We start from the raw sequence: 55,462 nt of genomic DNA, 5'->3' as shown, positions 1-55,462 counted from the left end.
ACATTTTCATTACTCCGCGACATCGGGAAGGTTGAACCCTCGAACAACGGTCAGGCTGGAACCTGAAAGCTCGACCAAGGCCACCGGCGTTCTGCCGCTGCGCACCCAGTAAAGCCCGTCGTTATGGGGCAGCCCGTCAAGAACGCGGCCCTGGCGGACCGCCCTTGCCTGCTCGGGCGTGAGATCAAGAGCCGGGATGTCGACCAGCCCTGCCTCCAGCGGCAAGAGTATGTGTTCAAGGGGTGCGCCCTTACCCACATCGTTCAATTTGTCCAGTGAAATCGCTTGGGATGCGCCGAACGGACCCGCACGCAGGCGGCGCAGCATGGTGACGTGGCCAACTGTGCCGAGCGCATGGGCGATGTCGCGGGCAAGGCTGCGAATATAGGTGCCCTTTGAGACGTGGGCGACGAGCGTCACTTCCTCCTCAGCAGCCGCCATGATCTGCAGGCTATGGATCGTCACGGCGCGGGACTTCAGGACGACATCCTCCCCTGCCCGCGCCAGATCATAGGCCCGCGCCCCATCGACCATGATCGCGGAAAAGGCCGGCGGCACCTGCTCGATCGGCCCGCTGAAGCGCGGCAGCACGGCTTCCACATCGGCCAGAGCAGGCAGGACTTCGCTGGTGGCGATGACTTTGCCCTCAAGATCGAGCGTATCCGTCTCCGCGCCGAAGCGCACGGTAAAGGCATATTCCTTGCTCGCATCGAGCATCCGCCCGGCCAACTTGGTTGCCTCACCGATCGCGATGGGCAGGATGCCGGTCGCCAGCGGATCAAGCGTCCCGCCATGGCCGACCTTGACCTTGCCGTACCCCGCCTCCCGCAGGTTGCGTTTCACCGCCCCCACGGCCTGCGTCGAGCCAAGCCCGTGCGGCTTGTCGAGAATGATCCAGCCATTGACCATCATCAGGCGCTCAATCGAGCTCGGGCCCGGCCACCAGCATCACGATATGCTCGAACTGCGAGAGCATCCATTCCATCGGCGGACCAACCACGCGGTCGACGATATGGAGCCCCGGAAAGGCCCAGGGCAGCACGATGAACACGAACATGAACAGCGGGATGCCGAGCGGCTCGATCCGGTCGAGCAGCCGCACACCCGCCGCCGGAGAGAGCCCGCGCACGATGCGCGAACCATCGAACGGCGGCAGCGGCAGGAGGTTGAAGGTGCCAAGGAACACGTTGATCGCGATGAAGTTCTTGAGGTTATCCGCCACAAACAGCGTGCCCGCCCCCGGCGCCGCCTGCGGATCTGCACCGCGCAGCAGGAGCCCGAAAGCGATCGCCGACAGCGCTGCGAGCACGAAATTGGTCAGCGGCCCCGCCGCCGCGACAAACGCCATGTCGCGCTTGGGATTGCGCAGCCGCATGTAGCTGACCGGCACCGGCTTGGCCCAGCCGAACACCGGCAACCCCAGCAACTTGAGCATACCCGGCAGGATCAGCGTGCCCATCGGATCGACATGGCGCAGCGGGTTGAGGCTCAGCCGTCCAAGCTCGTACGCCGTCGGATCGCCGAGCAAGCGCGCGGCCCAGCCATGCGCGATCTCGTGAAACACGATGGCGAACACCATCGGCACAACCAGCGTGGCGACCAGATAGAGCGTGCCGTTCACGGGCGCGCCGCCGGATCACCTTGAGCCAGCCAGTCCTCGCGCAGCAAGCCATAGATCACGGTATCGCGCACGCGCCCGTTCCACGTCTTGCGCTCGCGGCGCATGATGCCTTCCTCGACCGCGCCGAGCTTACGCACGGCGGCGCGGCTGCGGGTGTTGATCACGTCGACCTTGAACACCACGCGCTCGAGGCCGCACGCGAAGACATGGTCGATCATCAGGCGCTTCAGCCGCCCATTGAAGCCGGTGCTGCGCAAGGAAGGCAGGATGAAGCTGTTGCCGATCTCGATCGACCACGCCGGATCGCCGAACGCGATCCACGCCGTCATCCCCACAACCACGCCTTCCAGCATCACGACATAAACGCAGCGCCCCGGCGGTCCTGCCAGCAGGCTGTCGAACTGCGGATCGAAATGCTCGCCGACATAGCAGAACGGATAGATCGCCCAGATGTCGCTGTCCTGGGCACAAGCCGCGCGAAGGGCCTCGCGATGCTCCTCGCGCAGCGGCTCGATGCGCAGATTGCCTTCCTCAAGCGGAACATAGAGCGCGGCAATGCTCATCGGGCAGTCGCCCGGCGCGGGGAGTGGCGGAAAGGGAGGCTTGTCATCGTTCCGGTGACATAGGCATTGCACCGCGAAAGCCAAGCGCTGGCTGGACCAAAGCCGCACGAAAAAGTCCGGGAATGAACGGGGTGTCCCATCCGTTGTCCTTTCCGTCACCGTCCGTTCAGATGATGCCAGCAAGAAGGATCGGCATGTCCTCTCCCTATTCCCGCCTGCTTTCGCTGTTTGCTGCGCTCGTGCTGGTGGTGTTTCCGGCAGCAGCCATGGCCGGCGACCTGCGCTATGTCGTCGACCGCAGCGCGAGCCGGGTCGATGCCAAGGTCGCCTTCTTCGGCATTGCCAGCAAGACGGCGAGCTTCCCTGACATGTCCGGCACGTTCAACCTCTCCTTCTCCGATCTCGAAGCGCTCGACATGGTCGTCGATATCGACGCGCGCACGCTCACGACCGGAGATTCGCAGGCCAAAACGCTGAAAGGAAAAAGCTTCTTCGATGCCGCCCACTATCCCACGGTGCGCTTCGTCGGACGGCGCATCAAGATGACGGGAGACAAGACCGCCGATGTCGAAGGCGATATCACCGCGCGCGGGGTCACCCGGCCGATCAAGCTGGCAGTGACCTTCTCGGTCCCGCCATTTTCCACCGGCGGCACGCAGCCCATCTCGATTGTCGGAACCGGCGAGATTGACCGCCGCCAGTTCGGGATGACGGCCTATCCCTTCATCATCGGCTCGATGGTCAAGGTCACCATCCGCGCGCGGATGGTTCCCGGTTAATCCTGATCGATATCGCGCGCCACGCGCGGATCGGACAGCAGCGCATCGATATGGCTCGCAACGTCAAAGCTTTCGTCCGCTAGGAACTTCACCTTGGCGGCATATTTCAGGCGCAAGCGCTGCGCCACTTCCTTCTGGAAGAACGCGGTATTCGTCCGTAGCGCCTTCAGCACCGCCTCCTCGTTCGCGCCAAGCAGCGGCTTGATATAGGCAGTCGCGTGGCGCAGATCGGGCGACATGCGCACTTCGGTCACCGAGACCGAATGCGCGGTCAGCACATCGTCATGCACTTCCTGCCGCATCAGCAGTTCGGACAGGATATGGCGCACCTGTTCGCCCACCTTGAGCAGGCGGACCGAGCGGGTCTCCGGGGATGCAGGCTGCTTGGCCATGATACGTCTGTCCTTAGCCCATCTTCGCGAGAATGCGCGCCAGCGAGCGCACGTTGCGCGCCGTACCGCGCCGCCCGAGCCGCCGTTCGAGGAACGCCCCCGTCAACCTGCTCGCCGCAACACCGCCGACGTAGTCAATATAAAGCGCGCGGGGGCCGATTGCGAGCCGTTCGGGTCCGCGCCCGGCCTGATCCTCCACCAGAACACGAAACTGCGCCGGATCGACTTCGCCATCGAGAAACACGGTGTGGACTTCGGCGTCCGCCCCGTGCCCGGTGAAAGGATTGTCTTCCACCGCGCTGCGCACTTCTTGCGCGCTGCGAACGGCGACGAAGCTGCGCATATCGAACTTGGCCCGCACAAGGCGTTCCAGCTTTTCCTCGAGCCCCTGTGTAGGCCGCTCGTCATGGTCGAACAGCACATTGCCGCTGGCGACCACTGTTTCGATATTCGCCAGCCCCTCGCTCTCGAACGCAGCGCGAAGCTCCGCCATCGTCAGCCGGTTTCCGCCAACGTTGATGGAGCCGAGGAGAGCGACGTAGCGAGGCATTCAATTCTCCCCCCTCCCGCCTGCGGGAGGAGTCGGGGGTGGGTTTGCAACGTCACGGTATGGAACAACGTGGCCTCGCGGCCACGCGCCCACCCCTACCCCCTCCCGCAAACGGGAGGGGAATACTCACAGCGTGCGCACGCGCTCCTCGACCTCGAAGACTTCGAGCTGGTCGCCCGGCTTCACGTCGTTCGTATCGGCCAGCACCACGCCGCATTCGAGGCCCGCACGCACTTCCGGAACGTCGTCCTTGAAGCGGCGCAGCGAGTGGATGAGCGTCTGCGAAATGATGACATCGTTGCGCGTAAGGCGAGCATTGATACCCTTGCGGATGAAGCCCTCCACCACGAGCAGGCCTGCAGCCTTGTCGCGCTTGCCGGCGGGGAACACTTCCTTGACCTCGGCGCGGCCGACGACGGTTTCGATCCGTTCCGGCCCGAGCTGGCCAGCCATCTCCAGGCGGACATCGTCCGTGAGCTGGTAGATCACGTCGAAGTACTTCATCCGCACCTTGAAGCGCTCGACCAGTTCGCGCGCCTTCGCGTTCGGACGGACGTTGAAGCCGATGATCGGCGCGCCGCTCGCCTGCGCGAGGTTGACGTCGCTTTCGGTAATCGCGCCCACGCCCGAAGCGAGGATGCGCACCTTGATCTCGTCGGTCGAGATGCGGTTCAGCGCATTGATGATCGCCTCGGTCGAACCCTGCACGTCGGCCTTCACCACCACCGGGTATTCGATGACAGCCTGCTTGGCCGCAAGCGCCGAGAACATATTCTCGAGGCTCGTCGGTGCCTGCGCGGTGCGCTTTGCGGTCGCACGTTCCTGGCGGTATGCAGCGACCTCGCGGGCGCGCGCCTCGTTTTCCACCACGGTCAGCGTATCACCCGCCATCGGTACGCCGCCAAGGCCGAGCACTTCGACCGGCAACGAAGGCGGCGCTTCCTTGATCTGGCGGCCCTTGTCATCGTGCATCGCGCGAACGCGGCCCGACTGGGTGCCGACGACGAGAATGTCACCCACCTTGAGCGTGCCGCGATTGACCAGCACGGTTGCGAGCGGACCCTTGCCCTTGTCGAGCTTGGCCTCGATCACGGTAGCTTCTGCCGCACGGTCCGGATTGGCGCGCAGTTCGAGCAGTTCGGCCTGGATCAAGATCTTCTCGATCAGCTCGTCCATGCCCTGCCCGGTCTTGGCCGAAACCTCGACATCCTGCACGTCGCCGGACATTTCCTCGACCACGATCTCGTGTTCGAGCAGGCGCTCGCGGATCTTCTGCGGATTCGCTTCGTGCTTGTCCGCCTTGGTAATCGCCACGATCATCGGCACGCCGGCCGCCTTGGTGTGGTTGATCGCCTCGATCGTCTGCGGCATCAGCCCGTCATCCGCCGCAACCACCAGAATGACGATATCCGTCACGTTGGCGCCGCGCTGGCGCATTTCGGTGAAGGCTTCGTGGCCCGGCGTGTCGAGGAAGGTGATCAGGTCACCGCCCTTGGTTTTGATCTGATACGCGCCGATATGCTGCGTAATGCCGCCAGCCTCGCCGCGCACCACATCGGTGCCGCGCAGCGCGTCGAGCAGGCTGGTCTTGCCATGATCGACGTGGCCCATGATCGTAACGACGGGGGCACGCGGCTGCAGCGATTCCTCGACGTCGACGTCGGCGGCCGTATCGATATCGACATCCGATTCCGACACACGCTTGATATTGTGGCCGAATTCAGTGACGAGCAGCTCGGCAGTGTCCTGGTCGATGGTCTGGTTGATGGTGACCATCATGCCCATCTTGAACAGCGCCTTCACCAGGTCCGCAGCCTTTTCGGCCATACGGTTAGCGAGGTCCTGCACCGTGATCGCCTCGGGCACCACGACATCGCGGACCTGCTTTTCGCGCGGCTGCGACTGCCCGGCGAAGTGCGCACGGCGCTCCTTCTCGCGGGCACGCTTCAGCGCGGCGAGGCTGCGGGCGCGGGCACCCTCGTCTTCGTTGAGCGCACGGGTGACGGTGAGCTTGCCGGCCTGACGGCGGTCGCCCGCGCCCTTGTCACGCGGGGCATGTGCGGGCTTCTTGGCCGGCGGTTCGGGCCGCTTGGGCGCGACAACCGGGGTGAAGCGGCGCGGCGCGGGGGCAGCAGCAGGCTCGGCCGCAGCGGCGGGCGCTTCGGCTTCGGCAGGTGCGGCAGGCGCGGCGGCAACGGGGGCTTCAACCGGAGCCGGGGCCGGAGCCGGAGCTTCGGCAGCAGGTGCCTCGACCGGAGCAGCAGCGGGCGCTTCGGCAGGCGCAGCCGCTTCGGCGGCTTCACCGGCCTTGCGCGCTTCGGCAGCGCGGCGCGCTTCCTCGATGGCGCGCAGGCGCTCTTCCTGCTCGCGGCGATTGGCGGCTTCGAGCGCCTGAAGGCGGGCCTCCTCGGCCTCGCGCAGCAGGCGGGTCTGCATTTCCTGCCGCGTTTCGCGCGAGGCGGCGGGCGGTGGTGGCGGCGGAGCGGGCGCGCGGACCGGCTGCGGCGCGGGCGCGACGGGCGCGGCAGCGACGGGCGCTTCGGCAGGCGCGGCGGCGGCTTCACCCGGGGTGCGCGGCATCAGCTTGCGCCGCTTGACCTCGACGACAACCTTGTTGGTCCGCCCGTGGCTGAAGGTCTGCTTGACCTCGCCCGCCTCGACCGAAGTTTTCAGGCCCAGCGGCCTGCGGCCGAGCGTCGGCTTCTTGTCATCGCTCATCGAATTCACACACCCTTCGTATCAATAGAGTCGCACACTGCCGGAGCAGCTGCGGTCAAGTCTTCATCAGACCCGAGAAAATGGAGCAGGCGCTGCAGCGGCACCCCGACCCGTTGGGCCGCGGCGGCATCGATCAGCGCCAGATGAACCACGTTGTCGCGGCCCAATGCCACAGACAGCGCCGCGCGGTCCAGCGGCAAGATCGTGCCTTTGAGGCCGGACCCTTCCGCTTCCTCGCCCACGCGCCAGGCCTGGGCAAGCTTGTTCGGACCGTCAGTTCCCGCATCACAGGCATGGGCGAGCCATGTCACTGCACCGCTTCGCGCGGCCTGCGCGATCTTTTCCGTGCCGAGCACCATGTTGCCAGCGCGCAGTTCGATGCCGAGCCGGTCGAGCAGCGCACGGGTCAGCGCGGCGCGCGTCTTTTCGGCAAGGTCGGCCGGAATGGTCAGCGGCGCACCTTTGAAGGCCCGCGCCAGCGCACCGCGCAGCTTGCCGTTCGCGACCGCAGCCGCAAGGTCCGCCTCGTTGACGCCGATCCACGCGCCCCGCCCCGGCGCACGCGCCAAGGCATCGGGCAAAACATCGCCGTCAGGCGAAAGTGCCAGCCGCACGAGCTCACCGCGCGCGTCAAGGCGCCCGGACAGCACGCATTTGCGCTCCGGCTGGGCCTCATTTGCGGAAGTCCCGGCCGGTTTGCCGCCAGAGATGTCGGAGCTTAGCGGCTCATTGTGAGGATTCCGCATGGGCGGCCTCCTCAGCTGCTGGCTCGTCCTCGAACCAGTGCGCACGCGCGGCCATGATGATCTCGTTGCCCTGCTCTTCGCTCAGGCCATATTCGCCCAGCACGCCGCCCTTGTCCTCGGCGCGCTCGGCGCGCTCGCGGTCGCGGCGGGTCTCGTTCGCGTTGTTGTTGCGGCGGCGCTGTTCGCCCCCGCGCTTCTTCGCGATGAGTTCGTCGGTGGCAAGGTCCGCCAGATCGTCGAGCGTCTTGATGCCCGCCTTGCCCAGCGTGACCAGCATGGCCTCGGTCAGGTGCGGCAGTTCGGCCAGATCGTCCTCGACTCCAAGACCACGGCGCTCTTCGCGCTGTGCTTCCTCGCGGCGCTCCAGCGCCTCGAGCGCACGGCTCTGCAGTTCCTGGCCCAGTTCCTCGTCGAAGCCTTCGATGGCCGCCAGTTCGGCGATATCGATGTAGGCGACTTCTTCCAGTTCGCTGAAGCCTTCGGCGACCAGCAGCTGCGAAAGCGTCTCGTCCACGTCGAGCTCTTCCTCGAACATCTTCGAGCGCTCGGCGAATTCCTTCTGGCGCTTCTCCGATGCTTCTGCCTCGGTCATGATGTCGATGGCCGAACCCGTCAGCGACGAAGCCAGACGCACGTTCTGCCCGCGGCGACCGATGGCGAGCGAGAGCTGGTCATCGGGCACGACGACTTCGATGCGGCTCTCTTCCTCGTCGATCACCACGCGGCTGACGGTGGCGGGCTGGAGCGCGTTGACCACGAACGTCGCGGTGTCCTCGCTCCACGGGATGATGTCGATCTTCTCGCCCTGCAGTTCCTGCACGACGGCCTGCACGCGGCTGCCCTTCATGCCGACGCAGGCGCCGACGGGATCGATGCTGCTGTCGCGGCTGATCACGCCGATCTTGGCGCGCGAACCCGGATCGCGGGCAGCGGCCTTGATCTCGATGATGCCATCGTAGATTTCAGGCACTTCCTGCGCGAACAGCTTCTTCATGAATTCAGGGTGTGCGCGGCTGAGGAAGATCTGCGGACCGCGGTTCTGGCGCTCCACCTTCATGATCCACGCCCGCACACGCTCGCCCACGCGCGGCACTTCGCGCGGGATCTGCTGGTCGCGGCGGATCACGCCTTCGGCGCGGCCGAGGTTGACGATCACGTGGCCGAATTCGACCGACTTGATCACGCCGGTGATCACTTCGCCGGCGCGGTCCTTGAATTCTTCGTACTGACGATCACGCTCGGCATCACGGACCTTCTGGAAGATCACCTGCTTGGCAGACTGCGCGTCGATGCGCCCCAGTTCCACCGCCGGCAGCGGATCAACGAGGAAATCGCCGACCTTCGAACCCGGCTGCAGCTTTTCGGCCGCCTTGAGGTCGACCTGCTTGAAGTAGTCCTCGACCTCTTCCACCACCTCGACCACGCGCCACAGACGCAGATCGCCGGTGCGCGGATCGAGCTTCGCGCGGATGTCGTTCTCGGCGCCATAGCGGTTGCGCGCCGACTTCTGGATCGCTTCTTCCATCGCCTCGATGACGATGGACTTGTCGATCATCTTCTCGGTCGCGACGGAGTTCGCAATCGCGAGCAGCTCGGCACGGTTGGCGGAAATCGCACTGGCCATGGCTTAGTCTTCCTGTTCCTCAACTAGGTCGTCCACGCCGCTGACATCCAGCGGACGGGAAGCGGCAATCAGCTTATCGGTGAGGATAAGCTTGGCATTGGCGACGAGGCTGAATGGTACTTCGTATACCACGCCATCGTCGTTGATCGAAATCATCTCTTGCGCGGCATCGAAGCCGACGAGGTCGCCCCGGAAGCGCTTGCGCCCGTCCTGCAGCTCGGTCAGCTCGATCCGCGCCTCATGCCCGGTCCACGCCGCGAAGTCCTTCGCGCGGGTCAGCGGGCGGTCGATTCCCGGCGAGCTGACCTCGAGCCGGTAGGCGTCCTCGATCAGCACTTCGCCTGCTTCTTCCAGCGCATCGATGCGGTCGGAAAAACGGTGCGAAAGCGCGGCGCAATCTTCGATTACCAGCTGGCCGGTCTCGGGCCGCTCGGCCATGATCTGGAGCGTGTGCTCCTCATCGCCGATCTCGCCACCCTTGAAATAGCGCACGCGCACGAGATCGAAGCCGAGGCTGGCAGCCTCTTCTCCGGCGATCTCGGTAATCCGTGCGATATCGTTCATGCGTGCTCCAGTAGGTCCAACACAGCAAAAGCAGCGGGTTTGGTGCCGGCCCCTTTCGGCGCCAGCCCAGACTTTGCCTTCACAATGTCGGGATGCAACGCCCCTAGGCTGATGGCCCATAAAAGGCAAGCACCAAGATTGCTCGATAGTCGGTTCCTGAAAGTCGGTGAAATTTCCCACACTTTGGCATCTAGATAAGCAAAAGCAACTAAGCCCGAAATCTGAAAGCGCGGAATTCCGCCATTTTCCGCAATTGGCACGCCCCATGCAACGCTCTTGGCATACGCCGGGCCAACTGGACGGCGCCACACTCGAAGCACAGAAGGGAACATTACCATGACCACTATCCGCAGTTTCACCGCCCCGATCTTCAGCGCAGCCGCCGCGATCGCACTCACCTTTGCCATGGTCGGCGCTGCCATCACCGCCCCCACGCAGAGCCCGCTCCACACCGCAACCGTCAGCTCGGTGTACTCGGCATGAGCGACCTGCGCTTCGAGGACCATGGGGTCCACTCGCCCAGCCCTCGCCAGGGCTTCCGTCTCAACAAGCAGCGCGGCAAGATCATGGGCGTCAGCGCCGGGATCGCCGATTACTTCGGGCTTGATGTCACGCTGGTCCGTGTGGCCTGGGTCATCGGCACGCTGGTCGGCTTCGGCTCGCTGATCCTGATCTACCTCGCCATCGGATTGATCGCCGATTGAGCCGCTCGGCCCCGACTCTCAGCCCGCATCCTCCATCAAGGCCCTTCCCGCACCCCGGGGAGGGCCTTGCAGCATCCGGGGTCGCTCAGACCGGTGGTGGCACCAGCCCGATCAGTCGCAGCACGACAGCCTGCGCCAGCATCACCACAAGCCAGTATCCACAATCAACCAGCGCAGACCGCACAGGCAACGAGCGCATGCGGTAGGACGCGGCGAGGCTCGGCACCACGAAGCCCAGCCAGATCACGAAAGCGCTGCCGATCGTCATCGTCCACACGCTGCCCTTGGGCGGCGCAAGGATCAGCGCCCCGGCGAGTATCGCGCAGAGCCACGCCTCCGCCACGAAGGCGAGCAGCAAGGTTCCGGCGATACCAGGCCCGCCGATCCGCCCGCGATCGAACAGCACCTGCCAGACGAGCCCCAGCAGCAGCCCCAAGGCGGTTGCCGCCAGAATGGCGCCGCCGTTGAGGACAATATAGATCATCAGGCGTCTTCGGCGCCCGCGAAGGGCGAGAAGTCGATATCCGTATCGAACACGTCGACGCCTTCCTGCCGCTTGAGGAAGCCGACCACTGCGTACGTCACCGGCGTCAGCACGATTTCCCACAGCACCTTGAGCGCCCAGTTCGTCCACATCACATGGATCACGTCCGCCGTGGTCCAGGTGCCAAGGAAGGCGATGGGATAGAACAGCGCGCTGTCCACCGCCTGCCCGAAGATCGTCGATCCCCAGGTGCGGGTGAACAGGTACTTGCCCCCGGTCCACACCTTCATCCGCGCAAGCACGAACGAATTTACGAATTCGCCCGCCCAGAATGCAACCACGGAGGCGATGACGATGCGCCATGTGCTGCCGAACACCGAATCATAGGTCGTCTGGCACACTGCCCCGGCCGACGTTTTCGCCACGACTTCGGCAAAGCGGGGATCGCCGCTTGAAGCGCAGCCCCAGCCATCCGACGGCGGCATCGCGACGACGACAAAGCTCATGAACGCCATGAACAGCAGCGCGAAAAAGCCGACCCACACGCAGCGCCGCGCGTGCGCATAGCCGTAGACTTCGGTGAGCACGTCGCCCAGCACATAGGAGACCGGGAAGAACAGGATGCCCGCGCCGAAAGTGTAGCCCCACACCGTGGTCAGCTTCGCCGCGCCGATCAGGTTCGAAAGCAGCAGGATCGCGACGAAGGCCGCCATCAGATAGTCGAAGAACCGGAAATGGCGGCGCGCGCCAGCGCTGCCTTCGATGCGCGGGATGTGGTGTGTGTTCATGGGCCGTGTTGCTATCGTGATTTGCGCCCATCGCAAAGCGGCCTTATGAGGCACGCCCAGAGGTAACTTCAGTGCGCGCCCTTAGCTCAGCTGGATAGAGCACCAGCCTTCTAAGCCGGTGGCCGCAGGTTCGAATCCTGCAGGGCGCGCCATCCTCTCCCCCCATGCCGCCAGCGACTTGCCACTTGCCCATTGGAGCACGCCCGGCACTTTTTTCGGCCAACTCAGTCTATTTGGTTACTCGCCTTCCAAACGCGCGTTAACACCTCCAGCCTAGCTTCCTCCCATTCGATGGGGGAAAGCCATGCCGACTGAACGTCACGTCGTTGATGCCGCGTATTGCCCGAACAGCGCCGCTTCGCCGGCCACCCCGGCCACGCGCTGGTAAACCCCCACCACGCCATCCGTTCCCAACTTTGCGCTAGAGCCTCATGGAGCGAACCTTGAAGCACGACGTTCTGCCTCAACAACCGCGCGAACCTCGCGAGCGCCGCCTGCTGCGCGGCCATATGCAGACCGAGCGCCTGGCCCCGTTCGAGATCGTCATCCGCAACATCTCTGCGCGCGGCCTGTGCGGCACGTGCAAGGGTCTGCCGCCCGTCATCGGCGAAGTTGCTGAGATCCATTTGCCCGACAACCGCTATGTCACCGCAATTGTGCGCTGGGTTGACGATCAGGTCTTCGGCGTGGAGTTCGAGGAGCCGATCAATCTCGCAATCATGCTGGATACCCTGCAACGCTTACGCGGACTTGCTGAGCGCAATGCCAGCTGGGAAGTGAAGTCCAAGCACCGCGTGAACGATCGGCGCCCCGATGTTGCGCTGCTGCGCCGCGTTTGAGACGAGCAGACGGATTCCCCGGAATGTGGCGTTGCCTCCGGGAAAACACTTACAACCAAAATGGTCGTTTCAATCTCATCTGGTAGCATTTTTATCGAACTCGCTGCCGCAATGGCACCGTTATCGATAGCGAATCCACGACCGTCCAAGTAGGCAAGCTGGACTAGTGAAATTCTGCACGGGTCGAGAAAAATGAACGATAGAACAGTAGTTTATGTCATTGAAGACAGCGTTCATCTGCGAGCCGAAATCTCGCACAATCTGAGCTCGCTGGGCATTCGCAGCGTCGTGTTCAACGATGTCGGCGAACTCCCTGCCCGCATCGATCGCGGTGTCGTCTTCATGGTGCGCCATGAATCGCCCTGCCGCGCCCTGATCGACAAGTATCGTGCTGATCGCGCACCCGTTTCGGCGAAGGTCGAATTCTCATGCAACGCCGGATTCGAGAAGGCCGTCGCAGCGATCCGGGAAGGTGCTTCGGACTTCATCGTGTGGCCGTCGGAGCCGGGCCTGCTTGACCGCGCCATTCACCGCGCTGAAGACGATCTGCGCCGCAACCAGCCGGCCAAGGCGCTCGGCGGTCGCGCCAAGGAAAAGGTCGCCATGCTCACCTCGCGCGAACGCCAGGTGCTGGGCGACGTCATCAACGGCTGCACCACCGAACGGATCGCCGCCAAGCTCGCGATCAGCCCGCGCACCGTCGACATCCATCGCCGCAACGTGCTTTCGAAGCTCAATGTGCGCAACACCGCACAGGCCATCGTGATCGCGCTGAGCTCGGGTGAATTCCACCCGGCGGGCGAAGCATTCGCAATGAGCCACGCCTACGCCTGATCGGTGTACCCAGACGGCGGATTGAGCGATGCCGTGCATCGCTACGCCCCGGTTTGGCAAATGAATATGGTTAACACCTTCGGGTCGCACAGGGTTACCTGCTGAAGGTTTGCGCGCAATCGTCCCAAATTATTGCGCGCCAAGAAGAGAAGAGCGGCGCCCGGCCATTTCCATGTCCGGGTCGACATGTCTCCGTCAGTGATCTGACACCGGGCTGCCCCTTGCCGGACGCCGCCCGTCCCGATCGGTTCCGTTGCGAGCGGACGATTGTGTCTTCCGGTCACGACCTCGGTGCCGGAACAGACGAGTTCCCCGTCTGTTCCGGCCCTATACTCCCATACGGATTAACACATAACAGAGGTTTGCGGTACAAACCCAACACGCGTATCTTGATGGCATGGTCGTCGTGTCGGGGGGCAAGGCGCCTGAACCGGGTTCTCCGGTCCGTAATAACATACGCCGGGCGTCAGCGCGGCAAAAAGGGGCGTGGGGACGATGTCGGACAGGCGCATTGATGCGCGGGCGGCTCCGCCGATTGCAGCCGCGTTGGCGGCTATTCTGGTCATTGCCGAATTGCGCGCCACCATCGCCATGCCGGCTTTAGCTTTGATTGCGCTCGCTTTCGTCCTTCTCGTTTGGACAGCCGTCCATCTGGTGGTGGTGCGCGCCGAGTTGCTCGCACAGCTTGATGTCGCGCGGATCGCGGCCAATGCGATCGAGCAGATCATCTGGATCGAAGCCTATCCATCGGGCGAGACTGCCTTCGCCACCGCCACTTACGAGCAGGTCTGGGGCCACGACGCACTCACCCTGTTTCAGGCCGCTGAGTCGCGGCTCGATGCAGTCCATGCCGATGATCGCCAGCGTGTGCGGCGCGAGATCAGGGCGGGTCAGGCCGGGCTGGAGACCTTTCGCAGCGAATTTCGCATGAGCACCGCATCGGGCGAAGAGCGCATCATGCACGTCAAGTTCCACCCGCACGAACTCAAGGGCAGGCGCACCGGATACTGGATCGGCTTTGCCACCGACGTGACCGAAGAGCGGCGCTACCACGCCAGCATCGCCCGCAATCGCCGTGCGCTGCGCGCACTCGCGCTGGTCAACGCGGCCATTTCGCAGGCACAGTCCCGCTCGGAGCTGCACAAGCTCGTCTGCCAGAGCCTCATCGAAGGCGATGGCTACGCCGCCGCATGGATCGGGCTCAGGGAGATGGGGCCTATCGCCAAGATCCGCGTCACCGCCCATGCGGCAACGCATGCAGACTACATTACCGCGCTGGATATCCGCCCGAACGATCCGGTCTTGGGCCAGGGCCCGACCGCGCGGGCCATGCGTGATGGCGAGGTCTCGGTGTGCCACTCCGTCGCGGAAGATCCCGAGCTTGCGCCCTGGCGTGAAGCGGCCCTGCGCCAAGGCTTTCAGGCCATCGCCGCCTTCCCGCTGCTGCACGATGGCAACGCATTCGGCACGCTTACGCTCTATTCCGACGAGGCGGGCGCCTTTGCCGATGATGAGGTCCGCATCCTCGAGGAAATGAGCGTCAGCCTCGCGCAGGGTCTCGTGATGATCGAGGCCAAGACAGAACTCCTCAACAGTCGCAAGATGGAGTTGATCGGCCAGATCTCAGGCGAACTGTCTCATGATTTCAACAATATCCTCGGCATCATTGCGACGCACGCGCAAATCGGTGGGCGCGAGGCGGAGAGCGATGCCGCGCGCGATCGCTTTGGCTTGATCGCGCAAGCGGCACTTCGCGGCGTCGATATCACCCGATCGCTGCTCGGCATCGCGCGCCATCCGCGCGGCATTCCCGAAGTGGCCGACGTCAACAACCTGACGATGCGGCTCATCTCGTTGATCCGTGCCGCGGTCGGCCCGGGCATCGATGTGCAGGCGCAGCTGTGGGATACGCCGCTGCCGGTGGAGATCGACCCCGCCGGGTTCAACAACGCACTGGTCAACCTCGCGATCAACGCGCGTGATGCGATGGGTGAGCACGGCGTGCTGACCCTGCGCACCTGGCTCAGCGATGCGCCGGAAGGCTGCCCCAGCCGTGAAGGCCTGCCCGCCGGCCTGCGCCGCGTCCCGCTGGTGATCATCGAAGCGGCCGATACCGGCTCCGGCATGACGGAAGACGTGCGCGAACATGCCTTCGAGCCGTTCTTCTCCACCAAGGGGCCCAACAAGGGCACGGGCCTCGGCCTTTCGGCCGTGCTCGGCTTCGCCGTGCACCACGGGGGCACCGCCCGTGTGCTCAGCAGCAGCCCCGAAGGGACCACGATCCAGATCGTCCTTCCTGCAAGCAGCGGCCTTGCCGATGCGGGCAGCCGCCGTCCGGTCGCCCTCCCCGCGCCCAAGCCTGCCAAGCTGCGCGTCCTGATCGTCGATAACGAACCCGATCTGCTCAGCGGGATGGTCGAGACGCTCAGCCTTGCCGGCCACAAGCCGACCGGGTTCACCACCTCGCGCGAGGCGCTGGACGCGCTTTCCCGCCATAAGTTCGATGTGCTGATCTGCGATCTGCTGCTCGACAATGGCGAGGATGGCACCGTGCTGGCCCGCCAGGCTGCGCTCAAGGATCCGCAGATGCGCGTGATCGTGATGTCTGGCAATGCTGCCCGCCACGCCGAATCCGATCTGGCATGGCCGCTGCTCGAAAAGCCGTTTTCGGTCGATACACTGATCGGCCAGCTGCAAAGCGCGCTGGCTGCTACTAAGGCCGCCTAGCTCGCGGTGATATCAGCGCGCTTGGCGTGGCTTGCTGCCAGCGTCTGCGAAAGCAGGCTGAGATCCAGCGGTTTGCGCAGCATGTGCCAGTGCGGCTTGAGCAGGCTTTCGTCGGGGAAATAGCCGCTCATCAGGATGATCCCGATGCTCGGATTTTGTGCCTCGACTTCATGGGCAAGCTCGACACCGCTGCGCTCAGGCATCACGACATCGGTCAGCAGGATATCGAATTCACTGCCCGAAAGCGCCTCGATCGCCTCGGCAGCATTGAGCGCGGGCGTTGCGACATAGCCTTCCATGCGCAGGATCTCGACCACCGCATCAAGCGCATGGACCTCATCCTCAACCACCAGCACCCGCGCAGTCCGCACCACACGCGGCCTTGCAACGGCGGCGACCGGCGCGATGTGCGGTTCTTCCGCTCCGGCCTCACCGGCAATCGGGAGATGGATGCAGATGTCGGTGCCCGTCGGCAGCGCTGTGATCCGCGCATCCCCGCCGATCGAGCGTGCCCAGGTGCGGGCCGAACGCAGCGGAAAATCCGCGCCATCGGGCCGCGCCAGCGCCTGCGGATCGAGCATGAGCCGCACGGTTTGCTCGTCCATCGCCGGACCATCGTGGATCACCTTGATGACGATCCAGCCGCCCTCCGAGACAGGTGCGTCCGCATCTGGCCCCACGTCCGAGCGATAGGTGGATATCGTTATCGATCCGCCATCCGGCATTGCGCCGCGGGCATGCACGATCACGTTGGTCAGCATCGTGACCAGTTCCGTCCGGCCGACCCTGACAGCCGCCTGCCCCGCGCCGCCGATGAAATCGAGCGTGAAGTCCGATGGCAGCGCCGCGGCAAGAAAGGCCAGGTTCGAGCGGATCGTCTGATCGAGCGGGATCGGAGTTGCCTCCACGTCGCGGTGGCCGGTCAACCGCTCCAGCGAAAGCACGAGGTCGCCCACATGACGCGTCGCCGCCTCGATCGCGGCCCGGCTGGTCTCGGCGCTGCCGCCCGACCGCGCCAGATTGGCGACGTTGAGACGGATGATCGAGAGGTAATTGGTCAGGTCATGAACGATGTAGCGCCCAAGGCGCTGCGTGCGGTCCAGCAGTTCAAGCGCCTCGGATTGCGCATTGGCGAGGTCGATTGCTGCCTGCCGCGCCTCGGCCAGCAGCGCGCGCTGCATCCCGATCAGGGTCAGCGCGGGGACCGAGGCATCGATCTGCGAAAAGTCGGAGATGTGCAGCCCCTGCCCTTCGATGATGAAGTCCTCGGGCACGATGTTGAGCGCCAGCAGGTATCCGTCGTCGGTCGAGAAGACGATCCCGGCAAGGCGGATGTTCTTGCGCTTGCAGAACAACTCGAGCCGCTCGGGCGTATCGGCCATCGCCGGAATCGCGGTTTCAAGCGGCGTGGCGATCTCGTCGTCGCGGTCTTGCCGCAACGAGAACAGTTCCGCGATCGACGCGCCGGGCACCACGGCCGTATCCCGGTTGAGGTAGAACGGCCCCACCGTCATTACCACTAGCGCCGCATCCACCTTGATATAGGCGCGAAACAGCGCCCCAAGTTGCGACTCACGGATGGTGACGGCCGGTTTCATCGCCGCTCAGGTCCTGTCGAGCTCGATCGCGAAGTCGATCACCGTTCCAGCCGCATTCTCGGTGCGCTCAGCGACGTGAACGGTGCCGGTCTCGTTCAGCCGGTCCATCAGCCCTTCGAGCAGGCCGATCACGAACGCTTCCAGACCCGTCCGCTCAGAACGATAGCGCACCAGCAGGCGCTGGCGCGTCTCGTCGAGCAGCGTGAAGGAGGGCACCCGCGCATCGGGCATGGCCAGCACGACCGAACGGTGCATCCGATCGAGGTTGTTGATGAAAGTGACGAGATCCTGCCCGGTGAAGTCCATGATCGGACCAAAAGAACTGAGCTCGGCATAGCGCACCCAGTAGCGCCCGAAATCGCGCAGCGCTTCCTCCACCGGCAGCCCGAGGTGGGCAGCCGAAGCCGAGATGAGCGCAATGGTCTTGGAATCGTCGTAGACGCACAGGCTGATGAGATCGGCCGGGCCCGTGCCCGTCTCCCGCTCGACCTTCGTCCACGTCGACGCGCCGAGCCGGTCATGCATCATCTGGCGAAGCGCGCGGTGAGCCATTCCATACATGGTATCAGCGCTCCGCTTCAGGTCTGGCGCGAAGCCGGGGCCGCAGCATTCGCCGCTTCCGCCATCTGTTCGGCAAGCGAGGCGACCCGGGCAACCTGCTCGTCAATGCGGTCGAGCTTCGCAGTCAGGTAATCGGCCTGCTCGCGCGAGAGGCCGGGGCACAGCGCCGAACGCAGGTTGCCGGTGGCAAGCCCGATGACATTGAGCGGCTGACGCAGCTCATGCAGGCAGTCCGCAACTCTGGAAACGTTCTCAATTGCCATTCTTGTTCATGCCCCCAAAGATCCCGCCGCTTACCTCTGCTCGCATCGCTCAATCGAATACTAAGCATATACGGTAGTTTCTCGGTAGTCCTAGGCATTTACCGTGAGCCAATCGATTCGGATCGGTGCCACATTGGCACCAATCAGACGTTGATTGATACGATTGCATTGGACATGCGCAACTTTGACGGGAACAAATCCCAAAGCGGATGTAATTCTCCGGCACAAGCGATATATATCACAGGGTCATGAACGCGAAGGCGATTTCAGAGCGAGACAATGCACAGTGCCGGATCCTGGTCGTCGATGACGACCGGGCGACGGCCGAAGAGGTCGTGGAAGCAGCGCACCTCCTCGGATACCAGTGCGGCTTTGCTCTCGATGCGGCGTCCGCCCTGCGCACGATTGCCGAGGACGAAACCATCGGCATCGTGGTGACCGATGTGCAGATGCCCGGCATGACCGGCCTGTCTCTGCTCGACGAGCTCTCCTCCCGCTTTGCCACCCAGCGCCCGCTTGTCACACTGGTCATCACCGGATTCGGCAGCATCGACGTTGCCGTCGCCGCCATGCGCAACGAAGCTGCGGATTTTCTGACCAAACCCGTCTCGCGTGATGATCTTGCAGCCGCGCTGCGCCGCGCCATGCGCAAGTGGCTGCGCCTGTGCGGCGAACGCTCGCTCGCCGCGCTCAGCGCCAGCTTGCGCGGACCCGTCAGCGAAGCCGGTCAGCCGGCGTCTGCCGTCGCCGCCCCGCTGGCACCGGTGGACGATACCGAATTGCTCAAGATCACCCGCAAGCTCGTGCGCATGCGCGAACAGCGCGGTCAGTTTCTCAATCCGGCGCTATTCTCGGATCCGATGTGGGACATCCTGCTCGATCTCACCTCGGCGCGGCTAGAGCAGAAAACCGTGCCGGTCTCCAGCGTCTGCCAGGCCGCCGGCGTGCCGATGAGCACCGCGCTGCGCCAGATTCGCAGCCTCGTCGACATGGGCCTGATTCGCCGCTGGTCCGATCCGCTCGACCGCCGCCGCGATCTCCTCGCCATCAATGACGAGGCGATGGAAGCGATGCGCCAGTACCTGACCTATCTGAGAGACCGCGTCGGCGTCTGAGCCGACAGCACCGCCGTGCACTGGCGCCTTGACGGCGCCCGCGGAACGGGTGACCACAACGGCGATGCATTCGCCAACAGACGGAACCATCCGCCAGAAAGGCGCGGACTATCGCCCGGAAATCGACGGCCTGCGCGCCTTCGCGGTTGTCTCGGTCATCCTCTTTCACATCGACGCCGCGCTGCTGCCGGGGGGCCTTGCGGGCGTCGACGTATTCTTCGTCATCAGCGGCTACCTGATCACCAGCAAGATCCTGACCGAAGCCGACGAAGGGACATTTTCGCTCGCGCGCTTCTGGCTGCGGCGGCTGCGGCGGATCGCCCCGGCGCTCCTCGTGGTTCTGCTGTGCACCGCGGTGGCAGCGGCCTTGATCCTGCCGCCGATACAGTTGGCGCAATTCGGCAAGGCCATCATCGCCGCCGTTCTGCCGGTTTCCAATTTCTACCTGCACCACCAGCCGACTGGCTATTTCTCTTCGGATTCGCGGACCAATCCCCTGATCCACATGTGGTCGCTTGCGGTGGAAGAGCAGTTCTACCTGCTCTATCCGGTCGTTCTGCTGGCGATCCTGCGGTTCAAGCCCCGCGCGCTTCCGGCAATCTTTGCGCTGGCTCTGCTGCTGTCGCTGGCACTTGCAGCGGTGCTCACACCCCGCTCGCCCGGAGCCGCCTTCTATTATCTGCCTCCGCGCGCGTGGGAGCTCATGCTCGGCGGCGTAGTCGCGCTGTTCGAGCGGGCTGAGAACTGGACCTTGCCGGCGGCTCGCCGCACCCGCCCAGTGATCTGGCTGAGCCTAGCCGGGCTTGTCACGGCCACGCTGATACCGGGTGAAAGAGGCTGGTTTCCCTGGCCGGGGGCGCTGCTGCCCTGTGTTAGCGCAGCTGCCCTGATCGCCTTGCTGCGCCCGTCCGATGGCGTTGCCCGAATACTGTCGGCGCCGCCACTCGTCTTCGTGGGCCTTATCTCCTACAGCCTTTACCTGTGGCACCAGCCCGCCTTAGCGCTGACCCGCGCGATCAGCCTCAATGCCCTGACGCCGACTGCCTATGTAGCGATCATAATTGCCGTCTTCGTCCTATCCTGGGCGAGCTGGCGTCTTGTCGAACAACCGTTTCGGCGGCGGGATCTGCTGAGCGACCGGCAGGTGATCGCCGGGATCGCTGTAGTCGCCGCAGCGTTGATCGCGGGCGGCTTCGCATGCTGGTACACACGCGGCTGGCCGGACCGCCTATCGGCGCAGACCCGAGACCTCATGACCATGTCCCAAGCAGAATCCCTGCGGCGAAGGGATTGCGGGACCGACGACCAAGGCAATCCTAGATGCGCGAACATGGCGCACTGGCCGCCCAGCCTTGCCCTGATCGGCGATTCCCACGCCTTCGCCTTGTCCGAAGGTTTCTCCCCACTCGCTGCCGAGAACGGTCGGGGCACGCTCACCTTGTGGCGCTCCGCTTGTGCGCCGATCCTCGGACACAGCAATGACCATCACGTGGCCAAGTGCATGCGCTTCATGGATACAGCCTCGCGCCGGATCGCGGACAACCGCTCGATCAGCAAGGTGATTCTGGTGTCACGCTGGGCACTGCACCTCGAACGGCAGACGTTCGACAACGGCGAGGGCGGCGTCGAGGCGCCGATCAGCGGTAAGCCTCTGCCCCTTGGCAACCGCGACGCTGCCAGGTTCGAGCAAGGCCTCGAGGCAATGATCGGCCGCTTTCAGCAAGCGGGAAAGACGGTCGTGATCCTGGGTCCGGTGCCGGAAGTGGGCTGGAACGTGCCGGAATACATCTGGAAGACGTCGCTGCTGGCGCACCAAGCCGCCCCCACAACGAGCTATGCACACTTTCGCTCACGCCAGAGCCGGACCTTCCGGATGCTGGACAATGTGGCAAGGCGGACCGGTGCAACTGTGGTCTACCCGGACCGGGCCTTCTGCTCGGCAGCGACCGGCCGCTGCATCACCGCGGATGGGATGGTGCCATTCTACACCGACGATGATCACATCAGCGCTGCAGGCACCCGTGCGATCATGCAGCGCTTCGCTGATCAGTTGCTGAGATAGATCGTCCGTCCGGGCCGGATATTGTATGCGGAAGTGGTGCGCCCGGCGGGATTCGAACCCACGGCCCCCAGATTAGGAATCTGGTGCTCTATCCGGCTGAGCTACGGGCGCCCCCGCCATGCCTTTACGCACCGGGCGCGGCTCTGGCAATCAGTTGACCTCGCCGGGCGGCACCAAAGGCACGATCACCGGCGCGACGGGCACGCCTTCCTCGATCAGGCCCTGCACTTCGGATGCGCTGGCGCGGCCATGGATCATCGCGTGATCCTTCTCGCCGTAATGCATCGCTCGTGCGTCCTCGGCAAAGCTCTCGCCGACCCAGGTGGAAGACTTGAGCATCTCGGTCTGCACCGCGGCCACCGCCTTGAGCATGGCAACGGCTTCGGGCGGGATCGGCCCTGCCGCCATCGGCTGCGCGGCCTCGTGATTCGGCCCGGGATTTGGCGGAGCGACCGGCGCTGGCAGTTGGTTGCCTTTGCGCGTCAGACGCGGCGCGGAAAGCGCCTTGTCCACTTCGGGCGCGCCGCAAGTCGGGCAGGTGACGAGCCCGCGCGCCTGTTGGCTGGCGAAATCGTCCGAACTGGCGAACCACCCTTCAAAACGGTGCCCGCCTGCACGGCATTCAAGATCGAACACAATCATGGTGCGTCAGATTTAGGCATGGGCCGCCGGTTGGCAAGGCTGGGAACCTGCGCGCGCACTTCGGCAATTCGGGCAAGGTCGATCTCGGCAAAGCCGAGAGCGCCATCAGGGCCGGCGGTTTCGCCCATATCGAGCACCACATCGCCCCAAGGATCGACCACAAGGCTATGCCCATAGGTCTCGCGCCCGTCCTCATGGCGGCCAACTTGCGCGGCGGAGATGACGAAAGCGCTCGCCTCGACCGCCCGCGCGCGCTGCATCAGGTGCCAGTGCGCCCGGCCGGTGGGCACGGTAAATGCTGCCGGAATGGCGATGACGTCACACTTGCGTTGGCCCAGCGCTTCGAACAGCGCGGGGAAGCGGATGTCGTAGCAGATGGCAAGGCCCAGCCGGCCGAGCGGGGTATCGTCCACCGTCACCACGGCTTCGCCCGGCTGATAGGCTGCGGATTCGCGCCATGTCTCGCCGGTCGCCAGATCGACATCGAACATGTGGATCTTGTCGTAGCGCGCCGCGATCTCGCCAGTGGGGGTAATCACGAAGGCCCGGTTGGCCCAGCGGGTTCCTTCCGCCTTGACCGCCAGACTGCCGATATGAACCCAGATGCCCGCCTTGGCTGCGGCATTGCGCACTTCGGCAAGCACCGGGCTCTCTGCTTCGGGCACAACGTGGCGGCTGCCGCGCGCGCGGTCGCGGTCAAGCAGGCCCGACATTTCGGGGGTGAACAGCATCGCGGCGCCCTCACCCGCCGCCTGCCCGGCCGCAGCCGCCATCGCGGCGGCATTTGCGGCTGGATCGATCCCCGTGGTCATCTGCAGCAGCGCAATACGCCGCATGTCAGCGCTCATGCCGCAAGCATGGGATCGAGTTTGCCAGCCGATTCCAGCGCGGCCAGATCATCCGAACCGCCGACATGCTGGCCGTTGATAAAGATCTGGGGCACGGTCATCGCACCCGGCGCGCGTTCCAGCATCTCGGTCCGCTTCTCGCCGCCGAAGGTGATGTCGTACTCGGTGACGTTCGCACCCTTGCGGCCGAGCAGCGCCAGCGCGCGGCTGCAATAAGGGCAGCCCCATTTCGTGTAGATCTCGACAGTGGCAACAGGGTTCGCAGCTTCGCTCATGGGGACCTCTTGAAAACGCAAAATCGCTAACACACATGGTTGTTCGTGTCATGCGCTGCAAGGCGGGCGTGACCACAACCAACCGGCGGGGCGCCATTTCGGGCCCAGCCAAAGTGCCAATTGCTCAAACACGAGGATTGCAACCATGGAACGTTTCGATTTCACCCCCTATCGCCGCTCGACCGTGGGCTTCGACCGCCTGTTCGACCTGCTCGAACGCCAGGCCCGCGCCAATGCCGGCGACAACTACCCTCCGTTCAACATCGAACGCCGCGGCGATGACGAATACCGCATCACGCTCGCCGTCGCGGGCTTCAAGCCGCACGATCTCGACATCACCGCGCAGCAGAACCTGCTGGTCATCAAGGGCCAGCGCACCGAAGCGCAGGACGGCCACTTCCTCCACGTCGGCATCGCCAACCGCGCCTTCGAGCGCCGGTTCGAGCTCGCTGATTTCGTCCGCGTCGAGAGCGCCGATCTGGCTGACGGCCTGCTCGTGATCGACCTCGTTCGCGAAGTGCCCGAAGCGATGAAGCCCAAGAAGGTGCTGATCGGCGGCAGCAACGCCAAGCCGCTCACCGTGGTCGACGGCGACGCCAGCGCCGCGGCCTGAGCCGAACAGAGGGGCGGTCCTGCGGGGCCGCCCCTACTTTACCGAAATCGTCCAGCGCCACGGCGCAAGACTGCGCGCCTTGCCGCCCACCATGTAGCTCTGCGCCGCGCCCGAGACATTGACCTCGACCCGCACCCGGTCCGCGCCCGTAGTCCGGCGGAAGGCAAAGACCTTGGGATTGCCGGTCTCGATGATCTCGAGATTGCCCGGCACATGTTCGCTCGTCAGCGCCGGGTGCGCGTGCTTCAGCGCCAGCAGCGAGGCATAGAACGCCGCGCGCGGGAACTTCCCCCAGACAATCGGATCCTTGTCGAAGAACTTCAGCCGCTTGTTCAGGCCGTCTTCCTGCCCGCTGTAAACGAGCGGCATCCCCGGCAGGGTCGCCGCCAGCACCGCCATGGCATCGGCGCCATCGCCGTAAAGTTCCTTGTCAGTGCCGTTCCACGAATTCTCGTCGTGATTGCTGGTGAAGGTCATCCGCATCGCGCCCGCCGGATAGCGGCGCGCGGGCGCGGTATAGAGCTTCGCCAGATCGCGCGCGTCCGCCTTGCCCTTCGCTACGTCGATCAGCAGGTGATAGAGCTTCCAGTCATAAGTCATGTCGAAAGCATGGACCTGCATTTCGGGCGTATCGGCCTCCGCCAGCATGAACACCGGCTTCACCGCATCAAGCTCGCGCCGCGCCTGATCCCAGAACGCCACCGGCAGAGTCCACGCGACGTCGCAGCGGAAGCCGTCGATGTTCGCTTGCTCGACCCAGAATTTCATCGCGTCGATCATCCCATCGCGCACGGACTGCTTGCTGTAGTCGAGCCCGATCACGTCGGCCCAGACTTCCTCGTGGTGATCGCTGAGGTCGGTATAGTGATACCCTTCAAGCTCTCCGGCAGAATTGCGCTTGTACCAATCCGGATGCTCCTTGGTCCATACGTGGTTCCAGCCGGTATGGTTCGCCACCCAATCGAGGATGACCTTGAAGCCTTGCCGGTGCGCCGCGTCCACAAGGTGCTTGAAGTCGGCCATCGTGCCGTATTCGGGGTTCACTGCGAGGTAGTCGCTCACCGCATAATAGCTGCCGAGCGAGCCCTTGCGTTCCTTCTTCGCGATGGGGTTCACCGGCATGATCCACAACACGTCGACCCCCATCCGGCGCAGGCGCGGCAGGTGCTTTTCAAACGCGCGGAACGTGCCTTCCGGGGTGTATTGCCGGATATTGACCTCGTAGATCGTCGCCTTCTTCGACCAGGCGGGATGCTTTACCGCGCTCACCCCGTCGGTGATCGGTAGCGGCTGCCCGGCATGAGCGAGGCTGGGAAGCGCAAGCAGCGCGGCGAGCATGAGATGGCGGAGCATAAGCCCACGCTAGCGCCCCGCGTGTGCGAGGCCAGACGGCATTCGTATACGCTTACCAGGCCTCGGCGATATCCACGAGCGCCTCGCGGTCGAGCACCGTCACCCGCCCGCCCTTGAGCGCGACGATTCCGCCGTCTGCCCACGCGGAAAGCTGGCGGTTGATCTGCTCGCGCGACATGCCGGCGAAGTTGCCGAGTTCGCCCTGGCTGAGCGCGATCTTGAGGCGGGCTTCTTCCCCTTCCCCACCCATCATCAACCGCAGCAGGAAGCGGGCAAGGCGGGGGCCCGAGGTATAGGCGCGGTCCGCCTCGATCACCGTGTTGTTCTGCCGCAGCCGCCGCGCCATCGCCTGAAGGAGCCGCATGGCAAGTCCCTGATGCTTGCCGACAATCTCGGCAAAGGCGTTGCGCGTCAGCCCCAGCGCCTCGACCGGCTCGATCGCCTCGACGGTCGCCGTGCGTTCGCCGCCATCGAGGAAGGCGATCTCGCCCAGCACTGCGCCCCGCTCGGCATAATCGAGCACGATCTCGCGGCCGTTTGCCGCCACCATGCTCACCCGCGCGAGGCCGCTGAGGATGATCCACAGGGTATCGCCGGGATCGCCCTGCAGGATGATCGACGCTCCTGCCTTGAAGCTGCGCACCGTGCCGCGCGCGGCGATATCGGCGAGTTCTTCCGGCGAGCACCCCGCGAGCAGGCTCTGCGCGCTGAGGGTCTGGGCAAGTGTGGCGGCATCCATGCGAAGTCCCCCTTGCTTGCTCGCCCGGTCAGACGAGGCAATCAGACCAGTCTGGCCTGCTTCACGGCAGCGGTGATAAAGCTCTTGAACAGCGGATGCGGTTCGAACGGCCGGCTCTTGAGTTCGGGGTGGAACTGCACGCCAATGAACCACGGATGGTCCGGCCGCTCGACGATTTCGGGCAGCAGCCCATCGGGCGACATGCCTGAAAACACGAGGCCCTCATGCTCAAGCCGCTCGCGGTAGGCTACGTTGACCTCGTAACGGTGGCGATGCCGCTCGCTGATTTCGTTCGCACCGTAGATCTGCGCGACATGGCTGTTGCCCGACAGCTGAGCCTCATAGGCACCCAGCCGCATCGTACCGCCAAGATCGCCGCCCGCCGCGCGCGTCTCGAGGCCCTCGGGCGTCATCCACTCGGAGATGATGCCAACGACCGGTTCTTCCGAGGGGCCAAATTCGGTCGAACTGGCTTCGGCGATTCCCGCCAGATTGCGCGCGCCCTCGATGCAGGCCATCTGCATGCCGAGGCAGATGCCGAAGAACGGAACGCCGCGCTCGCGCGCAAAGCGCACGCTGGCAATCTTGCCTTCGGTGCCGCGCTCGCCGAACCCGCCGGGCACGAGAATGCCGTGCATCGGTTCGAGATGCGCCGCGATCTCGGCATCGCCCTTCTCGAAGATTTCGGCATCGATCCAGCGGATATTGACCTTCACGCGGTTCGCCATGCCGCCATGTACCAGCGCTTCGTTCAGCGACTTGTACGCATCCTGCAAGCCGACATACTTGCCGACCACGCCGATGGTGACTTCGCCCTCGGGGTTCTGGTGGCGATCGACGATGTCGGTCCAGCGCGCCAGATCAGGCGTGGCAGGGCTGCCCAGCCCAAAGTGGCGCAGCACTTCCGAATCGAGGCCCTCGCCGTGGTACTGCAGCGGCACCGCATAGATGCTCTGCGCATCGAGCGCGGGGATCACCGCTTCCTTGCGCACGTTGCAGAACAGCGCGATCTTGGCGCGCTCGTTCTCCGGCAGCGGCTTCTCGCAGCGGCAGAGCAGGATATCGGGCTGAATGCCAAGGCCAGTCAATTCGCGCACCGAATGCTGCGTCGGCTTGGTCTTGAGCTCGCCCGCAGCCGCGATGTAGGGCACCAGCGTCACGTGGACGAAGCAGGTCGCCTCGCGCCCCAGTTCGTTGCGCATCTGGCGGATCGCCTCGATGAACGGCAGGCTCTCGATATCGCCCACCGTGCCGCCGATCTCGCACAGCACGAAATCGAGGTCGTCGGTTTCGTCCTTGGCGAAGCTCTTGATCGCGTCGGTCACGTGCGGGATCACCTGCACCGTCGCGCCGAGGTAATCGCCGCGGCGCTCCTTGGCGATGATATCGCGGTAGATGCGGCCCGAGGTGATGTTGTCAGACTGGCGTGCCGAAACGCCGGTGAAGCGCTCGTAGTGGCCGAGGTCGAGGTCCGTCTCCGCGCCGTCGTCGGTCACGAAGACCTCGCCGTGCTGATAGGGGCTCATCGTGCCCGGATCGACGTTCAGATAGGGGTCGAACTTGCGGATTCGCACCCGGAAGCCGCGGGCCTGCAGGAGAGCAGCGAGGCTCGCCGCCATGAGGCCTTTGCCGAGCGAGGAAACCACGCCGCCGGTGATGAAAATGAACCGCGCCATGGGAGGTGGGCCTTACCGTCATAGGCTCTGCAAGCGCAAGCGGTCTGCGCCGGATTCCCGGTCGCAATCCACAGGCTAAGCAGAAGCTCCTGAAAACAAAAAAATGTCCCCGGCCGCCATAACGACGGTCGGGAACACTGATGGAATGGTGCCGGATGATCCGGCGTATAAGCCTTACTGCTTGGCGCCGCCGGCGAGCGGGTCGGCCGCAGCGCCCTTTGCTGGCGCAGTCTTGGCCGCAGCCGCAGGAGCAGCAGCCGGTGCGGGCTCTGCCGCTGCCGGGGGAGCCGCCGGAACGCCCTGCGCGGGTGCAAGCGGATCGGGCGCGGGCACAGCGGGAGCCGTGCGCTGCAGCGAGGTATCGATCTCGCGGTTCGAGGTAGTGCCGACCGCCAGCGCCGCCAGCAGGATGCTGAGGCCGACGAACAGGGCCGCCAGCACCGTCGTCGCGCGGGTCAGAAAATCAGCCGCGCCGCGCGCCGACATGAAGCCCGCCGGGCTGCCGCCAACGCCAAGACCGCCGCCTTCCGACTTCTGGACGAGGATCACGCCGACCAGCAGGGCTGCCACGAGCGCCTGGACGACAGTAAGGAAAATAAAGAGAGACATCGCGGTTTTGCCTGAAGAGAATGGGCCGCATCTAGGGCGCATGGGCCCCTCGCGCAAGGGCGCAGGATGCCCCCTTGCGCCCGCAGGATCAGCCTTCCGGGTGCGAAGCTGCCGCCACGATCGGCAGGAAGGCGTCCGCCGTCAGGCTCGCGCCGCCTACCAGCGCGCCGCCGACACCCGCCGCTGCCAGCAGTCCGGCTGCGTTCTCGCCGTTGACCGAGCCGCCGTAGAGAATGCGAACCTTGTCCGCGTCCTCGCCGAAGATCGCCGCTAGCCGCGCACCAACCGCCGCGTGCATGGCAACCACGTCTTCCACCGCAGCGACACGGCCTGTGCCGATAGCCCAGACCGGCTCATAGGCCAGCGCAAGCCTGCCAGCGGCCACCGCCGCGACTTCGCCCGCCGGAACCGAACCTTCGACCTGCGACGAAACGACCGCCTCGGCCTTGCCCGCGTCGCGCTCTTCCAGCGTCTCGCCAACGCAGATGATGATGCTGAGCCCAGCGGCAAGCGCGGCTTCCGCCTTGGCCCGCACCAGCGCATCGGTTTCGCCATGATCACGGCGGCGTTCGCTGTGGCCGAGGATCACGAAGTCCGAGCCGATATCAGCAAGCATGGCGGCGGAAACGTCGCCGGTGTGCGCGCCCTTGGCGGCGGTGTGGCAATCCTGCCCGCCGACGCCGATCGCGCTCACCGCCTCGCGTACCGGCCCGAGGAACGGGAACGGCGGGGCCAGGGCGATTTCCACATCGGGATAACGCTGCGCCGCGCGGTCGATTGCCCGCGCTTCGGCGAGCATGACCCGGCTGCCGTTCATCTTCCAGTTGCCGACGATGTAAGGACGCTGGCTCATAGGACCTTGCACGCTACCACTAGTTGATTCCTTCTCATGGCGAGGCCGCTATCAAACCGCAGGGGTCTTTGCAAAGCACGGTTTTCGCAAAGTTGGTGGTTAACTTCCCGATTGATGGTTAACTTCTGGCAGGCGCCGGCGATCCCTCATGGAACCAAACCCCACCTGCTTTCACTATGCGCCGTCCTCCATCCAGATGCTACACAGCTTAGACCCCACAACCCGCAGACCATTGCGGGAATTTGCTTTGCCCCCTAATGCGCCCCAAGGATACCCTCCGCACCTATCACTGCTAATGACAGGCCCCGATGCTCGGCTTCATCCGCTCTCTGACCAAGTCCCGTATCGGCGTAGCATTTGCGCTGGTCTTCCTCGGGCTCATCGCTCTCTCGTTTGCGGGCGCTGACATCTCCGGCGCCAAGTTCGGCGGCGGCGGCGGCAATGCAGACCGTGCAGTAACGGTAGGCTCGACCCACATCGGCACGATCGAAGTGCAGAAGGCGATGAGCAACGCGCTCGAGAACGCCCGCGCCGATAGCCCGACCGTGACCATGAAGGACTTCGTTGCGCAGGGCGCGCTCGAACAGGTGGTCGACAGCCTGATCGACCGCGCCGCGCTGATGGAATGGGCACGCCTCAGCAGCGTTGGCATGGGCGTCAGCAGTCGTCTGGTCGACAGCGAGATTGCCAAGATGTCTGCCTTCCAAGGTGCGGACGGCAAGTTCAGCCAGGCCGCATACAAGGCGCTGCTTGGCCAGAAGGGCATTTCCGATGCATTGCTGCGCGATGATGTCGCCAAGGGCCTGATGGCGCGGCAGGTGCTGATCCCGGCCGGAATTGGCTCAACCATGCCGCAGAGCGTGGTGCTGCGCTACGCCGCTGTGCTCAAGGAAACGCGTGAGGGTGTGGTCCAGCTGGTTCCCTCGTCCGCCTTCGCCCCCAAGACACCGCCCACCGATGCCGATCTTGCCGCGTTCTACAAGGCAAACGGCGCGCGCTATCAGCGCCCCGAGCGCCGCACGATCCGCTATGCGATCTTCGACGAGACCTCGCTCAGGAACGTCCCCGCGCCCAGCGATGCGGAGATTGCAGCGCGCTACAAGCTCAATGCCGCAACTTACGCGCCGACCGAAACGCGCACTTTCACGCAGGTGATCGTGCCGACCGAGGCCGCCGCCAAGGCGCTTTCCGCAGAGATCGCGGGCGGCAAGTCGATCGATGCCGCCGCTGCCGCCAAGGGCCTCACCGCGCGCAAGATCGCCGCGATCACCCGCGCGAATCTCGTCAGCCAGGACTCGACCGCCGTGGCCGATGCCGTTTTCGGCGCTGCGCAGGGCAAGCTTGCCCAGCCGGCCAAGGGCGCGCTCGGCTGGTACGTCATCCGGCTCGACGGCGTGACCGCGGTCCCTGGCAAGTCGCTCGATCAGGCGCGCGCCGAGATCGTCACCGCGATCAGCGCCGAGAAGCGCAAGATCGCGCTCGCCGATCTCTCCGCCAAGTTCGATGACGCATTCGGCAGCGGCACCGGCCTTGCCGATGTCGCCAAGAGCGCCGGGCTCACCGTCATCACTACCGATCCGCTCGAAGCCAATGGCACCGTCCCCGGGCGGCCGGACATCAAGCCCAATGCCGATGTCACGCCGCTGCTGCAGGCCGCGTTCGGCATGGAGCGCGAAGGCCAGCCGCAGGTCGCCGAGCTCAAGGCGGGTGAGCGCTACGTGATCTTCGATATCGGCCAGATCACGCCCGCCGCTCCGCCGCCGCTGGCCGAAGTGAAGGACAAGGTCGCAGCCGATCTCCAGACCTCGCGCGGTTATGGCGCGGCCAAGGCCGCTACGGACAAGGTTATGGCCGCTCTCGCCAGAAAGGTTCCGCTGGCCGAGGCGCTCAAGACGCTTGGCGTCGCACTTCCGCCCGCACAGTCGGTCAACATCCCGCGCGAACAGCTCAATGCGATGCAGCCGAAGATTCCTGCCACGCTCCAGCTGATGTTCGAGATGGCGCAGGGCACCGCCAAGAAGCTGGAAGCGCCGGACAAGGCCGGTTTCCTCGTCGTCGTGCTGAACAAGGTAACGCCCGGCGCGGTCAAGGCCGACGATCCGTTCGTCGCCCGCGCCCGCGTCGAGCTTGGTCAGCTCGCCGGCCGCGAATATGTCGACGAACTGCGCATGGCCGTGCGCGAGGCCGTCGGCGTGAAGCGCAACGAGCCCGCGATCACCGCGCTGCGCACGCAGCTTAACGGCGGTCAGTAAGCCCGTGGCGGCTGCGGCGGATATGCTGGAGGCCGGGATCGCCGGTCTGCTCCCAGATGGCGGCACTGCCGCCCGCGCCGCGCTCGCGGCGGGCCGCCCCGCGCTCGTCTGGCGCAAGCTGATCGCCGATACCGAAACGCCCGTCGGCGCCGCGCTCAAGCTGATGCAGCCCGGCCGCGGCGATTTCCTGCTCGAATCGGTCGAAGGCGGCGAAGTGCGGGGGCGCTACAGCCTGCTTGGGCTTGATCCCGATCTCGTGTTTCGCGCCGAAGGCAGCCATGCGGTCATCAACCGCGTGTGGCAGAGCGACCGCGAGGCTTTTGCTCCTCTCGCCCAGCCCAGCCTCGCCGCGCTGCGCGAACTGGTCAGCGAATGCCGCATCGACGTGCCCGAAGGCCTGCCCAAATCGCTCGCCTGCCTCGTCGGCTATTTCGGCTACGAAACCATCGGCCTGGTCGAGACACTTCCGCGCGCCCCGGCCAGCGCGCTCGAACTGCCGGACATGCTGTTCGTGCGCCCCAGCGTCGTCCTCGTGTTCGATCGCCTGTCCGACGGACTGATCGCCGTCGCTCCCGTCTGGCCGGGCTCTGGCGCGCCCGAACGCCTTGTCGCCGCAGCCGCCGACCGCATCGACGCAGCGCTTGCCCGCCTGTCCGATCCGGTGCCGGCAGACCCGCGCCTCGAAGCCGCCGAACCGGCCGAGCGCACCGCCGTCATGGCCCCCGATGATTACGCCCGCATGGTCAACCGTGCGAAAGAGTACATCGAGGCGGGTGACATCTTTCAGGTCGTGCTGGCCCAGCGCTTCACCGTGCCTTTTCCGCTGCCACCTGCCGCGCTCTATCGCTCGCTCAGGCGCATCAACCCTTCGCCGTTCCTCTACTTCCTCGATCTCCCCGGCTTCGCCATCGTCGGCTCGAGCCCCGAGATCCTCGTGCGCATCCGCGACGGCGAAGTCACCATCCGCCCCATCGCCGGAACCCGTCCGCGCGGAAGCACCGAGGCCGAGGACCGCGACAACGCGCAGAGCCTGCTCGCCGATCCCAAGGAACGTGCCGAGCACCTGATGCTGCTCGATCTCGGCCGCAACGATGTCGGCCGCGTCGCCGCCGCCGGCACGGTCAAGGTCACCGAGAGCTACACGATCGAGCGCTACAGCCACGTCATGCACATCGTCTCGAACGTGGTCGGCAAGCTCGATACCGCCCGCGCCGACAGCGTGGACGCGCTTTTCGCAGGCTTCCCCGCAGGCACCGTCAGCGGCGCGCCCAAGGTTCGCGCCTGCGAGATCATCGCAGAACTCGAACCCGAAACCCGCGGCGCCTACGCCGGCGGCGTCGGCTACTTCGCGCCGGATGGCTCGGTCGATAGCTGCATCGTGCTGCGCACCGGCGTCCTCAAGGACGGCGTCCTCCACGTGCAGGCAGGCGCAGGCATCGTGGCGGACAGCAACCCCGAATACGAGCAGCGCGAATGCGAAGCGAAGTCCGGCGCCCTGTTCGCCGCCGCCCGCGAGGCGCTGCGCGTCGCGTCCGAACCCCGCTTCGGCCAATAAGGCTCAGTTTAAGGTCACTTTGGCATGATCCTCGTCATCGACAACTACGACAGCTTCACCTGGAACCTCGTCCACTACCTCATGGAAATGGGCGCGCAGGTCGAAGTCGTTCGCAATGATGCGATGTCTGCCGGGCAGGCGATTTCCACCGGCGCGCAGGGGTTCCTGATCTCGCCCGGCCCCTGCACGCCCAACGAAGCGGGGATCAGCCTCGACCTTGTCGGCGCTGCTGCCGATGCCAAGGTTCCGCTGCTCGGCGTGTGCCTCGGCCACCAGTCGATCGGCCAGTATTTCGGCGGCAAGGTCGTGCGCGGCGGGCTGATGCACGGCAAGACCTCGCCCGTCACGCATGACGGCACCGGCCTGTTCGAAGGCCTGCCTTCGCCCTTCACTGCAACGCGCTATCACAGCCTCGTGGTAGAGAACGTGCCTGAAAGCCTCGTCATCAACGCCACGTCTGACGACGGCCACGCCATGGGCTTCCGCCACGTCTCGTTGCCGATCCACGGTGTGCAGTTCCACCCCGAATCGATCGCGACCGAACACGGCCACGCGCTGCTCGCCAACTTCCTCAGGATGTGCGGCATCACCGCGAAAATGCCGACGCACCTCGCGGCATGAACCGGCTGCCTAACGTCACCGCAGCCCCGCTGGAAGAAGCGGAGGCCGAAGCCGCCTTCGCCGCGATCCTCGATGGCACGGTGGCCGATGGGTCCATTGCCCCCTTCCTCGTCGCTCTCGCCGAACGCGGCGAAACCGCCTCGGAAATTGCTGGCGCCGCGCGCGCCATGCGCGCACGCATGATCCCAGTCTCCGCGCCGGCCAACGCCGTCGACGTCTGCGGCACGGGCGGCGATGGTCACCACACGCTCAATGTCTCGACCGCCGTCAGCCTCGTAGTCGCGGCCTGCGGCGTGCCCGTTGCCAAGCACGGCAACCGCGCCGCGAGCAGCAAGGCGGGCGCGGCAGACACGCTGGAAGCCCTCGGCCTCAACCTCGACCGAGCCGTCGAAACCGCAGAACTCACGCTGAACGATTTCGGCATCTGCTTCCTGTTCGCCGCGCGCCATCACCCGGCGATGGGCCGCATCATGCCGATCCGCAAAGCCATCGGCCGCCGCACAATCTTCAATCTGATGGGCCCGCTGGCGAACCCCGCCGGCGTGCGCCGCCAGCTCGTCGGCATCGCGCGGCCCGCCTACGTCCCCATCTACGCCGAAGCGATCCGCCGCCTCGGCACCGATCACAGCATGGTCGTCTCGGGCGACGAAGGCCTCGATGAGTTGAGCCTCGCGGGCGGCAACGAACTCGCCGAAGTGAAGGACAATGCGCTCCTCATGCGGCGCGTCTCCGCCGCCGACGCCGGCCTCACCGCCGCTCCGGTCGAAGCCCTGCGCGGCGGAGACCCAGCCTACAATGCCGCCGCCCTGCGCGCGCTCCTCGAAGGCGAGCGCGGCCCCTACCGCGACGCCGTCCTGTTCAGCGCCGCCGCCGCACTAATGGTGGCAGGCGAAGCTGCGGATTGGCACGAAGGCGTCGAGGAAGCCGCCGAAGCCATCGACAAGGGGCTTGCCAACGCGCTGCTGAACTGCTGGATCGCTGCCCTCAAATGACCGACACACTCACCAAGATCATGGGCACCAAGCGCGATGAAGTCGCCGCCCGCAAGGCCGCGTCCACCCTCGCCGATCTCGCTGCGCGCGCCAGCGAACAAACCGCCCCGCGTGGCTTCGAGGCAGCCCTGCGCCAGCGCGCCGAGTCCGGATACGCACTAATTGCCGAAATCAAGAAGGCCAGCCCTTCCAAGGGCCTGATCCGCGCCGATTTCGATCCGCCCGCCCACGCCCGCGCCTACGAGGCCGGCGGCGCCACCTGCCTCTCGATCCTCACCGATGCACCTTATTTTCAGGGCCACGAGGACTATCTGATCGCCGCCCGCGCTGCCTGCAATCTTCCGGTCCTTCGCAAGGATTTCATGGTCGATCCGTGGCAATGCGCCGAAGCGCGCGCCATCGGGGCCGATGCCATCCTCATCATCGTCGCCGCGCTCGATGATAGCCAGATGGCCGAGATCGAGGCCGCCGCCCGCGAACACGGCATGGACGTCCTCGTCGAAGTCCACAACGAAGCCGAAATGGAGCGCGCCGCGCGTCTCAATTCGCGCCTGATCGGGGTCAACAACCGCGATCTCAAGCGCTTTGTCACCGATCTCGGCACCACCGCACGGCTCGCCCCGCTGGCGCCAGAAGGCACGCTGCTCGTCGCCGAAAGCGGCATCGGCGGGCACACGGACGTGCTGACGCTGGCGGCTGCAGGCGCCAAGGCCTTCCTCGTCGGCGAAAGCCTGATGCGCCATGCCGACGTTACCGCCGCCACGCGCGCGCTGCTCGGTGCCTGAAAAACCGCTCAAGCTGTTCTTCGATGGCGGCTGCCGACCCAATCCCGGCATGATGGAAACCGCCGTCGCGGCGTGCGGGCAAATCTGGCACCGCCCCGCCATTGGCCACGGCACCAACGATCTGGCCGAATGGCAAGCGCTGCACGATGCGCTCGAGGTCGCCACATCGCTCGGCGCGAAGGACATCGTCCTCCTCGGCGATTCCGCGATGGTCGTTGCACAGGCCAGCGGCGCGCAGGCGCCGGGCGCATCGTTCGCCGCCGTCCACGCAAAGTATCAGGCCAAGGCCGCCAGCTTCACCCGAGTGCGCATCCGGCGCATCAAGCGCGCGCAAAACCTCGCCGGAATAGCCCTTCAAAGGACGTGGCCAAGATGAAAGCGCGCCTGAAGACATTGGGCCTGATCGGCGGGATGAGCTGGGAAAGCTCCGCCGAATACTACCGCATTATCAACCAGGGCGTGCGCGATCAGCTTGGCCCAAAGGCCTCCGCACAGCTTGTCCTGTGGTCGTTCGACTTTGCCGAAATCGCCGCGCTGCAAGCCGCCGGCGATTGGCCCGCGCTTGATGCCTTGATGGTGGACGCTGCGCGCCGGCTCGAAGCCGCCGGGGCCGAAGCGCTCGTCATCTGCACCAACACGATGCACAAGTGCGCGCCGGCTATCGAAGCGGCCAGCCCTCTGCCCCTGATCCATATCGCCGATCCGACTGCTGCCGCGCTCAAGGTGGATGGCCACAATAAGGTCGGCCTGCTCGGCACCGCCTTCACCATGGAGCAGGCATTCTACCGCGCCCGGCTGGAGGCGCAGCACGGCCTCGAAGTGCTCATCCCCGAAGCGGACGACCGCGCCGAAGTCCACCGCGTGATCTATGAGGAACTCGTCGCCGGCCGCATCGAGGCAAGCTCGCGCGCGGCCTACCGCGCCGTGATCGCCCGCCTTGTCGAACGCGGCGCCACCGCGATCATTCTCGGCTGCACCGAAATCATGCTCCTCGTCGGGCCGGACGACAGCGCGGTGCCGCTCTACGACACGACCCGCCTCCATGCCGAGGCCGCCATCGCCGCTGCGCTAACCTGACGTTTTTGCATCTGTCCTACGCCGCGCCGCTATGGCATCACGCCTCGATGAACCCGCGCATTTCCTTGGCTCTGACGCTCGTTGAGGGCCCTGCAGACCCCGCCCCGAAGTTTCCCCTCAGGACAGTGTCAACTGTGTCAACTTGTGTGAATTTTGCCGCATGAGCGGACTGACCCATCTCGACGAGCAGGGCCGCGCGCGCATGGTCGATGTCGGCGGGAAGCCGGAGACGCAGCGCGTTGCCATCGCGCTCGGCCGGATCCGCATGAGCGCCGCAACGCTCGCCGCGCTGCGCGATGGCAAGACGCCGAAGGGCGATGTCCTCGCCGTTGCCCGCGTCGCCGGGATCATGGCCGCCAAGCGCACGGGTGAGTTGATCCCGCTCTGCCACCCGCTCGCTCTGGATGCCGTCAGCGTCGAATTCGCCTTCGTCGAGGATGGTATCGAGGCGCGCGCCACAGCCTCGCTTACCGGGCGCACCGGCGTCGAGATGGAAGCCCTGACCGCCGTCTCGGTTGCGCTGCTGACGGTCTATGACATGGCCAAGGCGATCGACAAGGCGATGATCCTTGGCGACATCCGCCTGATCGAGAAGCGCGGCGGCAAATCGGGCGATTGGCGCGCGCCGTGAACGAACGGACACAGACCCCGGCCCGCCCCAATCCGCCACTCCCGCTCGAGGAAGCGCAGCGCCGACTGATGGAACTCGCCCCCATGCTCCCCATCGAGCACCGGGCGACGGCCGATTGCCTTGGCTTCCACCTTGCCGAGCCGCTCACCGCGCTGCGCACCCAGCCCGCCGCCGATGTCTCCGCGATGGATGGCTACGCCCTGCGCGCCGCCGATCTCCCCGGACCATGGCAGGTGATCGGCGAAAGCGCTGCCGGCCGCCCCTTCGCGGGCACGGTCGGCACGGGTGAGGCCGCGCGCATCAGCACCGGCGCGCTGGTCCCTGCCGGGGCAGACATGGTCCTGATCCAGGAAGATGCCGCGCGCGAAGGTGACAAGCTCACCCTCACCGGCACACCGCCCGAGCCACCCGCGCGGCACATCCGCCCCGCCGGCATGGATTTCCGCAGCGGCGACGTGCTGATGGCCCCCGGCACGAAGATCGGCGCCGCCCAGATCGCGCTCGCGCTGACCGCAGGCCACGCGCACCTGCCCGTCCGCCGCCCGCTCCAGCTCGCAGTGATCGACGGCGGCGACGAGCTTGCCGCGCCCGGCGCAGACCTCGCCCCGCACCAGCTCCCCGCCAGCAACAGCGCAATGCTCGCCGCACTTGCCACCCAGCCCGCCGTTCAGATCACCCGCATCGGCCCGGTGCCGGATCGGCTCGAAGCCCTGAAGGCCGCGTTCGATGCGGCAAGCACGGCGGACGTCATCGTGACCAGCGGCGGCGCTTCGGTCGGCGATCATGATCTCGTCCGTCCCGCCCTCGCCGAACTCGGCGCGGATCTTGCCTTCTGGCGCGTTGCGATCAAACCTGGCAAGCCGCTCCTCGTTGCACGCCGCGGCCATCAGGTGATCCTCGGCCTGCCGGGCAACCCGGCCGCCGCCTTCGTCACCGGCTTCCTGTTCCTCCTGCCGCTGATCCGCGCCGCGCTCGGCGCCGGCAGCCCGATGCCGCGCCCCATTCCCGCCCAGCTCAGCGAAGCGATGCCCGCAGGCGGCAGCCGCATGGAGTTCCTGCGCGCCGTCTGGAATGGCGGCGAAGTTTCGCTCGACGGGCTGCAGGATAGCGGCGCGCTTTCCTCGCTAGCCCGCGCCAATGCGCTGGTCGTCCGCCCAGCCCACGCACCAGAAACGCCAGCGGGCACTTTTGTTCCAGTGTACCTTCTGTAAAAACACGCATCTGCTTGACGCACCACTTTTTGTTGCTTATTCGTTCCGCATTCGTTCACTGGGGCGAATGGAATTCCGGTCAGGCCGGAACATTCGCCCCAGTCGTTTGCAAACGCGTTTTTCGAGCCGGCGGGTCGTCGACCAGCTTGAAAACGCTCTGACGGGAGTGCGCACGAATGCTAACGCGCAAGCAGCATGAACTGCTGACCTTCATACAGACCCGCCTCGAAGAATCCGGCATCTCCCCCTCGTTCGAGGAAATGAAGGAAGCGCTCGACCTCAAGTCGAAGTCCGGCGTGCACCGGCTGATCTCCGCGCTGGAAGAACGCGGTTTCATCCGCCGCCTGCCCAACCGCGCGCGCGCCCTCGAAGTAATCCGTGACAGCGATGCTGGCGGCGCCAAGCCCGCTAGCCGCGCCGCTGCCGCCACTGCGCAGAGCGCGCTTGCTCCGCTGCGCAATCCCGCCCCGGCCCGTGAACCTGCCAACGACGTGATCGAGATCCCGCTCCACGGCCGCATCGCTGCAGGCGTTCCGATCGAGGCGCTCGAAGGCACGTCCACACTTCCCGTTCCAGCTGCGCTGCTCGGCTCGGGCGAGCACTACGCGCTTGAAGTTTCGGGCGATTCGATGGTCGAAGCCGGCATTCTCGATGGCGACTACGCGCTCGTGCGCCGCACCGACACCGCGCGTGACGGCGAGATCGTCGTGGCACTGGTGCGCGGCGAGGAAGCGACGCTCAAGTACCTTCGGCGTGAGCGCGGCATGGTTCGGCTCGATCCGGCCAATGCGGCCTACGATCCGCAGTACTACCAGCCGCATGAAGTGCAGGTTCAAGGCAAGCTTGCCGGCCTGCTTCGCCGCTATCACTGAGGCGCTGTCACTGGGCCGCTGGCACTGAGGCGCCGTCACTGAGAAGGCATGGGGTCCGGTTCTCCGGTTGTGACCGGAGCCGGGCCCTGCCGCTTCGCCCTTGGCTGCCACGGCGGCGGACGGCGGAACCAGCCGTGCTCCCCTTGCGTGTCTGCCACTGTCCGCACACGCCCTGAAACGAGATCGATCGCGAGGCCGCCCGTCTGGCCAAGCAGCGCCCGGTCGGCCTTTAGGAGGCGGGGTTTGCAGGCGGACGGCAAGCGCCGGTCGGCCACAACGATATCGGCCCGCGCGCAGGCAGCAGCCAGCACCGGGATCGCTACCAGATCCTTGCCCCGCGCCATCAGCAGATCGAACTTCCGCCCGCCGCGCACCAGCGTGATCGCGCAGAAGTCCTGATTGCAGTTCGCGCCCTTCCAATCCTCAAGCGCCACGGCATCGCCGGTCATGCCTGCGTTCTCCAGCAGCGCGGTGCGCGTATAGCTTTCCTCCCGCACCGCGCGCAGTACGAGCAGGTCCGGTCCCTCGCCGGTGATCCCGACATGATGCCCATCGCCCGAGACGAGCACATCCGGCGTGCGGCCGAACAGCAGGACCACCACACCCAGCACCATAGGCGCAAAGCCCCAGAGCCGCACACGCCCGCTCCACAGTGCCAGCCACAGCAGCCCAGCGACGAACAGGGCAAACGTGCCGCCCGTCATCCCCGGCATCATCGTCACGGCGCCGGGCTGGGCTGCTACCAGATGTGCGAGCCAGAGCAGCAATTCGAGCGACTTGCCGACCGCCCACCACGCAGGCGCGCCAAGCCCGAACAGATCGAGCGCCAGCCCCAGCGCGATCAGCGGCATCGTCAGCAAGGTGGTCAGCGGAATCGCGATGACATTAGCCGCCGCGCCGTAGAGACCTGCGCGGTGGAAGTGGAACAGGCTGATCGGCATGAGCGACAGCTCGATCACGAGCCCGGTCATCAGCAGCATCGTCAGATGCCGCACGAGCCGTGTGAACCGCCCCTCATGGCTGTGCGAAAGGAACGCCTTGGCCGGCGCCGAAGTGCTGAACGCGACGATGGCAATGACCGAGGCAAAGCTCATCTGAAAGCTAGGCCCCAGCACGGCCTCGGGCCAGACCAGCATGACGATAAGCGCTGCGGCCGCCAGCAAGCGCAGCGAAAGCGGATCTCGCCCCAGCGCCAGTGCGGCCAGCACCAGCAGCGAGCCTGCGACCGAGCGGACCGTGGGCACTTCGGCGCCGGTCAGCACAGTGTAGAACAAGCCGACGCCCGCCCCCACGCTCGCCGCGAGCAGCGGCAGGCGGACGCGAAGCGCGATGAATGGAAACAGCGCGAGGAGGCGGATGGTCAGGAAATAGGCGCCCGCAATCACCGCGCTCACGTGCAGGCCGCTGATCGAGAGCAAGTGCGTGAGGCCGGCGTCACGCATCGCATCCTCATCGGTCTGCGCAATCGCGCCGCGGTCGCCGCTGGCAAAGGCCGCCGCAATCGTGCCGGGCGAGCCGGAAAGCCGCGCACGGACATGGTCGGCGAGTTCCTGCTGCCATTGGCGGAGCGACCACCTCTCCTGCGCAGCCGCAACGAGTGTAACCGGACCGACGACATTGCCGGTGGCGGCGAGGCCCTGGAACCATGCGGCGCGTGCAAAATCATAGGAGCCCGGCAGCATTGGCGGCGCAGGTGGCATCAACCGTGCGCGCAAACGGACTTCCGCACCCTCTACAAGGCCGGGCTGGTCGTTCTCCTCAGAGAGGTTGAGCCGCAGTTGCAGCGGCTCGGCATGGCCCTCCACTTGCGCCCTGACCAAGAGCCGCACTCTATCGCGAGCGCCCTCCACCTGCCGGTCGAGTACGCGGCCTTGCAGCGTCACGACTTCGGGCCGGGCGATGCCGGGTTCCCCTACCAGCGCAGACTTCACCCAGATCGCCGTGCACCCTGCCGCGAGCATCAGCGCCATGCCGATCAGCGCGGCGCGCAAGTGGCCAAGATCGCCTTCGGGATCGATCAGCAGGCCGCCCATCGACGCCGCACCGCACAACGCGAGGAAGCCGGACCATTGCCACGGCCCCGGCAGCACTGCCCAGCAAGCGATTCCAATGCCGAAGCCTACCGCCAGCCATGGTCCGCGTTCGAACGGACGGTTGCCAAGGAAGGCCTCCATGGTGCGGTGCATGCTGGACAAGGCGGCGAGTTTGTCCCAGAGGCGTGTCCGCTGCGATGCTGGTTCGCCGAGAGGTTGGGCCAATGTCAGCGGCATGGCCGGATTAGGAAGGATAGTGCCCGTAATGGCAAGCGCCACTGACACCGTTTCTGCAGGATCAGGCGCAGGCGCGGTTGCTGTGCGCAAAGGTGTGGTGACGCGCTTCGCGCCCTCCCCCACCGGCTACCTGCATATCGGCGGAGCGCGCACGGCGCTGTTCAACTGGCTGTTCGCCCGTCATCATGGCGGCACCTACCTGCTGCGTATCGAGGATACCGACCGCGCGCGTTCGACCGAGCCGGCGATCGAGGCGATTTTCGACGGGCTCAACTGGCTGGGCCTTGGCGGCGACGAGGAGCCGGTGTTCCAGTTCGCGCGGTCCGAGCGCCATGCCCAAATTGCCCACCAGTTGCTGGATGCCGGGCACGCTTACCGCTGCTATCTCTCGCAGGAAGAGCTTGCCGCCCGCCGCGCTGCCGCGCAGGCCGAGCGCCGCCCCTTCCGCATAGAGAGCGAATGGCGCGATGCCGATCCTTCGACCTGGCCGGAAGGCCAGCCGTGGGTCGTGCGCATCAAGGCTCCGCGCGATGGGGCGACGACCATCGAAGATCTCGTGCAAGGCGCGATCACCGTCCAGAACGTGGAGATTGACGACTACGTCATCCTGCGCAGCGATGGCACGCCGACGTACATGCTCGCGGTGGTGGTGGATGACCACGACATGGGCGTGACCCACGTGATCCGCGGTGATGACCACATCAATAACGCCTTCCGCCAGCTGGTGATCATCCGCGCGATGCAGGCTGTCGAGGGGTCTGGCTGGGAAGATCCGGCCTATGGGCATATCCCGCTGATTCACGGCGCGGACGGTGCGAAGCTATCCAAGCGGCACGGCGCGCTTGGCGTCGATGCCTATCGCGACGAACTGGGGCTGCTGCCCGAAGCCGTCTTCAACTATCTGCTTCGGCTCGGCTGGGGCCACGGCGATGCCGAGATCATCAGCCGCGAGCAGGCGGTTGAATGGTTCGAGATCGGCGATGTCGGCAAGGGCGCGGCGCGGTTCGATCTCAAGAAGCTGCAGAATTTCAACGGCCATTACATCCGCGAGTCGGACGACGCCCGGCTCGCCGCGCTGGTGGCGCAGCGCCTCGGCGGGCTGGACGAGGCAGGCCTTGCGCTTCTCACCACGGCGATGCCGGTGCTCAAGGTGCGCGCCGCCGATCTCAACGAACTGGCGACTGGCGCGCGGTTCCTCTTTGCGCAGCGGCCACTGGCGGTTGACGAGAAGGCTGCCGGCCTGCTCACCGATGATGCCCGCGTGCTGCTCGGCGCGATGGCGCTGCGCCTTGCCGCCGAGGAATGGACAGCCGCCGTGCTCGAGGCTTCACTCAAGGCGATGGCAGAGGAACGCGGGCTCGGTCTGGGCAAGCTGGCGCAGCCCCTGCGCGCCGCGCTGACCGGCACGACTACCTCGCCGGGTATTTTCGACGTACTGGTACTTCTGGGACGCGACGAGTCGCTCGCCCGGATCGGGGATCAGGCTGCGCCGACAACGTGATGTAACTTTCCGGGCCTCGGCCCGAACCCAACCAGGCTGGCTGACCGCCGCCGCAGAATGAGCAAAACAGGAGGGTAGATCGTGAGCGACAACCAGGCGACCCTGAACGATGGCGGCAAGACCATCACCATGCCGATCAAGAGCGGTACGATCGGGCCCGATGTCATCGACATCCGCAAACTCTATGCCGAGACCGGCAAGTTCACGTATGATCCCGGTTTTACGAGCACGGCGAGCTGCGACAGCGCGCTGACCTACATCGACGGCGATGAGGGCGTCCTGCTGCACCGCGGTTATCCGATTGGCCAGCTGGCCGAACATTCGAGCTTCATGGAAGTGAGCTACCTGCTGCTCAACGGCGAGCTGCCTTCGTCGGACGAACTCTCGCAGTTCAGCCGCACGATCACGCGCCACACGATGCTGCACGAACAGCTGATGACCTTCTACCGCGGCTTCCGCCGCGACGCGCACCCGATGGCCGTGATGTGCGGCGTGGTCGGCGCGCTTTCGGCGTTCTACCACGACAGCACCGACATTTCCGATCCGGTGCAGCGGATGATCGCCTCGCACCGCCTGATCGCCAAGATGCCGACGATCGCGGCGATGGCCTACAAGTATTCGGTCGGCCAGCCGTTCATCTACCCGGACAACTCGCTGAGCTACACCGGCAACTTCCTGCGCATGACCTTCGGCGTGCCGGCGGAACCCTATGTGGTGAACCCGGTGGTCGAGCGCGCGCTTGACCGCATCTTCATCCTCCACGCCGACCACGAGCAGAACGCCTCGACCTCGACCGTGCGCCTTGCCGGTTCCTCGGGCGCTAACCCCTTCGCGTGCATCGCGGCGGGCATCGCCTGCCTGTGGGGCCCGGCCCATGGCGGCGCGAACGAAGCGGCGCTCAACATGCTGCGCGAGATCGGCACGCCGGACCGCATTCCGCACTACATCGCGCGCGCCAAGGACAAGAACGATCCGTTCCGCCTGATGGGCTTCGGCCACCGCGTGTACAAGAACTACGACCCGCGCGCGACGGTGATGCAGCAGACGGTGCGCGAGGTGTTCGCCTCGCTCAATGTCACTGATCCGCTGTTCGAGACGGCGCTGCAACTGGAAGAGATCGCGCTCAACGATCCCTACTTCGTCGAGAAGAAGCTGTTCCCCAACGTCGACTTCTATTCGGGTATCATCCTTTCGGCGATCGGCTTCCCGACCGCGATGTTCACCGCGCTCTTCGCGCTCGCCCGCACCGTGGGCTGGGTGGCGCAGTGGAACGAAATGATCAGCGATCCCGGCCAGAAGATCGGCCGCCCGCGCCAGCTCTACACCGGCCCGGCGCAGCGCGACTACCTTCCCGTCGACAAGCGCTGAGGCGCCGACGGTCAGCGACATGGCCCAGACCTTGCGAGTTCTGGGCCTGTTCGCTCTCTTTCTGGGCCTCCTGTGGATGGGCCAGGGTGCCGGCCTAATCATGTGGCCGGCCTCCAGCTTCATGCTTGAGCAGAAAATCTGGATACTCTGGGGCGGCGTTCTGACGCTTGTCGGCGCCTCTCTGCTGGTGGTGGCGCAGCGCAGCCGCTAATCTGCCGGCCGTCCGACCGGGCGGCGCTCTACGCCGCCGGGTCCGCCGGCAGGGTCAACTCGAACCGAGCACCTTCGCCTGCCGCGCTTGTGACCACGAGATCACCGCCCATCGCCCGCGCAAGGTGGCGCGAGATATAGAGGCCGAGGCCCGTCCCGCCATCGCCGCTGCGGCCAAGCCGCTCGAACTTCTCGAACACCCGCTCGGCCTGCTCGGCATCGAGCCCCTGGCCTTCATCCTGCACCGCAATCCACGTGCCGCGCGCGTCCTCGCCTGTTTCCAGCGTGACGGTTGAGCCCTCCGGACCATAGCGGATCGCATTGGTGACGAGGTTGAGCAGCACTTGCAGCACGCGGCGGAATTCGCCGATCGCGGGCACGCGCGCGTTGGCATGCGGCGTGACCAGCGTGATGCCGCGTTCCTGCGCGCGCACGGATAGGATGCCGGCTGCTCGCCGCGCGCAATCGGCCAGATCGATGTGATCGGGCGCGGGTGCAAAGCCCGGTGCCTCGACCGCTTCGAGATCGGCGAGGTCTTCGATCAGGCTCATCAAATGGCGGCCGGCATCGGCGATATCGCGGGCGTAGCTGGCGTATTCCTCGGCCAGCGGACCGGCGAGCCGTGTACGGATCGTCTCGGCATTGGCGATGATGCGGGTGATCGGCTGGCGCAGTGCAGGCGCAAGATCGCGGCCTAGCAGGCGGTTCCAGCCGGGCTGCGCGTCCTCGGGTTCATCCTTCTGGGCCCGAGCCGCGGGGCTTACGGGAAGCTCTTCGATGGCTTCAGGGATCGCGAGCAGCGAAAATCCGCCCTGCCCTCGCGGCAGGATGCGCGCACGCCAGGTGCGGGTCGAGCCTTCGACCGCAAAGGGCGCGTCATCGAGCAGGCGCCAGTGCAGCGGCCCCTGCCGCGCGGTCATCAGGTCGCTCACCCGGTCGATGGTGACAAAATCGGTCCAGTAGCGCCCGCGTCCTGTTTCGAGCGCAGCCGCGAGGCCGGCCAGATCGGCCGCGCGCACATCTGCGACGATCACCCGCTGCGCATCGTCGAGCAGGATCTCCGCCTCGGCGAGGTGGTGCAGAAGCGCTTCGGGCACGGGCAGTTCGGCGGCGGCTTCTTCACCGCGGTGCCACTGGCTGAGCTCGATCGCAGTCCCCTCACCCTCCGGCGTCACGAAGGCCATCGCGGTGACGGGGTAGCCTTCGTCAACCGAGAGGATGGTGCGCGACGCGGGCTGTCCGGTCCGGCGCACGCGGCGGACGAGCGAGAGGAGCGCTGGCATCGCTATGGCACCGGGCACCGCACTGCCGCTGCGAACTTGCAGACCGGCGAGCGGCTCGTCAGCGGCGATCAACTGGTCGGCGCCATCGGTGCGGGCGCGGATCATGCCACCGGGCGTGGTCGGCGCAGCGCCCTGTTCGCGCAGCGCGCTCATGCCCCCACCTCGCCAAGCAGCGCAGCGGCATCGGCAGGCGACAGATCGGCATAGCCCTGCGGAAGGATCGCATCGGGGTGAAACGCCAGCGCAGCATCCGCCACGGCATTCGGCGCAAGGCCGCAGGCCCTGAGGGCCAGCAGTAGACGCGGCAACTGGCTATCGACCGTCGCCATGATCGCGCTTTCGCGGCTCAGCCCAGCCCCCCGCGCCAGCGCGGTGAGGAACAGCGCGAGGCCGGCCTTGTCGATCTCGAGTGCGGAGAGCGCCTTGCCGCCCATGCCATCGAGCACCCGGCCCATCTGCGCAAGGCGCGAGCGCGTCTCGTCTATCCCGGCGCGCACGCTGCGCTCGGCGATCAAGGCATAGGTGTCGGCCGCAGCTTCCGTGCCGACGTGAGCCCGCAGAGTCATCAGCGCGATATGCAGCAGATCGCCGGGCAATTCAGCGAGCGGCAACTGCATGCGGCGCTGGCTCTGGCAGAAGCGGGCCTGCGCAGCGAGAAGGTTCATCGCGCCGGCAGAGGCCAGCGCATCGGGATCCGCCATGCGCGCTTGCAGCAGCGGCGGCAGAACCGGGTCGAGCGCTCGGCTGCGTTCAAGCCGCACAGTCCACTGCCATTCCAGCGCAAGGGTATGAAAATGCTCGAGAAATGCCGGATTTTCAGCCAACGCATGGGCGAGTTCTTCCGCCGCCTCGTGCGCCCAGCCCTCCGGCTCGGCATGTCCGGCTGCTTCGGCCAGCGCGATTACGAGCTGGCGCGCGACATCGACGAACATGCCGCGCACGCGGGCGATGATCTCGTCGCTGAAGATGGAGTTGTCATCGCTGCGCAAAAGCTGGCGCAGGATCGGCACGACATTGGCAACTGCACCGCGCGCAGCCGCGATTTCTTCCGCCAGCGGCGAATGAAACGTGTTTGCCGGCGCGCCGGAAGTTGCAGGGATGGCCATCCTCACCAGCTTACGCCCGCGCTGGTTAATTCGGGGTTAGGCGGTGAACCGTCACGCGGGCCGCCCCCCACCAGGCAAGGCGCTTCCCGGCCCATCGCCGCGTCCCGCCAGAATGAGGCCAGCGAAGAGCAGCGTCACGATCAGCACCCGCAGCACAAAATCGAACGGCAGCAGGATGCTGGAAAACGCCAGTACAGAACCGAGCACGAACCGGTCGTTCAGCCACCAGACCCACGCTTCATCGGGTTGCAGGCGGGTAAGCAGGCGGACCAGCAGAAGAAGGACCACGGGCGGAAACCATGCAATGCCCCATGGCACACCGGCGATGGCAGGGATCTCGGTCCGCCACGCGCAGAGCGCTATGAACATGCCGTCGAGGATCCAGTCGGCCAGCCGGTCGAGCGGGGCCACACCGGTTGATGAAATCAGCGAGTCCCGCTCGACCCGTGCGAGCAGGCCCGCGACCTGGTGGACCAGCCATCCCAGCGCGAGCATGGCAAAGCCCGGTCCGCACCAGCCAAACCAGCCTGCGCCGATGCCGAGCAGCGCGGTGATCACAGCGCCCAGCGCGATGACATAGGGCCGCGTGCCGGCGTGGAGCAGCGCCGGGCCGAGCGTGCGCACGATGCCGGCGGCAAGCCACAACCCCGGCGAGCGAACTTGCGCACTGGCGGTGTGGAGCCGCACCCAGCCCGGCTCTGCCCGGTGCGCCTCGGCCTCATCGCGGATCAGACGCCAGCGCCCCTGATCGAGCAGCAAGGCAGGAAGTTCGCGCTGCACGATCCGCGCCTGCGAAGCGATCCGGAGCAGCGCCGAGCCGGGGTTCCAGTCGCCCGGCAGATCGCCCAGTGCGGCAATCAGCTTGCCCGGCAGCAGCATTGCGCCCGCTCCGGCATTGTTGATATCGATCCGCTCAAAGCCGAGCGGGAGCCCGGTTTCGACCGGAAGGGTCAGGACGACCGGTCCATCACCGAGCAGCCTCAGCGCATCCTCGGGCATGGCGAGCAGCCCCTCGCCCAGCACAAGCAGCTCATCCTCAGCTGCGACGAGCGGTGCCAGTGCACGGGCCGATGCGATCACATGGAAGCGCGCGCCGCCCGCTTCCGCTGTATGCTGGAGCGTGACGAGATCGTTGGTCAGGGTTTCGGCCAGCACAACGATGCGCGAACAGCCAAGCGCCATCGCGAGGCCGAGTTGATGGCGCAGAATCGAGCGGCCACCAATCGGCAGCAGGCCGCGAAGGCCCTGTGGCTCGCCCTGAGCGGCGTCCATCAACGAAAGCAATGCGACCCGCAAGGCGGTGACCTCCCTTTCCCCTATGCTAGGGCCGCCGGGCGGCAATGCCAAGTGTGGCGACGAATCAGTCGGTTGGTTCCAGCGAATCGAGCGCGGAAGCAATCGCGCGCAGCACGCCCGGTTCGCCCGGCGCACCCTGCAATGCCTTATCAGCCAGCGCGATGAGTTCCTCTGCGTGGAATGTCGCGGCGAGGCTCTTCAGTCGCTGCGCCGCCATTGCCCAGTTTCCGTCGCACCGGGCGCGGCCCAGGAGATCAAGCTGGCGGCGCGCGCCTTCGACAAAGGCCGCGCGTATCTCGCGAAACAGCTCCGTGTTGTCGCCGGTTGCTGCCGCCAGATGGGCATCGATCGCATCGCCAAGGTAAGCCATGGCCAAAGGATTATCGTGATTGCGTTAACCCCTGCTTTAAGCAGCGGCCTGAAGTGTGTTAAGACTGCCGACATGGCCGGGGGAAGAAAGATCATCGCTATCGAAGGCGGCGCGGACGACGAAGCAGCGCAAGCGGCTGCCGTGCGGCTGGGCAAGCGCCTTGCCGGTGAAGCGCTGGTGGAAGATGCCGATGCGGGAGCAGCGCTCACCACAGCGGGCGACGACATGGCGGACGGCGGCTGGCCGATTGCCCCTACCCCGGAAGACAGCATGGCCGTGTGGGACGACGACGCAGACGACACGCCGAAGCTGGAGCGCGAATGGCTCGGCCTCGCCGTTGCCGGTGCGCTGATCGCGGCGTGGACGGCGGCATTTGTCATTGGCAATCTCGCCACGTTCCAGCAGGCGCAGCCATTGGGTGTTTGGACCGGCCTGCTCTCGGCGTGGTCGACCCCGGTGCTGGTCGTGCTGGTCGCGCTCCTCCTCGCGCGGCGCAGCAGCCGGCGTGAGGCTGCGCGCTTCGGCGATGCCGCGCAATTGCTCCGCATCGAATCGCAGCAGCTCGAGCGCCGCCTTTCCGCGGTGAACACCGAGCTTTCGCTGGCGCGCGATTTCCTCGCCGCGCAAGGCCGCGATCTTGATTCGCTGGGCCGCATCGCGGTCGAACGGATCAGCGGCAACGCGGCGCAATTGCAGGCGCTCATCGCCGGCAACAGCGCACAGGTCGAACAGATCGCCACCGTCTCCGATCACGCTCTGGAGAACATGGAGAAGCTGCGCGGCCAGCTGCCCGTGATCGCCAATTCGGCCAAGGACGTCACCAACAACATCGCCAATGCCGGACGCACCGCGCACACCCAACTGGAGGACCTTGTCGCTGGCTTCCTCCGCCTCAACGAATTCGGCCAGGCCAGCGAACGGCAGGTCGAGGTGGTGCGCGAGCGGGTCGATTCCGCCCTCACCGCATTCGAGGAAAGCGCGGCTCGCATCACCGAGCACAGTGAAGCGCGCCTTGCCGCGCTGGAAGAAGGCGCCGAAGCGCATCGTGAACGGCTGGATACCGAGGAAATCGCTGCGCTTGCCGCGATCCGGGCTCGCGCCGAGACCCTGAGTGAAGAGCTGGCCCGCCAGCGCGAGGCGATCATCCGCAGCGAGGAAGACACCCTCGCTGCTCTTGGCGCGCGATTTGCCGCAATGCGCGCGGAAAGCGGAGCGTTCAGCCGCTCGCTAAGCGGCGCGGAAGACACGGCGCTGCGCCAGTTCGCCGAACGCTCCGAAACCCAGCTCGCCGCCTTGCGCCATGCGGTGGAAGCCATCGGCAATGATCACGAGCAGCTGATTGCCGCGTCGCGCGATCGTCTGGCTGCGTTCGAGGCCAATGCTGCCGATCTCACCCGCCGCCTTGCTGAGGACGCTACTCTGCTCGATGAGCAGCTCGCTGCCCGGCGCGCCAATCTGGAAGTCGCTTCGGCCGAGCAGCGCGCCGCCCTCACGCAAAGCCTTGCCGATCTCGACACTGCGATCCGCGAACGCCGCGAGGCGATGGCTGCTGCCGGGGCCGAAGCCGCGGAGGCGCTTGCCCGCAAGCTCGCCGATCTCGACACGGCAGTCGAAGCGCAGCGTCAGCGTCAGCTGGAGGAAACCCGCGCGCTAGGCCAGCAGTGCGATGCGATTGCAGCGCAAGTCGCGGCCTTCAGCGCCACCCTCAAGACATCGGGCGAAGCGGGCGATGCCAGTGCGGCAATGATCGACCGCGCGCTCACCACGCTGACCCAGCATCTGGTCGACATGCGCGAGGCGCTGACCGGGACGGACGGGCAGATCGGCACGCTCACCGAATCGGCCGTGCGGCTGCTCGAATTGATTCAGGCGGGCGGCGAACATGCCGGCACCGTGCTTCCGGCAGCGCTGGGCAATGCCGAAGCAGGCCTCGGCGTGTTCGAGAACCGGGTCAACCAGATGCGCTCGGTGCTCGGCGAAGCGGGCGATACCGGCCGCGCGCTGGCGCAGGACGTTGACAGCACCCGCAGCGGCCTCAAGGCGGCGATGTCCGAGGCGGCACGAATGCAGAAGGCGCTGGCCGCACAGGCTGCCGAACAGGAAGCGCGCCTCGGCGAACTGCGCGCCCTGCTCGCGGCCGCGCGTGAGGACAGCGATGCGCTTTCACGCGATATCGACGGGCAGCTGGCAGGTGCAATCACGCGCGTGCTTCAGGGGCGCGGCGCCGAACTCGTCGCGCGGCTCGAGGAAGCGATCGACAGCGCCGCCGCCACCAGCCGTGAAACCGCGATCCAGATGCGCGACCAGCTTGCCAAGGTGGACGAGCTCGCCGGCAACCTCGAGAACCGCGTCGCCCGCGCTCGTGAGCGCGCCGAGGAGCAGGTCGACAACGACTTCGCCCGCCGCACCGCGCTCATCACCGAATCGCTCAATTCCGCAGCCATCGATATCGCAAAGGTGCTCTCGGCGGACGTCTCCGAAACCGCCTGGGCCTCGTACCTGCGCGGCGATCGCGGCATCTTCACCCGCCGCGCGGTCAGCCTGCTGGAAAGCAGCGAAGCGCGCGCGGTGCAGCAGCACTACGAGGCGGACAGCGAATTCCGCAGCCACGTGAACCGCTACATCCACGATTTCGAAGCGATGCTGCGCCAACTCCTTTCCACGCGCGACGGCCATGCGCTGGGCGTGACGCTGCTGTCGTCCGACATGGGCAAGCTCTACGTGGCGCTTGCGCAGGGGATCGAGCGTCTGCGGACGTGATCAGGTGACGCCGAGCCAGTTGAGACCGTCCGGCAGTTCGTCTGCCGAATAGTCGATCTGCAGAACCCGCCGCCGGGCTGGTTGGCTCGCAGCCTCGGAAGCATGCAGGATGGGTGTGGCGTAGGCCCAAATGTCGCCCGCCCGGGCGAGGCAGCTTTTACGACCACAGGCCGCGACGACCGCCGCCACATCTCCGACCGGGATCAGGCCCGATTTATGCGATCCGGGCGCGACCAGCAGCGGGGCGTTCGCCGTTGTGACGTCATCAAGATGAACGCGCAGCGTGATCATTCGCTCGATATAGCGGAACGGCGGCGCCACGTGCGTCAGACCTGCCTTGATCGTCCAAGGACCGAAACCGGGCGTATCGCGGCGAGCCTCTACGCAGATCGTGCGGTCCTGATGCCATCCAAGCCCCCAGTTTCGCTCTGCAGTCTTGTCGAACAGAACAGCGCGGACCGGTTTGACGCCCGTTCCCCGAAAGTGCGCAGCGATGGCGCCAATTGTGCCTTGCGAGGACAGCACATCGGCAAGGCCGTGAGCATGCGCGAGCCTTATGCCGGCCCTACCGGCTTCCAGATCCCGCAAGGCTGCATCCAAGCTCGGCATGACGGCCAGGGCCGCACCCGGAAAATGCTCTGCTCCGTCGCTTTCCAATTGCATCACGATGGCTTTGTACGCCTGTCTGGCCAGAACTACAGCCGCTTCCACATCAGCGCTTCGTCGACATAGCTGCCATCCTCGCGCCGCACAGATTCCGGCTCGATCGCGTAAAGTTCGTAGCCGTGGCGTTCGTAGACTCGGCGGGCACGGGCGTTGTCGGCCATCAGGGTGAGCTGGAGCTGGCGCAGGCCGATGGTGCGGGCGGCTTCTTCCAGCGTATCGAGAATGCGCGCGGCGGCACCGCTGCCGCGCGTGGCAGGAAGCGCATACATGCCCCAGACGAGGCCCTTGTGATCGAGCTTCACCCCGGCAAGGCGGCTGAGCCCGCCGACTGCCAGCCATTCGCCGTCCCGGATGACGGCATAAACATGATCGCGCGCCAGTCGTTCGCGCCAGAACGCTTCGCCGAGGGCGGCATCGTCGGCAGCGGCTCCCCTGAAGTTCATCGCTTCGGCGCCGAACATGGCGCTGCGCAGCGCGAGGAAGCGCGGCGCGTCTTCGGGGGTCAGTCTAACGAGGTCCATGGCGTGCCATTAGGAAGCGCTCGCGGCGCAATTGTGGCACGTGGCCTCAATGGAAATCGCGCGACTTAGGGATCACCCGCACGTTGCGCGGATGGCTGCGCGCGGGCGGGCCCATGCGGCCGACCACGGGCCGGTTGACCTCATCGGCGCGGGCCATGGCAGGGGCGAGCGGGTCGTCGGAGAGCCGTGCCAGCCCCTCGCTCGCGTCCGTCAGGTGCTGGGCGATCACGTGGATCACCTCATCGTCGTATTCCACGCGCCCGCGCACTTCCATCAGCCGCGCGCCCATCACCACGCTGCGCTGCTTTTCTTTCAGGTCCGGCCAGATCACGAGGTTGATCACTCCGGTCTCGTCCTCCAGCGTGATGAAGCACACGCCCTTGGCGCTGCCCGGCTGCTGGCGCACAAGCACCACGCCCGCCACGCGCACCATCGAGCGCACCTTGCGGTCCCTGAGATCGGCGGCGCGCACAAAGCCGCGCTCGGCCAGTTCCGCGCGCAGGAAGGCCATCGGGTGCGCCTTCAGTGAAAGCCGCAGCGTCTGGTAATCGGCGACGACTTCCTCGGAGAGCGGCATCACCGGCAGGCGCGTGCGGCGGCGCTCCTCGCCTTCGTCACGCGCATCGGCGGCGGCAAACAGCGGCAGCGGCGGCGCGGCGATCAGGCTGCGCGCATCCCACAGCGCCTGCCGCCGCGAAAGCCCAAGCGAGCCCAGCGCATCGGCGGCGGCTAGTCGCTCGATCACCGCGGGCGAAAGCCCAGCCCGCGCCTTGAGCGCCCCTGCATCAGCGAACTTGCCCCCCGCCTCGCGCGCCGAGACCAGCGCGGCGGCGACGTTTTCGGGCAGGCCATCGATCTGGCGCAGGCCAAGGCGGAGCGCCGCCCCATCCGCCTCCAGCGTGCAATCCCACATCGAATGGTTCACATCCGCCGGCAGCACGGTGACGCCGTGCTCCACCGCATCGCGCACGATCTGCGCGGGCGCGTAGAAACCCATCGGCTGCGAATTAAGTAGCCCGCAGGCGAACGCCGCCGGGTAGTGGCACTTCAGCCAGCTCGAAACGTAGACCAGATGCGCAAAGCTCGCCGCGTGGCTTTCGGGAAAGCCGTATTCGCCAAAGCCGCGGATCTGGTTGAAGCAGCGCTGTGCGAACTCGCGGTCGTAGCCGCGCGCGGTCATACGCTCGACCATCATGTCCTGCAGTTCCTCGACCATGCCGCGCCGCCGGAACGTAGCCATGGCCTTGCGCAGCCGGTTGGCTTCCGCGCCGTTGAACTTCGCCGCATCGAGCGCGATCTTCATTGCCTGTTCCTGAAAGATCGGCACGCCCAAAGTGCGCGCGAGGATCGAGGTCAGTTCGTCCGGCGGACCGAAGGCAGGACCGGGCGCGGGGATGCTGACGGCCTCCTCCCCCCGCCGCCGCCGGAGGTATGGGTGGACCATATCGCCCTGGATCGGTCCGGGGCGGACGATGGCGACCTGAATGACAAGATCATAGAATTCACGCGGGCGCAGGCGCGGCAGCATGTTCATCTGCGCGCGGCTTTCGACCTGGAACACGCCGAGCGAATCGCCCTTGCACAACATGGCATAGACCGCCGGGTCCTCACGCGGGACCGTGGCGAGCGTCAGGCTGCGGCCATGATGCTCGCCCAGCAGATCGAGGCACTTGCGGATGCAGGTGAGCATGCCGAGTGCGAGGACATCGACCTTCAGGATACCCAGCGCGTCGATATCGTCCTTGTCCCATTCGATGAAGCTGCGGTCCGCCATGGCGCCATTGCCGATCGGCACCGTCTCGGTCAGCGGCCCCTGTGTGAGGATGAAGCCGCCGACATGCTGCGAGAGATGGCGCGGCATGCCAATCATCTGTTCGGTGAGCTTCAGAACGCGCTTGAGGTGTGGGTCGGTAAGATCGAGGCCGGCCTGCTCGACATTGCGCTCGGCCACTTCGCTGCCCCACCCGCCCCAGACGGTGCGCGCAAGCGCGGCGGTGACGTCTTCGGTCAGGCCCATCGCTTTCCCCACCTCGCGGATCGCCATGCGCGGGCGGTAGTGGATCACTGTCGCGCAGAGCCCCGCGCGCTGGCGGCCATAGCGGCGGTAGATGTACTGGATCACTTCCTCGCGCCGCTCGTGCTCGAAATCGACGTCGATATCGGGCGGCTCGTTACGGTCTTCGGAGATGAAGCGGTCGAACAGCAGCGCGTGGCGGGCCGGATCGACCGCGGTGATACCGAGGCAGTAGCACACCGCCGAATTGGCCGCCGAGCCGCGCCCCTGGCACAGGATCGGCGGATCCTGATTACGCGCGAAATCAACGATATCCTTGATGGTCAGGAAGTAGGTTGCGAGGTTCAGCTTGCCGATCAGCGCGAGTTCGCGCGCCAGCGTGGTGCGCACGCTGGCGGGCACGCCGGAGGGGTAGCGGCCATCCGCTCCGGCCCAGGTCTGCTCCTCCAGCCAGTCTTGCGGGGTGCGGCCCTCGGGGCAGATTTCCTCGGGGTATTCGTAGCGTAATTCGTCGAGGCTGAAGGTGCAGGCATCGGCGAGTTCGCGCGCAGCGGTCACGGCTTGGGGCCAACGCTCGAACAGGCGGAGCATTTCCTCGGGCGACTTGAGGTGCCGCTCTGCATTGGGATGCAGCAGGTGCCCGGCGCGCGCGACGGTGGTCTTGTGGCGGATCGCCGTCATCACGTCCTGCAAGGGCCGCCGGGCGGCCTCGTGATAGTGGACATCGTTGGTGGCAAGGAGGCTGAGGCCATGCTCGCGGGCAAGCGCATCGAGCGCGGTGATCCGCGCAATGTCGTCGCCGCTGTAGAGGTAGCTGGCGGCCAAATGGCGCAGGCTGGGCAGGCTGTGGACAAGCCGGGGGAGAAGCGCGGGAAACGGAAGGGAAAGCCTGTGGTTACTTCCCCCCTCCCGCAAGCGGGAGGGGCTGGGGGTGGGCTGTTCAGACGCGGTGCTTGCCGCG

55 protein-coding genes and 2 tRNA genes (1 of these 57 cut by a window edge) are annotated in these 55,462 nt (G+C 65.8%); 24 read left to right on the top strand and 33 right to left on the bottom strand.

Features of this window, described 5'->3' with window-relative positions; all coding sequences use genetic code 11:
• The 4 genes in view from rpsO to NSE01_RS13210 are tightly spaced (at most 10 nt apart) and all read right to left on the bottom strand, a layout consistent with a single transcriptional unit that may run on beyond the window.
• Window positions 1–4, bottom strand: the 5' portion of a protein-coding gene (gene rpsO, locus NSE01_RS13225) for a 30S ribosomal protein S15 (protein WP_147160111.1). 266 nt of this gene lie to the left of the window's left edge; 4 of the gene's 270 nt are visible here — the first part of the coding sequence; it begins with the start codon at window positions 2–4; its stop codon lies off the left edge, out of view.
• A gap of 5 nt (window positions 5–9) precedes the next feature.
• Window positions 10–909, bottom strand: a complete 900-nt coding sequence (gene truB / locus NSE01_RS13220; RefSeq protein WP_147160122.1) for a tRNA pseudouridine(55) synthase TruB — start codon at window positions 907–909, stop codon at window positions 10–12.
• A 10-nt stretch (window positions 910–919) separates the two neighbouring features.
• Window positions 920–1,621 carry a site-2 protease family protein gene (locus NSE01_RS13215; RefSeq protein WP_147160110.1) on the bottom strand — a complete coding sequence of 234 codons (702 nt, stop codon included), beginning with the start codon at window positions 1,619–1,621 and terminating at the stop codon, window positions 920–922.
• Complete coding sequence (locus tag NSE01_RS13210; protein ID WP_147160109.1) at window positions 1,618–2,184, bottom strand: GNAT family N-acetyltransferase; 567 nt, start codon at window positions 2,182–2,184, stop codon at window positions 1,618–1,620. The genes NSE01_RS13215 and NSE01_RS13210 overlap by 4 nt, the downstream gene beginning before the upstream one ends.
• A 194-nt stretch (window positions 2,185–2,378) precedes the next feature.
• On the opposite strand from NSE01_RS13210, the gene NSE01_RS13205 reads away from it, so the two are divergent.
• Window positions 2,379–2,963: a YceI family protein gene (locus NSE01_RS13205; RefSeq protein ID WP_170233838.1), complete on the top strand. Its 585-nt coding sequence runs from the start codon at window positions 2,379–2,381 to the stop codon at window positions 2,961–2,963.
• On the opposite strand, the gene rbfA is transcribed toward NSE01_RS13205, so the two are convergent.
• From rbfA to NSE01_RS13170, 7 genes are all read right to left on the bottom strand, one after another.
• Window positions 2,960–3,355 (bottom strand): 30S ribosome-binding factor RbfA, encoded by a 396-nt coding sequence (gene rbfA, locus NSE01_RS13200; protein WP_147160107.1) that lies wholly within the window; start codon window positions 3,353–3,355, stop codon window positions 2,960–2,962. The genes NSE01_RS13205 and rbfA overlap by 4 nt on opposite strands.
• A 13-nt stretch (window positions 3,356–3,368) precedes the next feature.
• A complete protein-coding gene (locus NSE01_RS13195; RefSeq protein WP_147160106.1) occupies window positions 3,369–3,905 on the bottom strand; it encodes a DUF1697 domain-containing protein in 537 nt (178 codons plus the stop codon).
• Window positions 3,906–4,031: 126 nt separating this feature from the next.
• Complete coding sequence (gene infB, locus NSE01_RS13190) at window positions 4,032–6,623, bottom strand: translation initiation factor IF-2 (RefSeq protein WP_174812047.1); 2,592 nt, start codon at window positions 6,621–6,623, stop codon at window positions 4,032–4,034.
• A gap of 5 nt (window positions 6,624–6,628) precedes the next feature.
• Entirely contained in the window at window positions 6,629–7,369 is a 741-nt protein-coding gene (locus NSE01_RS13185; protein WP_147160104.1) for a DUF448 domain-containing protein, read from the bottom strand.
• Window positions 7,350–8,993: a transcription termination factor NusA gene (gene nusA, locus NSE01_RS13180; RefSeq protein WP_147160103.1), complete on the bottom strand. Its 1,644-nt coding sequence runs from the start codon at window positions 8,991–8,993 to the stop codon at window positions 7,350–7,352. Before nusA ends, NSE01_RS13185 begins: the two co-directional genes overlap by 20 nt.
• 3 nt (window positions 8,994–8,996) lie before the next feature.
• Window positions 8,997–9,557 carry a ribosome maturation protein RimP gene (gene rimP / locus NSE01_RS13175; RefSeq protein ID WP_147160102.1) on the bottom strand — a complete coding sequence of 187 codons (561 nt, stop codon included), beginning with the start codon at window positions 9,555–9,557 and terminating at the stop codon, window positions 8,997–8,999.
• Window positions 9,554–9,895 carry a hypothetical protein gene (locus NSE01_RS13170; protein WP_147160101.1) on the bottom strand — a complete coding sequence of 114 codons (342 nt, stop codon included), beginning with the start codon at window positions 9,893–9,895 and terminating at the stop codon, window positions 9,554–9,556. Before NSE01_RS13170 ends, rimP begins: the two co-directional genes overlap by 4 nt.
• Between NSE01_RS13170 and NSE01_RS21325 the strand changes: the two genes are divergently transcribed.
• Both NSE01_RS21325 and NSE01_RS13165 read left to right on the top strand, forming a co-directional pair.
• Window positions 9,894–10,040, top strand: a complete 147-nt coding sequence (locus NSE01_RS21325) for a hypothetical protein (RefSeq protein ID WP_170233837.1) — start codon at window positions 9,894–9,896, stop codon at window positions 10,038–10,040. The genes NSE01_RS13170 and NSE01_RS21325 overlap by 2 nt on opposite strands.
• Window positions 10,037–10,261, top strand: a complete 225-nt coding sequence (locus NSE01_RS13165) for a PspC domain-containing protein (protein ID WP_147160100.1) — start codon at window positions 10,037–10,039, stop codon at window positions 10,259–10,261. Before NSE01_RS21325 ends, NSE01_RS13165 begins: the two co-directional genes overlap by 4 nt.
• Window positions 10,262–10,346: 85 nt before the next feature.
• Here the strand turns inward: NSE01_RS13165 and NSE01_RS13160 are convergent, their stop codons facing one another.
• Complete coding sequence (locus NSE01_RS13160; RefSeq protein WP_147160099.1) at window positions 10,347–10,745, bottom strand: DUF1761 domain-containing protein; 399 nt, start codon at window positions 10,743–10,745, stop codon at window positions 10,347–10,349.
• Window positions 10,745–11,533, bottom strand: coding sequence for a queuosine precursor transporter (locus NSE01_RS13155; RefSeq protein WP_147160098.1), 789 nt, complete (start codon window positions 11,531–11,533; stop codon window positions 10,745–10,747). The genes NSE01_RS13160 and NSE01_RS13155 overlap by 1 nt, the downstream gene beginning before the upstream one ends.
• Window positions 11,534–11,608: 75 nt before the next feature.
• Between NSE01_RS13155 and NSE01_RS13150 the strand changes: the two genes are divergently transcribed.
• From NSE01_RS13150 to NSE01_RS13135, 4 genes are all read left to right on the top strand, one after another.
• Window positions 11,609–11,685 (top strand) — tRNA-Arg (locus tag NSE01_RS13150).
• A 291-nt stretch (window positions 11,686–11,976) separates the two neighbouring features.
• Window positions 11,977–12,372 carry a PilZ domain-containing protein gene (locus NSE01_RS13145; RefSeq protein WP_170233836.1) on the top strand — a complete coding sequence of 132 codons (396 nt, stop codon included), beginning with the start codon at window positions 11,977–11,979 and terminating at the stop codon, window positions 12,370–12,372.
• A 192-nt stretch (window positions 12,373–12,564) separates the two neighbouring features.
• Window positions 12,565–13,206, top strand: coding sequence for a response regulator transcription factor (locus NSE01_RS13140; RefSeq protein ID WP_147160096.1), 642 nt, complete (start codon window positions 12,565–12,567; stop codon window positions 13,204–13,206).
• A gap of 495 nt (window positions 13,207–13,701) precedes the next feature.
• The gene (locus NSE01_RS13135; protein ID WP_147160095.1) at window positions 13,702–15,933 is read left to right on the top strand and encodes a GAF domain-containing protein; all 2,232 of its coding nucleotides are present in this window, start codon (window positions 13,702–13,704) and stop codon (window positions 15,931–15,933) included.
• On the opposite strand, the gene NSE01_RS13130 is transcribed toward NSE01_RS13135, so the two are convergent.
• The 3 genes from NSE01_RS13130 to NSE01_RS13120 are packed head-to-tail and all read right to left on the bottom strand — an operon-like array spanning window position 15,930 to window position 18,355.
• The gene (locus tag NSE01_RS13130; RefSeq protein WP_147160094.1) at window positions 15,930–17,531 is read right to left on the bottom strand and encodes a response regulator; all 1,602 of its coding nucleotides are present in this window, start codon (window positions 17,529–17,531) and stop codon (window positions 15,930–15,932) included. The two genes, NSE01_RS13135 and NSE01_RS13130, sit on opposite strands and share 4 nt — an antisense overlap.
• A gap of 6 nt (window positions 17,532–17,537) precedes the next feature.
• Window positions 17,538–18,092 carry a heme NO-binding domain-containing protein gene (locus NSE01_RS13125; protein ID WP_147160093.1) on the bottom strand — a complete coding sequence of 185 codons (555 nt, stop codon included), beginning with the start codon at window positions 18,090–18,092 and terminating at the stop codon, window positions 17,538–17,540.
• Window positions 18,093–18,109: 17 nt separating this feature from the next.
• Window positions 18,110–18,355: a histidine kinase dimerization/phospho-acceptor domain-containing protein gene (locus NSE01_RS13120; protein ID WP_147160092.1), complete on the bottom strand. Its 246-nt coding sequence runs from the start codon at window positions 18,353–18,355 to the stop codon at window positions 18,110–18,112.
• Between the two features lie 248 nt (window positions 18,356–18,603).
• Here NSE01_RS13120 and NSE01_RS13115 point away from each other — a divergent pair, with 248 nt between their 5' ends.
• Both NSE01_RS13115 and NSE01_RS13110 read left to right on the top strand, forming a co-directional pair.
• Window positions 18,604–19,470, top strand: a complete 867-nt coding sequence (locus tag NSE01_RS13115) for a response regulator (RefSeq protein WP_147160091.1) — start codon at window positions 18,604–18,606, stop codon at window positions 19,468–19,470.
• A gap of 64 nt (window positions 19,471–19,534) precedes the next feature.
• Entirely contained in the window at window positions 19,535–21,532 is a 1,998-nt protein-coding gene (locus tag NSE01_RS13110; protein WP_147160090.1) for an acyltransferase family protein, read from the top strand.
• 34 nt (window positions 21,533–21,566) lie between these two features.
• On the opposite strand, the gene NSE01_RS13105 is transcribed toward NSE01_RS13110, so the two are convergent.
• The 4 genes from NSE01_RS13105 to grxC form a co-directional block, all read right to left on the bottom strand.
• Window positions 21,567–21,643 (bottom strand) — tRNA-Arg (locus NSE01_RS13105).
• Between the two features lie 39 nt (window positions 21,644–21,682).
• Complete coding sequence (locus tag NSE01_RS13100; protein ID WP_147160089.1) at window positions 21,683–22,174, bottom strand: DUF1178 family protein; 492 nt, start codon at window positions 22,172–22,174, stop codon at window positions 21,683–21,685.
• The gene (locus NSE01_RS13095) at window positions 22,171–23,010 is read right to left on the bottom strand and encodes a carbon-nitrogen hydrolase family protein (RefSeq protein WP_147160088.1); all 840 of its coding nucleotides are present in this window, start codon (window positions 23,008–23,010) and stop codon (window positions 22,171–22,173) included. Before NSE01_RS13095 ends, NSE01_RS13100 begins: the two co-directional genes overlap by 4 nt.
• A gap of 8 nt (window positions 23,011–23,018) precedes the next feature.
• Window positions 23,019–23,297, bottom strand: a complete 279-nt coding sequence (gene grxC, locus NSE01_RS13090) for a glutaredoxin 3 (protein ID WP_147160087.1) — start codon at window positions 23,295–23,297, stop codon at window positions 23,019–23,021.
• Window positions 23,298–23,442: 145 nt separating this feature from the next.
• Here grxC and NSE01_RS13085 point away from each other — a divergent pair, with 145 nt between their 5' ends.
• Window positions 23,443–23,910 carry an Hsp20 family protein gene (locus NSE01_RS13085; RefSeq protein WP_147160086.1) on the top strand — a complete coding sequence of 156 codons (468 nt, stop codon included), beginning with the start codon at window positions 23,443–23,445 and terminating at the stop codon, window positions 23,908–23,910.
• A gap of 33 nt (window positions 23,911–23,943) precedes the next feature.
• Here the strand turns inward: NSE01_RS13085 and NSE01_RS13080 are convergent, their stop codons facing one another.
• The 5 genes from NSE01_RS13080 to tpiA form a co-directional block, all read right to left on the bottom strand.
• A complete protein-coding gene (locus NSE01_RS13080) occupies window positions 23,944–25,263 on the bottom strand; it encodes an alpha-amylase family glycosyl hydrolase (protein ID WP_147160085.1) in 1,320 nt (439 codons plus the stop codon).
• A gap of 52 nt (window positions 25,264–25,315) precedes the next feature.
• Complete coding sequence (locus NSE01_RS13075; RefSeq protein ID WP_147160084.1) at window positions 25,316–26,002, bottom strand: Crp/Fnr family transcriptional regulator; 687 nt, start codon at window positions 26,000–26,002, stop codon at window positions 25,316–25,318.
• 41 nt (window positions 26,003–26,043) lie between these two features.
• The gene (gene pyrG, locus NSE01_RS13070; protein ID WP_147160083.1) at window positions 26,044–27,678 is read right to left on the bottom strand and encodes a CTP synthase; all 1,635 of its coding nucleotides are present in this window, start codon (window positions 27,676–27,678) and stop codon (window positions 26,044–26,046) included.
• 174 nt (window positions 27,679–27,852) lie between these two features.
• Window positions 27,853–28,287, bottom strand: coding sequence for a preprotein translocase subunit SecG (secG, locus tag NSE01_RS13065; protein WP_147160082.1), 435 nt, complete (start codon window positions 28,285–28,287; stop codon window positions 27,853–27,855).
• A gap of 88 nt (window positions 28,288–28,375) precedes the next feature.
• The gene (tpiA, locus tag NSE01_RS13060) at window positions 28,376–29,140 is read right to left on the bottom strand and encodes a triose-phosphate isomerase (protein WP_147160081.1); all 765 of its coding nucleotides are present in this window, start codon (window positions 29,138–29,140) and stop codon (window positions 28,376–28,378) included.
• Window positions 29,141–29,448: 308 nt separating this feature from the next.
• On the opposite strand from tpiA, the gene NSE01_RS13055 reads away from it, so the two are divergent.
• The 10 genes from NSE01_RS13055 (at window position 29,449) to lexA (ending at window position 39,136) form a co-directional block, all read left to right on the top strand.
• Window positions 29,449–31,392, top strand: coding sequence for a peptidylprolyl isomerase (locus NSE01_RS13055; RefSeq protein ID WP_147160080.1), 1,944 nt, complete (start codon window positions 29,449–29,451; stop codon window positions 31,390–31,392).
• Window positions 31,393–31,414: 22 nt separating this feature from the next.
• Entirely contained in the window at window positions 31,415–32,947 is a 1,533-nt protein-coding gene (locus tag NSE01_RS13050; protein WP_147160121.1) for an anthranilate synthase component I family protein, read from the top strand.
• 24 nt (window positions 32,948–32,971) lie between these two features.
• Window positions 32,972–33,568 carry an anthranilate synthase component II gene (locus tag NSE01_RS13045; RefSeq protein ID WP_147160079.1) on the top strand — a complete coding sequence of 199 codons (597 nt, stop codon included), beginning with the start codon at window positions 32,972–32,974 and terminating at the stop codon, window positions 33,566–33,568.
• The gene (gene trpD / locus NSE01_RS13040) at window positions 33,565–34,560 is read left to right on the top strand and encodes an anthranilate phosphoribosyltransferase (protein ID WP_147160078.1); all 996 of its coding nucleotides are present in this window, start codon (window positions 33,565–33,567) and stop codon (window positions 34,558–34,560) included. The genes NSE01_RS13045 and trpD overlap by 4 nt, the downstream gene beginning before the upstream one ends.
• The gene (trpC, locus tag NSE01_RS13035) at window positions 34,557–35,345 is read left to right on the top strand and encodes an indole-3-glycerol phosphate synthase TrpC (RefSeq protein WP_147160077.1); all 789 of its coding nucleotides are present in this window, start codon (window positions 34,557–34,559) and stop codon (window positions 35,343–35,345) included. The genes trpD and trpC overlap by 4 nt, the downstream gene beginning before the upstream one ends.
• Entirely contained in the window at window positions 35,338–35,721 is a 384-nt protein-coding gene (locus NSE01_RS13030; RefSeq protein WP_147160076.1) for a reverse transcriptase-like protein, read from the top strand. Before trpC ends, NSE01_RS13030 begins: the two co-directional genes overlap by 8 nt.
• 8 nt (window positions 35,722–35,729) lie before the next feature.
• Entirely contained in the window at window positions 35,730–36,422 is a 693-nt protein-coding gene (locus NSE01_RS13025; RefSeq protein ID WP_147160120.1) for an aspartate/glutamate racemase family protein, read from the top strand.
• 160 nt (window positions 36,423–36,582) lie between these two features.
• Complete coding sequence (moaC, locus tag NSE01_RS13020; protein ID WP_147160075.1) at window positions 36,583–37,053, top strand: cyclic pyranopterin monophosphate synthase MoaC; 471 nt, start codon at window positions 36,583–36,585, stop codon at window positions 37,051–37,053.
• Window positions 37,050–38,264 carry a molybdopterin molybdotransferase MoeA gene (locus NSE01_RS13015; protein ID WP_281289506.1) on the top strand — a complete coding sequence of 405 codons (1,215 nt, stop codon included), beginning with the start codon at window positions 37,050–37,052 and terminating at the stop codon, window positions 38,262–38,264. The genes moaC and NSE01_RS13015 overlap by 4 nt, the downstream gene beginning before the upstream one ends.
• Before the next feature lie 176 nt (window positions 38,265–38,440).
• Window positions 38,441–39,136: a transcriptional repressor LexA gene (gene lexA / locus NSE01_RS13010; protein WP_147160074.1), complete on the top strand. Its 696-nt coding sequence runs from the start codon at window positions 38,441–38,443 to the stop codon at window positions 39,134–39,136.
• Between the two features lie 35 nt (window positions 39,137–39,171).
• Here lexA and NSE01_RS13005 read toward each other — a convergent pair whose 3' ends face one another.
• Entirely contained in the window at window positions 39,172–41,322 is a 2,151-nt protein-coding gene (locus NSE01_RS13005; protein WP_147160118.1) for a ComEC/Rec2 family competence protein, read from the bottom strand.
• 112 nt (window positions 41,323–41,434) lie between these two features.
• Here NSE01_RS13005 and gltX point away from each other — a divergent pair, with 112 nt between their 5' ends.
• The 3 genes from gltX to NSE01_RS12990 all read left to right on the top strand — a co-directional run bounded on the left by gltX (window position 41,435) and on the right by NSE01_RS12990 (window position 44,486).
• Window positions 41,435–42,907, top strand: a complete 1,473-nt coding sequence (gene gltX, locus NSE01_RS13000) for a glutamate--tRNA ligase (protein WP_147160073.1) — start codon at window positions 41,435–41,437, stop codon at window positions 42,905–42,907.
• Window positions 42,908–42,988: 81 nt separating this feature from the next.
• Window positions 42,989–44,275, top strand: coding sequence for a citrate synthase (locus tag NSE01_RS12995; protein WP_147160072.1), 1,287 nt, complete (start codon window positions 42,989–42,991; stop codon window positions 44,273–44,275).
• A gap of 19 nt (window positions 44,276–44,294) precedes the next feature.
• The gene (locus NSE01_RS12990) at window positions 44,295–44,486 is read left to right on the top strand and encodes a hypothetical protein (protein WP_147160071.1); all 192 of its coding nucleotides are present in this window, start codon (window positions 44,295–44,297) and stop codon (window positions 44,484–44,486) included.
• A 28-nt stretch (window positions 44,487–44,514) separates the two neighbouring features.
• On the opposite strand, the gene NSE01_RS12985 is transcribed toward NSE01_RS12990, so the two are convergent.
• The 4 genes from NSE01_RS12985 to NSE01_RS12970 all read right to left on the bottom strand — a co-directional run bounded on the left by NSE01_RS12985 (window position 44,515) and on the right by NSE01_RS12970 (window position 48,540).
• Window positions 44,515–45,921 carry a sensor histidine kinase gene (locus NSE01_RS12985; protein ID WP_174812046.1) on the bottom strand — a complete coding sequence of 469 codons (1,407 nt, stop codon included), beginning with the start codon at window positions 45,919–45,921 and terminating at the stop codon, window positions 44,515–44,517.
• Entirely contained in the window at window positions 45,918–46,874 is a 957-nt protein-coding gene (locus tag NSE01_RS12980) for a hypothetical protein (protein WP_147160070.1), read from the bottom strand. Before NSE01_RS12980 ends, NSE01_RS12985 begins: the two co-directional genes overlap by 4 nt.
• A gap of 51 nt (window positions 46,875–46,925) precedes the next feature.
• Window positions 46,926–48,170, bottom strand: a complete 1,245-nt coding sequence (locus NSE01_RS12975) for a hypothetical protein (RefSeq protein ID WP_246135203.1) — start codon at window positions 48,168–48,170, stop codon at window positions 46,926–46,928.
• A 64-nt stretch (window positions 48,171–48,234) separates the two neighbouring features.
• Window positions 48,235–48,540, bottom strand: a complete 306-nt coding sequence (locus NSE01_RS12970; RefSeq protein WP_147160115.1) for an Hpt domain-containing protein — start codon at window positions 48,538–48,540, stop codon at window positions 48,235–48,237.
• A 72-nt stretch (window positions 48,541–48,612) separates the two neighbouring features.
• Here NSE01_RS12970 and NSE01_RS12965 point away from each other — a divergent pair, with 72 nt between their 5' ends.
• On the top strand, window positions 48,613–51,300 hold the full coding sequence (locus NSE01_RS12965) for a coiled-coil domain-containing protein (RefSeq protein ID WP_147160069.1): 2,688 nt from the start codon (window positions 48,613–48,615) through the stop codon (window positions 51,298–51,300).
• Here the strand turns inward: NSE01_RS12965 and NSE01_RS12960 are convergent, their stop codons facing one another.
• From NSE01_RS12960 to NSE01_RS12950, 3 genes are all read right to left on the bottom strand, one after another.
• Window positions 51,301–52,011 (bottom strand): phytanoyl-CoA dioxygenase family protein, encoded by a 711-nt coding sequence (locus NSE01_RS12960; protein WP_246135202.1) that lies wholly within the window; start codon window positions 52,009–52,011, stop codon window positions 51,301–51,303.
• Window positions 51,996–52,487 carry a GNAT family N-acetyltransferase gene (locus NSE01_RS12955; RefSeq protein WP_147160068.1) on the bottom strand — a complete coding sequence of 164 codons (492 nt, stop codon included), beginning with the start codon at window positions 52,485–52,487 and terminating at the stop codon, window positions 51,996–51,998. The genes NSE01_RS12960 and NSE01_RS12955 overlap by 16 nt, the downstream gene beginning before the upstream one ends.
• A gap of 46 nt (window positions 52,488–52,533) precedes the next feature.
• Window positions 52,534–55,462 (bottom strand): error-prone DNA polymerase (locus tag NSE01_RS12950; protein ID WP_147160067.1); only part of this gene is annotated, 2,929 nt, incomplete at its 5' end.

Source organism: Novosphingobium sediminis, from assembly GCF_007991615.1.
In the GTDB taxonomy this organism is placed as follows: domain Bacteria; phylum Pseudomonadota; class Alphaproteobacteria; order Sphingomonadales; family Sphingomonadaceae; genus Novosphingobium; species Novosphingobium sediminis.
This window is presented reverse-complemented; position numbering and strand designations above follow the sequence as displayed.

Excerpts from the sequence above, each read along its gene's own strand:
- NSE01_RS13155 (WP_147160098.1), bottom strand. The coding sequence starts at position 11,533 with ATGAACACACACCACATCCCGCGCATCGAAGGCAGCGCTGGCGCGCGC.
- infB (WP_174812047.1), bottom strand. The coding sequence starts at position 6,623 with ATGAGCGATGACAAGAAGCCGACGCTCGGCCGCAGGCCGCTGGGCCTG.
- NSE01_RS13080 (WP_147160085.1), bottom strand. The coding sequence starts at position 25,263 with ATGCTCCGCCATCTCATGCTCGCCGCGCTGCTTGCGCTTCCCAGCCTC.
- NSE01_RS13085 (WP_147160086.1), top strand. The coding sequence starts at position 23,443 with ATGGAACGTTTCGATTTCACCCCCTATCGCCGCTCGACCGTGGGCTTC.
- NSE01_RS13125 (WP_147160093.1), bottom strand. The coding sequence starts at position 18,092 with ATGTATGGAATGGCTCACCGCGCGCTTCGCCAGATGATGCATGACCGG.
- trpD (WP_147160078.1), top strand. The coding sequence starts at position 33,565 with ATGAACCGGCTGCCTAACGTCACCGCAGCCCCGCTGGAAGAAGCGGAG.
- grxC (WP_147160087.1), bottom strand. The coding sequence starts at position 23,297 with ATGAGCGAAGCTGCGAACCCTGTTGCCACTGTCGAGATCTACACGAAA.
- NSE01_RS13115 (WP_147160091.1), top strand. The coding sequence starts at position 18,604 with ATGAACGCGAAGGCGATTTCAGAGCGAGACAATGCACAGTGCCGGATC.
- secG (WP_147160082.1), bottom strand. The coding sequence starts at position 28,287 with ATGTCTCTCTTTATTTTCCTTACTGTCGTCCAGGCGCTCGTGGCAGCC.
- NSE01_RS13205 (WP_170233838.1), top strand. The coding sequence starts at position 2,379 with ATGTCCTCTCCCTATTCCCGCCTGCTTTCGCTGTTTGCTGCGCTCGTG.
- NSE01_RS13185 (WP_147160104.1), bottom strand. The coding sequence starts at position 7,369 with ATGCGGAATCCTCACAATGAGCCGCTAAGCTCCGACATCTCTGGCGGC.
- NSE01_RS13050 (WP_147160121.1), top strand. The coding sequence starts at position 31,415 with ATGCTGGAGGCCGGGATCGCCGGTCTGCTCCCAGATGGCGGCACTGCC.
- NSE01_RS13055 (WP_147160080.1), top strand. The coding sequence starts at position 29,449 with ATGCTCGGCTTCATCCGCTCTCTGACCAAGTCCCGTATCGGCGTAGCA.
- NSE01_RS13075 (WP_147160084.1), bottom strand. The coding sequence starts at position 26,002 with ATGGATGCCGCCACACTTGCCCAGACCCTCAGCGCGCAGAGCCTGCTC.
- NSE01_RS12955 (WP_147160068.1), bottom strand. The coding sequence starts at position 52,487 with ATGGACCTCGTTAGACTGACCCCCGAAGACGCGCCGCGCTTCCTCGCG.
- NSE01_RS13170 (WP_147160101.1), bottom strand. The coding sequence starts at position 9,895 with ATGGTAATGTTCCCTTCTGTGCTTCGAGTGTGGCGCCGTCCAGTTGGC.
- NSE01_RS13095 (WP_147160088.1), bottom strand. The coding sequence starts at position 23,010 with ATGCGGCGTATTGCGCTGCTGCAGATGACCACGGGGATCGATCCAGCC.
- trpC (WP_147160077.1), top strand. The coding sequence starts at position 34,557 with ATGACCGACACACTCACCAAGATCATGGGCACCAAGCGCGATGAAGTC.
- NSE01_RS13100 (WP_147160089.1), bottom strand. The coding sequence starts at position 22,174 with ATGATTGTGTTCGATCTTGAATGCCGTGCAGGCGGGCACCGTTTTGAA.
- rbfA (WP_147160107.1), bottom strand. The coding sequence starts at position 3,355 with ATGGCCAAGCAGCCTGCATCCCCGGAGACCCGCTCGGTCCGCCTGCTC.
- NSE01_RS13140 (WP_147160096.1), top strand. The coding sequence starts at position 12,565 with ATGAACGATAGAACAGTAGTTTATGTCATTGAAGACAGCGTTCATCTG.
- NSE01_RS13210 (WP_147160109.1), bottom strand. The coding sequence starts at position 2,184 with ATGAGCATTGCCGCGCTCTATGTTCCGCTTGAGGAAGGCAATCTGCGC.
- NSE01_RS13130 (WP_147160094.1), bottom strand. The coding sequence starts at position 17,531 with ATGAAACCGGCCGTCACCATCCGTGAGTCGCAACTTGGGGCGCTGTTT.
- NSE01_RS13110 (WP_147160090.1), top strand. The coding sequence starts at position 19,535 with ATGCATTCGCCAACAGACGGAACCATCCGCCAGAAAGGCGCGGACTAT.
- NSE01_RS13045 (WP_147160079.1), top strand. The coding sequence starts at position 32,972 with ATGATCCTCGTCATCGACAACTACGACAGCTTCACCTGGAACCTCGTC.
- nusA (WP_147160103.1), bottom strand. The coding sequence starts at position 8,993 with ATGGCCAGTGCGATTTCCGCCAACCGTGCCGAGCTGCTCGCGATTGCG.
- NSE01_RS13160 (WP_147160099.1), bottom strand. The coding sequence starts at position 10,745 with ATGATCTATATTGTCCTCAACGGCGGCGCCATTCTGGCGGCAACCGCC.
- pyrG (WP_147160083.1), bottom strand. The coding sequence starts at position 27,678 with ATGGCGCGGTTCATTTTCATCACCGGCGGCGTGGTTTCCTCGCTCGGC.
- NSE01_RS13120 (WP_147160092.1), bottom strand. The coding sequence starts at position 18,355 with ATGGCAATTGAGAACGTTTCCAGAGTTGCGGACTGCCTGCATGAGCTG.
- NSE01_RS13135 (WP_147160095.1), top strand. The coding sequence starts at position 13,702 with ATGTCGGACAGGCGCATTGATGCGCGGGCGGCTCCGCCGATTGCAGCC.
- moaC (WP_147160075.1), top strand. The coding sequence starts at position 36,583 with ATGAGCGGACTGACCCATCTCGACGAGCAGGGCCGCGCGCGCATGGTC.
- tpiA (WP_147160081.1), bottom strand. The coding sequence starts at position 29,140 with ATGAGCCAGCGTCCTTACATCGTCGGCAACTGGAAGATGAACGGCAGC.
- rimP (WP_147160102.1), bottom strand. The coding sequence starts at position 9,557 with ATGAACGATATCGCACGGATTACCGAGATCGCCGGAGAAGAGGCTGCC.
- NSE01_RS21325 (WP_170233837.1), top strand. The coding sequence starts at position 9,894 with ATGACCACTATCCGCAGTTTCACCGCCCCGATCTTCAGCGCAGCCGCC.
- NSE01_RS12990 (WP_147160071.1), top strand. The coding sequence starts at position 44,295 with ATGGCCCAGACCTTGCGAGTTCTGGGCCTGTTCGCTCTCTTTCTGGGC.
- truB (WP_147160122.1), bottom strand. The coding sequence starts at position 909 with ATGGTCAATGGCTGGATCATTCTCGACAAGCCGCACGGGCTTGGCTCG.
- lexA (WP_147160074.1), top strand. The coding sequence starts at position 38,441 with ATGCTAACGCGCAAGCAGCATGAACTGCTGACCTTCATACAGACCCGC.
- NSE01_RS12965 (WP_147160069.1), top strand. The coding sequence starts at position 48,613 with ATGGCCGGGGGAAGAAAGATCATCGCTATCGAAGGCGGCGCGGACGAC.
- NSE01_RS12970 (WP_147160115.1), bottom strand. The coding sequence starts at position 48,540 with ATGGCTTACCTTGGCGATGCGATCGATGCCCATCTGGCGGCAGCAACC.
- NSE01_RS13165 (WP_147160100.1), top strand. The coding sequence starts at position 10,037 with ATGAGCGACCTGCGCTTCGAGGACCATGGGGTCCACTCGCCCAGCCCT.
- NSE01_RS12980 (WP_147160070.1), bottom strand. The coding sequence starts at position 46,874 with ATGGCCATCCCTGCAACTTCCGGCGCGCCGGCAAACACGTTTCATTCG.
- NSE01_RS13195 (WP_147160106.1), bottom strand. The coding sequence starts at position 3,905 with ATGCCTCGCTACGTCGCTCTCCTCGGCTCCATCAACGTTGGCGGAAAC.
- gltX (WP_147160073.1), top strand. The coding sequence starts at position 41,435 with ATGGCAAGCGCCACTGACACCGTTTCTGCAGGATCAGGCGCAGGCGCG.
- NSE01_RS12985 (WP_174812046.1), bottom strand. The coding sequence starts at position 45,921 with ATGAGCGCGCTGCGCGAACAGGGCGCTGCGCCGACCACGCCCGGTGGC.
- NSE01_RS13005 (WP_147160118.1), bottom strand. The coding sequence starts at position 41,322 with ATGCACCGCACCATGGAGGCCTTCCTTGGCAACCGTCCGTTCGAACGC.